A 57,671-nucleotide genomic window follows, 5' to 3' on the forward strand; every position below is an offset into this window, starting at 1 on the left:
AGACCATAATACTTTACGACGATTACAAACTATTGCAATATCTTCTCTAAGTACTGGCGTTACAATAAAATTGGCTCCCAATTGCATGTATAATGAAGCTGCTGCGGCATCGGTAACTGATCCTACACCCAGAATCATTCCGGGTAATTCTGCCAAAGCATATTTATTTAAAGCGCCAAACACTTCAAAAGCAAAATCACCACGACTCGTAAATTCCATTAATCTAGAACCTCCATCGTAACACGCTTTTAATACTTTCTTACTTATCTCTATATCCGAATGAAAAAATAGCGGAATCATACCGTTTTCTTTCATTGTCGTAGCTACTTCTATTCTTGAATATTTTGCCATTTTTATATTATTTATCTTGATACTAATCCAGCCGAATTACCATCTAGCATATTTTCAACTTCTTTTAACGTAACCAAATTATAATCGCCTGCAATAGTATGTTTTAAGCAACAAGCAGCAACTGCAAAATCTAATGCTCTTTGGTTATTATTTGGGTATTCCAGTAATCCGTAAATTAATCCGCCCATAAAAGCATCGCCACTTCCTACACGATCCACGACTGGTGTTACCTCTTGTACTGCAGCCTGATAAATTGCTTTTCCGTCAAATAATACACCTCCAATTCTCTGGTGAGATGCGCTTACAGAATAGCGTAAAGTTGTTGCGACAGTTTTTAAATTCGGAATCAGTTCAAATAACTTACTATACAAAACAGGAAGTGATTTCTCATCCTGATAATTAGGGTTTACTTTAGGGATTCCAAGCATGAAATATGCTGTATCAATATCTCCTAAAATAACATTGCTATATTGTAACATCTCTGGCATAACATCGCTTGGAGCTTTGCCATATTGCCATAATTTTGATCTATAATTTAAATCACATGAAATCGGAATTCCCATTTTATGAGCCACTTTAATAGCTTCAAGGCAAGCTTCGGCAGCACTTTGAGAAATCGCTGGAGTAATTCCGCTCCAATGAAACCAATTTGCCCCTTCCAATACTTTTTCCCAATCGATTAATCCTTTTTCAATAGTTGCCATCGAGCTATGCGCACGGTCATAAACGACATTACTTCCGCGTGTTCCTGCACCTGTTTCCAGAAAATAAATCCCTAAGCGTTCTCCCCCATAAATTACATTTTGGGAAGCCACATTCATTTTTCGCATTTCTTTTACTGCCGAAGCACCGATTTCATTTTCGGGTAATCGTGTAACAAACTCAGCATTTAAACCATAATTAGCCAAAGACACGCAAACATTAAATTCGCCTCCGCCATAATTGGATCCAAATGTTTTAGCTTGAGAAAAACGGAGGTGTCTCTCTGTCGAAAGACGCAACATAATTTCACCGAATGCAACTATTTTATTCATTATAAATACTTATTAATATTATTTATTTACCATTAGGATAATTTAACCGCTAAGAGCGCAAAGATTTACGCAAAGGGCGCGAAATTTTGAACCATTAAGAGATTAAGAAAAATTAAGATTTAGCCTTATAACCGTTTTTTTTTGCCACTCCCGATAGCTATCGGGATAAAAGGATTAAAAGATTTTTTCTTGCCACTGATTAAAAAAATCTGCTAAATCTGCGTGAAACTTTTTTTTACCACTGCTTAAAATGATTCTAAAGCTTTGCGGTTAATTTTTTCACAATCCAATTCCTTTCATTCTTTTAAACTCAAACCCTTAATTTTTCTTAATCTCTTAATGGTTCAAATCTTTGCGGTTAATTAAAATTTAAAATATTCTTTTGCGTTATTATAAGATATATCCTGAACCATTTTACCTATCCATTCCATATCATTAGGAAGTTCTCCGCGTTTTATTTCGTCACCTAAAAGATTACAAAGAATGCGTCGGAAATACTCGTGTCTTGGGAAAGATAAAAAGCTTCTGGAATCGGTTAGCATTCCCACAAAACAACTAATTAATCCCATGTTTGAAAGTGCATTTAATTGTTTGGTCATTCCGTCTTTTTGATCCAAAAACCACCATCCTGATCCAAACTGAACTTTACCTCTAATACTACCGTCATTAAAATTTCCTATCATCGTTGCCATAACTTCATTATCGGCTGGATTCAGGTTGTAAATGATTGTTTTTGTCAATTTATCTTTACTATCTAATGCATTTAAAAATGAAGATAGTTTTTGTGCTTGCGGATAATCCCCAATAGAATCCCAGCCAGTATCTGGTCCTAAAATCCTATGCATTCTCTCATTATTATTTCGTAATGCTCCTAAGTGAAATTGTTGCACCCAACCAAATTCATGATAGGTTTCGGATAAGAATAACAATACAGCACTTTGGAATTTTAAGGCTTCATCGGGTGTAATTGTTTGGTTTTCTCTTTTCTTTTTAAAAATTGAATTAATTTCACTTTCAGTGAAGTTTTCAAAGTAAATTTGATCTAATCCATGATCACTAAGTTTGCATCCATTTTTAGCAAAATATTCAATTCTATTTTTTAAAGCACTGCATAAATCAGCATAAGAACTAATTGTAATTCCTGCAACTTCTCCCAGAGTATCAATGTATTGATTGTAACCGTCATTAGAAATTAAGATGGCTTTATCAGGTCTAAAAGCTGTACTCATCTTAGTCCCAATTGGGTTCTTGGCTAGTTTTATATGGTATTCTAAATTATCAATCGGATCTTCGGTTGTACAAACCACTTCGGCATTTACTTTTTTAAGCAAGTTTTGTGTGCTGTACGCTTCCGAATTTATTTTCTCTGAAGTTTCAATATAGATTCGCTCAGCCGATTTTTCATTCAATAAATCATAAATATCAAAATAACGAGCCAATTCTAAATGTGTCCAATGATACAAAGGATTACGCATCGTGTACGGAACTGTTTTTGCCCAGTTTATAAACTTGTCTTTATCAGAACCATTTCCTGTTATAAATTGCTCATTAATACCCAATGTACGCATAGCGCGCCATTTGTAGTGATCGCCATTTATCCAAACCTGAGTAGTGTTTTCAAAAATTTTATCTTCAGCAATAAATTGCGGATTCAGGTGGTTATGGTAATCAATTATCGGTTGATTTTTGGAGTAATTATGATATAATTCTTCTGCGAATTTATTTTCGAGTAAAAAATTATCGTTTATGAATGTCTGATTTGCGCTCATATTTTTTATAGAATTGAGTGGTTATTCGTTTGATGGTTTACCGATTGTGGCAAGAATTCCACCATCAACATATATGATTTGACCGTTTACAAATCGGCTAGCTTCAGAAGCTAAGAAAACTGCTGTTCCGGCTAAATCTTCTGGATCTCCCCATCGTCCCGCAGGCGTTCGACTTATAATAAATTCATTAAAAGGATTTCCGTCTACGCGAATAGGTTCTGTTTGCGAAGTAGCAAAATAACCCGGTCCGATTCCGTTAACCTGAATGTTGTGTTTTGCCCATTCCGTAGCTAAGTTTTTGGTAAGCATTTTCAAACCTCCTTTTGCGGCAGCGTAAGCAGAAACACTATTTCGACCTAACTCACTCATCATCGAGCAAATATTGATAATTTTACCTTCGTTGCGCTCAATCATTTTACGTCCCACTAATTGCGACATGATAAAAGCTCCAACTAAATCCACATCTATAACACGACGAAAATCTTCGATTGGCATACTCACCGCAGGTTCTCTCTTGATGATTCCTGCATTGTTTACCAAAATATGAATTGGTCCCTGATTCTTCTCAATTGCTTCTACTTGTTCGGCAGCAATTTTTTCGTCGGTAACATCAAAAATATATCCTGATGCTTTGTACCCTTTACTTTTGTAATATTCAAGCGCCTCTTCTAATTTGCTTGGTGTTGTACTACTAATTACTAACTCTGCTCCTGCTTGCGCTAAACCTTCAGCCATAGCCATACCCAGACCATGCGTACCTCCTGTTATTAAGGCTCTTTTATTACTTAAATCAAATAATTTCATGATTCTTTATTTTAGTTCGTTTGGTGCAACGATGTCCATATCTCCGTAATCTAAATTTTCTCCCGCCATTCCCCATATAAAAGAATAATTAGACGTTCCAGCTCCTGAATGAATAGACCATTCTGGAGATAAAACTGCCTGATGATTTTGCATGAAAATATGACGTGTATTTTGTGTTTCTCCAAGGAAATGACAAATGGTTTGTGGTACTTCTAGATCAAAATAGAAATATGCTTCCATCCTTCTATCATGCGTATGTGCTGGCATGGTATTCCAAACATTTCCAGGTAATAACTCTGTTAATCCCATTTGTAACTGGCAGGTTTGAACAATACTATTTACAATCAACTTATTTAAAACCCTGCGATTTGCAGTTTTTTCTTCTCCTAACTGAATTACTTCGGCATTTTCTTTACCTACTTTTTTATTTGGAAATTTGGCATGAGCCGGAGCTGAATTAATATAAAACAAAGCTTGCTCTCCATTGGCACTTGCAAACAAAACTTCTTTGCAACCCTGACCTACATATAAAGCTTCTTTTTTGTCTAATTCAAAAACTTCTCCATCGACAGTTACAGTTCCTTTTCCGCCAACATTTATAATTCCTAATTCTCTTCTGTCTAGAAAATTTTCAGATTTTAAATATGGAATCGTTTCTAATTTCAACACTTTTCCAACTGGCATAATTCCTCCTACAATGTATCTATCGTACATAGAATACGTAAGCTGAATTTGGTTTTCGATAAATAATTTCTCAATTAAAAACTGAGCTCTTAATTCGTCAGTACCATACTTTTTAAAATCTGTTGGATTTGTTGCGTATCTAAATTCAAAGTTTGTCATAATTTCTATTTAAAAATGTAATCGATTACAAAACTACACAATATATTCTAATTAGTTATAATCAAATCTCAATTTATTATTTATAAATCAGTGATAGGTGCATATTTTGGCACTAAAAGTTTCATTACCGACCAGCCTGTTAAGTAACAAACAGCACATATTGAAAAAATGATAAAATAACCCGCTTCAATTCCGTGAAAACCCATAAAAGACATATTGGTTTCTTTGCTATAATCAAACAACAAACCTGATCCTTTATTAATTAATGTTGATCCAACTCCTCCTGCCAATCCGCCAATACCTGTAATGGTTGCGATTGCTTTTTTAGGAAACATATCTCCTACTGTTGTAAATATATTAGCCGACCAAGATTGGTGAGCAGCACCCGAAATACCTATTATAATTACTGGCAACCAATAGCTTATATATCCTAATGGTTGTGCGATTAATGCTAATAAGGGAAAGAATGCAAAAATTAACATGGCTCTCATTCTGCCTTCGTATGGATTCATACCTTTCTTCTCGACAAAATAAGTCGGCAACCAACCACCAATAATAGAAAGTAATGTAATCATGTATAAAACAAATAACGGTAAAGCCGCTTGCGTAGAATCCATTCCGTAAACCGAACTTAAATAAGCTGGTGTCCAGAATAAGAAAAACCACCAAACACCATCGGTCATGAACTTACCAAAAGCAAAAGCCCATGTTTGTTTGTATCTAAAGCAATCTGCAAAAGTTACTTTGGTAGTGTTTTCGGGAACGTAACCTACAAGTTTACTATCGGCAATATCATCTTGCTGAATATATTCTAATTCAGCAGCAGATACCTTCGGATGTTTTTCTGGTTTATCATACATAAAAACCCAAAATCCCATCCAAACAAAACCTAAAGCACCTATAATAATAAATGCCATTTCCCAACCAAAAGATTTAGCTATAAAAGGAATAGATATTGGTGCTGCCAATGCTCCAACGGTAGCACCAGCATTAAATATACTTGTAGAGAATGCTCTGTCTTTTTTAGGAAAATATTCGGCTGTGGTTTTAATCGCTGCAGGAAAATTTCCTGCCTCTCCTATTGCCAAAATGAAACGGGCAAAAATAAACAGAGTAACACTCACATTTATTACCATTCCTGTATCGTTTATAGAACTAATTATTTCTTTAGAACCTTCAAATCCTACAAACCAATTACCAGTTATTATTCCTGAAGTTGCAATACCGCAAAACGCATGCAAACAAGCTCCTAAAGACCAAATTCCGATTGCCCAAAGAAATCCTTTTTTGGTATCCAACCAATCCACAAATCTTCCTGCAAACAATAAAGAAACAGCATAAAATATTGAAAATAAGGCAGTAATATTTCCATAATCATTGTTTGTCCAATGAAACTCAGGAGCGATATAATCACTCCATGTTAAAGAGAGCACTTGTCTGTCTAAATAATTGATGGTTGTGGCAAAAAATAACAATGCACATATACTCCAGCGATACTTTCCAGTGGATTTAGTGGTTTGGTTCATGGTTTTGGTTTATTATGGATAGTTAAAAAATTATTCTCTTTATTTATGCTTGTCAATTTCAAAATTAAGGCAGAAATAAATTTTAATGTAATCGATTGCACAAATATAGTTTTTAATACTAACTTAGCAAATAATTTAAATAATTTTTTAAAAAATCTATTTAAATAAACATATCACATAAAAAAACCAATACATAATTAAGCATTAACCAATATATTTGTTAAATGGTCTTTTACCAAAAAAGATAGAATTAAAGGCCGAAAACTCAACCAAAAACTGCTAAATCAAAGCAAAATCAATAAAGAAAATATTGCATTGAAACGGCATAGTTTCGATAAAAAAATACAAAATGAAAAAAAATAAGAATCTAAAAAATTGCCTAACAGTTATAATTCTAATTGTAACCTTAAAGATAGGCACTCCGATATATGCTCAGGATAAAGTTATTCCGCTTTGGACAACTGCAATTCCAGACGCTATAAAGGCACCAAATTATCAAGAAAAAGAAATTGTGAAAGATGGAATAGTAACAGGTGTTAGTTTTGTTACAATACCTACATTGGCTATATATTTACCCCACGAAATCAAACCAAATGGAACATCGGTATTAATTCTTCCGGGTGGTGGATATTCGCATTTGTCAATAGATAAAGAAGGTGCGAAAGTTGCTAAATGGCTTAACTCACTCGGGATTACTGCTTTTGTACTAAAATACAGATTACCAAGCGATTTAATTATGAAAGACAAAACAATTGGGCCGTTGCAAGATGCGCAAGAAGCAATGCGCTTTATCAGAAAAAATGTCCATCAATGGGGTTTAGATTCTGATAAAATTGGTGTTATAGGATTTTCTGCAGGAGGACATTTGGCTTCGACTCTATCAACTCATTATAATGATATTGTGTATAAAACGGATAATACTATTAGTGCCCGTCCGAGTTTTTCTATTTTAATTTATCCTGTAATTTGCATGACCGATCTAGTGGCTCACAAAGGATCTCAAACTAATTTATTGGGCGTAAATCCCTCTCAGGAATTAATCGAGAAATTCTCTAACGATAAGAGAGTTACTCCCGAAACACCTCATGCTTTTCTTGTTCACGCAACCGATGATACCGTTGTTCCGCCTGAAAATAGCATTAATTATTACTTGGCTCTTAAAAACAATAAAGTTTCTGCCGAATTACATTTATACGAAAAAGGCGGACACGGTTTTGGTTTAGGCGTAAAAGATACAAGCTTCTTCTGGACAAAAGATTGCGTGGAATGGTTAAAGGCTAATGGGTATTTATGAAGGTATAGAAATAAGAAGTCACTATACAAAAACTAGTTTTTCAGTTTTATCTATAAAAATTAAAAAAAAGAAAAATATCTTTATTGACTTATAACTTATGTCCAATAAGCGAGAAAAAAAAATATAAAAAACAAGAATTAATTAAATATAAAAAAATTAAACAATGATTATAGATTCATTAAATAACGCTGCAAAATATTATAGTTTACACCCTAACTTTAAAAAGGCTTTTAATTATGTAAACGAAAATGATATAAGTAAGCTTCCGGAAGGATCATTTGAAATAGCAAAAGGGGTAAAAGTAATAGTTATTCATGGCGAAGGACTTTTAAAAGAGGAAAGTATCAAAGGATTTGAATGTCACGACAAAAATATCGACATACAAATTTCTATAAAAGGCCCTGAAACTTTTGCCTGGAAACCAAGAGAAAAATGCATTAGTCCGAATGGAGATTATAGCAATGAAAAAGATGTACGTTTTTTTCATGATGCTCCAGATATGTTTTTTCAATTGCAAGAAAAACAGTTCGCTATCTTATTCCCAGAAGATGTTCATGCAGCAATGATTGGTGAAGGGATGTTAAAAAAAATCGTGATTAAGGTTGAGAAATAAAACATTCAGGCTGGACACAATATAAAGCAAAGAGAATTTGATTTGAAAAGAAACATGATAATCGATCATATCTCTTGATACAGAATAAAAAATAATACCTAATTTATATGGATTCAATATTTAATCTTAAAGGAAAAATTGCTTTAATAACAGGCGGTGCAGGCGTGTTGGGCAGTAACTTTGCTACTGTTTTAGCTAACCAAGGCGTTATCACAGGAATCGTATCACAATCTATTGAAAAAGCGAATAAAATAGTAGATAGAATACAAAATAATGGCGGACAAGCTTTTGCTATACAAGCAAACGTATTAAAAAAGGATGAACTCGAAAAAGCAAAAGATCACATCATAGCTCGATACGGACGTTTGGATATTCTTATAAATGCAGCTGGCGGAAACATGCCCGGAGCAACTATAAGTCCAGACCAGGCAATATATGATATGAATGTTGATGATTTGCAAAAAGTAATTGATCTGAATATAATTGGGACAATGCTACCCTCTCAGGTATTTTCTGAACTTTTTGCCAAGCAAAAACAAGGAATCATAATTAATATTTCATCGGCATCTGCACAAAGACCATTAACAAGAGTTGTTGGATACTCGGCATCAAAAGCTGCAATTGATAATTTTACCCAATGGATGGCAGTAGAACTAGCTACTAAATACGGAGAAGGTATTCGTGTAAATGCAATATCTCCTGGCTTTTTTATTGGTGAACAAAACAAGGCTTTATTACTTAACCCTGATGGTAAATTAACACCAAGAGGCGAAAAGATTATCGAAAATACTCCTATGAGAAGATTTGGGACACCAGAAGATATAAATGGAGCTCTTTTATTTTTATGCAGTGACATGTCTAAGTTTGTAACGGGAACAATCCTTAAAGTTGATGGTGGTTTTGCAGCCACAAGTATTTAAAAAGGAGTTATCTCAATAAAAACTAATGTCTTGATATCATCAATTCTAAAAAATATTCTCTGAAGAAACAAACATTAAGTTGCACTTAAAACATTGATATAAAAAAAGAAAAATGAATAATATGATTTCTCTTGGATATTCTCTTACTTTGTGTAAACTATTATAAATCATTAAACTATGAAAAAATTTAATTTACTAGCAATTATCTTATTGACCGCTTTTTCTGTTAATGCTCAAGATGTCAAATTCGCACCGTTGGATACAAGTCCAGTTGACATTAGTTATTATCCACACAAAGCCGTTAAATCTAAAAAAACGGATAGCCCAACTGCTGTTATTAAGGTGGTTTATTCTAGACCTTCAGCAAAAGGGAGAGCTATTTTTGGACAATTAATTCCGTTTGGTGAAGTTTGGCGTGTTGGAGCTAATGAAAACACAGAAATAAAATTCTACAAACCAGTTACAATTGGTGGTAAAAACATTCCAGCAGGAACTTATAGTTTATTTGCCATTCCTGAAAAAGACAAATGGACAATTATTATCAATAAAGAAATAGATCTTTGGGGAGCTTATGCCTATGACGAAAGCAAAGATATTGCCAGAGTGACAGTTCCAGTTAAGGCGGTATCAACCCCTATTGAAGCTTTATCAATTGCTTTTACTAATAATGGTTCCGTAGCAAATCTGGTAATTGGTTGGGACAAAACAACTGTTGAAGTTCCGATAACAATTAAATAATTATTTACAATTAGAACTAAATATAAAAGAGATACTTAATAAAATAAGTATCTCTTTTTTTTATACTGAAAACTGAGAGTAAATACTCAACACTGAGACTGAATACTGCAACTGAGACTGAATACTAAAAACTAAAGCCTCCTAACTTCCTTAGGATTTAATCCTGTTTGTTTTTTCAGGAATTTATTAAAATGACTTACATCCGAAAATCCAAATTCATTACTTATTTCTTTCATCAAAGCATTACTATGTTTAAGTCGATTTTCTATCAATTTATATTTATAATCATCGATATATTTCTTTATAGAACCACCCGTTTGTCGCTTAAACAAACTACTTAAATGATTAGGCGCCATATTAAAAAAACCTGATAAAACTGTTAGATTTAAATTAGCAGGCACACGAATTTCTTTATGGATGTAATTCATAATTCCGACCAATAAGCCTTCATTCAAAACCATGTTGGCTCCTAATGATTCAAAAGCATTTTTCTTAATTACAGCAAATACACTTCGTATTAAATAAAGAAGCACCTCATTAGATCCGTTCTGGCTACCTCCATCCCACTCGCTCACAATCAATCGCATAAGGTGATTTATTTTATCTAACTCTTGAGGAGAATCAACCAGTTTACCATCTGAGGTATTGCTTATTCCAAGCAACTGATCCAGGAGTTTATTCCATTCGTTTTTGGCAGTATCAGATGAAGTTCCGTCGAGATAGCGATTATTAAATTTTAAAACACTAAACTCTGTTTCTTTATCGATTATAAAAAGATGATAATCTGATGGGCATAACAAGAATACACAAGGTCCTTTATACGTGACTTCTCCTCCATTTAATTGATGCAAACCACTACCTGAATGAATAAAAACCAACTCAAAATGATTGTGATTATGCACAGGAAACGGCCAGGTTTCGGTCGTAAAATGCCGAATAAATAAAGGAGTATGTTGGATAAAACGTTCCAAATGATTGTTGTTTTTTTTACAAAAATAGAGTTTAAAAGTACAATTTTTACTTTTAAGAGTACAATAGCTTTGCAAAAAAAGTTTATGACAAAAACCAGTTTCAAACCAGCGGTGATTCCGCTTATGGCAGTTTCAGCCGGAGTAATCGTTGCTAATATATATTACAACCAACCCATATTACAAACAATAGCTTTATCACTTAAAGTTACCGAAACCCAAATCGGGAAAATTTCCATGCTTTCGCAATTAGGATATGGACTTGGAATGTTCTTTTTACTTCCGCTTGGCGATAAAGTCAATCGCAAGAATCTTATTCTTTTATTGTGCGGATTATTGGTACTTACTTTGTTTTTTATAACATTGACATCTTCATTAACTGCCTTATATATACTCAGTTTTTTTGTTGGTCTATTCTCTACTCCTGCCCAAATTATATTACCAATGGCAGCAACATTAGGCAAAGAAAACAGAGGTGAAAATGTGGGCGTAGTTTTCAGCGGAATATTGGTAGGGATATTAGGCGCACGCGTTATTAGTGGTTTCATAACCGAATTACTAGGTTGGCGCTATGTTTTTGGAATTTCGGGATTAATGGTTCTTTTGGTCACGCTTATGCTAAAGTTATACTTGCCCGAAGTACCTTCAAAATTCAAAGGCAGTTATTTCCATCTTATAAAATCAACATTGGCATTCATACCCAAATACCCTGTTTTACGCCAAACAGCACTTTTGGGATCATTTACATTTGGTGTGTTTTGTTCCTTCTGGACAACGCTTACATTCCATCTTAGCAGCGCGCCTTTAAACTATCATTCGGGTATAATAGGATTGTTTGGTTTAATCGCCATTGGTGGTGCATTGGTCGCTCCATATTTTGGTAAAATAGCCGATAAAGGCAATGTACGACGCTCTTTATTAACTACTGTCTCGATGATTATAGGCAGCATTATCCTTATAAAAATCTTCCCATATTCTATTCCTGTGTTAATTCTTAGTGTTTTCTTCTTAGATATTGGTGTACAAGCAACCCAAATTACCAATTTTACACGTATATATAGTTTACACGAAGAAGCACATAGCAGACTGAATACCATATACATGACTACTTATTTTATAGGTGCCGCAGTAGGTACTTACTTCGGACTTTTAAGTTGGAAGTTAGGAAAATGGGATATGGCTACCTCGCAAATGCTTTTATGGAGTATTATTGCATTAATAATAGTAATTTTTTCAAACAAACGTAAAGCATGAAGAACATAGCAATAATTAGCGATATACACGGTAATTTACCAGCGCTAAAAGTCGTTCTCGAAGATATAAAACAAAGAAACATTGATCAAATATATTGTTTAGGCGATTTGGTCGATTTTGCTCCTTGGCATAATGAAGTAATCGAGCTAATTAATGCATTAGAAATTCCTTGCTTAATGGGAAATCATGATGAACGAATCGCATTTGATCATGAAGTAACTCCATTGCCAAAACATAATCCTGAAGAAAGAGCCGCACGCCTTAACGGAATTAATTATACCAAACAAACTATTAAACCAGAGAACAAAGTATTCTTAAAAACGCTTCCTGAAAGACTCTTACTTAATTTTACCATTTCTGGAAAAGAAACTAAAGTACTATTAGTTCACGGTAGTACCCGAAGCAATGATGAATACATTTATGAAAATCATAATCTTGAAGATGTTCAATCGATGCTTACTCAGGAAAAAGCCGATATCATCATTATGGGACATACTCACAAACCGTATGTTAGGTATATAGAAGCAACCACAGTATCTCCTGCTGGAACACTAATAAATTCTGGTTCCGTAGGTCGATCCAGAGAAGATAATCCATTAGCAACATATCTTATATTACATATTTCTGATAAAAATATAACTCCCGAAATTGTAAAGTTACAATACCCAATAAACGAAGTTATACGTGCCATTGAAGAAAGTGAAATTCCTGATTTTTATGCCAAATTTTTAAAGAAAGACCTAATCGTTTAATTTGATAAAATAAAAAATCTATAAAATATTATATCCCGTTGAGGCTTACTTTGTCTTTTTTAAGAGCGAAATTTCTATGTTTCTATCTGTTAAGGAATTACCTCCAGTGGATTATATATTTAGCCTAAAAATAGCAAGTTTGTTCCAAATAAATAATTATATTGCGATACAAATCAATACAATATGATGGGTTTAAAAAATAGTAGCAAGAAAACAAAAGCCGCTTTTATACTGGCAATTGTAATGTTAATTATAATACTAAGTACTTTTAATACACTACGAAACGCCGAAACCACCAATGAGAATATCAATGCAATTTATAAAGATCGTTTAATCGTTTCTACCTATATTTTTCATTATGCCAATGAGTTAAACCTTGTTAAGGCAAACGCAGTTAAAAACAGTAATGAAGCTGATAAAAACGATGCTGTTATTACGTCTATTCAAAATATCAAGGCAATAAACTTATTGTATCATAAAACGGTTTTAACACCCAAAGAAAAAGAAGACTTTAATACTTTTGTTGCTATTTGTAACAAAATAAACAAACAAGCTCAAGACAAACAATGGCAAGAAGTCGAAAAATCGGCAGATGAAGCTTTAGTTACTTTAGAATCACTTTCTAAAATTCAGGTTGATGAAGCTAAATTACAGTTAGAAAACGCCAATAAAGCATACAACCAATATAATGTATTGGCACAACTAGAAATTGCTTTATTAATAGTTCTTGGCGTTGCAATTATCTATTTATTGCTAACAAAAAGACACAAGCGAACTATAAAAATTCCCGAAGGCCCTAGCCTGAATTAATTTAAAAATCATATTTCTTAAATCATAAAGCCTGTTGAAGCAAATACTGCATCAACAGGCTTTTTCTATGTTTTCTGTATTTCTACTTCACTCCTTCTAAATATTAAAACATAAAAAATGCATTTCATGATTAAAATCATGAAATAAGATTAACCTCAATAATATCTTTACAACGCTAAAACCATAATTAAATAATTATAATTCAAAAAGTTATAAAACATTTGTAGTAAAATTATGGAATAGGTTCCTCCTAGGCCGAATACAAAAATTAGAAATTGCAATAATATGCAATAGCCTTCATAAAAAGCAAGGCAATTATATATAGAACACGTTTTCGGTTTGGGAGTTTTTTAATTTAAAATTCTGTTTTCTAAAAAAGTAACTAATCTAATTTGGGTATTCTTAACATGAAATATAAGAGTATCGATAAAAATAAATTCATGGATAAATTATTCTTAATTTCTGAAATAAACCGATTAAAACAAGAAAAAAACGCGATTATCCTCGCTCATTATTATCAAGAAAAAGACATACAAGATATTGCCGATTTTGTAGGCGACAGTCTTGAATTATCAAAAAAAGCAGCCACTACAAATGCAGATACAATTGTTTTTGCAGGAGTTTATTTTATGGCCGAAACTGCAAAAATTATCAATCCAAATAAAAAAGTGCTTTTACCTGACCTCAATGCAGGTTGTTCTCTTGCCGATGGATGCGACCCGGTTAACTTTAAAAAACTAAAAGAACTTTTTCCTAAACATGTTGTGGTAACCTACATCAATTCTTCAGCAGAGATAAAAGCATTAAGTGATTGGGTATGTACCTCCTCTAATGCTAAGAAAATAATCGAAGCGATTCCTCAAGAACAAGAAATAATTTTTGCCCCAGACAAAAACTTAGGAATGTATCTAAAAAAGGAAACAAAACGTGATTTACTTCTTTGGGACGGTTCCTGCATTGTACATGAAGCTTTTTCATTAGATAAACTAATCGAAATTTACAATACAAACCCAAACGCTAAGATTGTTGCACATCCCGAATCCGAAAGACATATCTTGGAAACAGCCCACTATATTGGGTCAACATCTGGAATGCTCAATTTTATCAAAAATGATTCGGCCACAACATTTATCGTAGCAACCGAAGCAGGTATTCTGCATCAATTGGCAAAAGATGCTCCAAACAAAACGATTATTCCAGCTCCTTCTCACGAAGATAATACCTGCGCTTGTAGCGAATGTGCCTATATGAAGATAAATACACTAGAGAAGCTTTATTTATGTCTAAAGAATGAAAGCCCAGAAATTAGCATTAATGAAGAATTACGATTACAAGCTATAAAACCAATAAATAGAATGCTCAATTTCTCTTAATCACCAAAGCTTATCATCATGAAAAATACTGACATACTTATAATTGGTTCAGGAGTGGCAGGTTTATTTTTTGCAATAAAAATAGCAAAAAAACGTCCCGAATTATCGATTACGATCATGACCAAAGAAAAAGCTAAAAACTCCAATACACAATTAGCGCAAGGAGGAATTGCAGTTGTTACTGATAGTATCGAAGATAGTTTTGAGCAACACATTCAGGACACCTTAAAATCTGGAGGTGGTTCATGTGATGAAGAAATTGTAAAAATGGTAATATATCAGGCGCCAGAAAGGTTAGGTGAACTTATTGATATTGGTGTTTCTTTTGATAAAAATAAATCCGGAATCTGGAATTTAGGTTTAGAAGGCGGACATTCTCAACATCGCATTTTACATCATAAAGATATATCTGGGGCAGAAATCGAAAAAAAACTAATTGATACCATAAATCAATTATCTAATATTACCGTATTAGAAAATCATTTGGTTATAGATATAAATACTAAAAACAATAAAGGAAATCCTTATGCTACAGGAGCTTTTTATTGTGACAAAGTCAATGACAGAATAAAATACATACAAGCTAAAACCATTGTTTTAAGCACTGGAGGATGTGGGCAAATTTTTAAAAACACTACAAATCCCGAAATTGCAACAGGTGATGGAATTGCAATTGCATCACGAGCCGGAGCCTTAATAAAGGATATGCAATACATACAGTTTCACCCAACGGCATTATACGAAGAAGATAAAAATCCGTTCTTTTTAATTTCAGAAGCTGTAAGAGGTTTTGGAGCACATATCGTAAATGAAGATCAAAAACGTTTTATATTTAAAGATGATATTCGCGGAGAATTAGCTACAAGAGATATTGTTTCTCAAGCTATAAGCAAAGAAATAGAAACATCTGGAAAACCGTATGTTTATTTAGATTGCAGACATTTGGAATTAGAAGAATTCTGTGCTCATTTTCCTTCCATTACAGATTACTGCAAGAAAATCGGATTAAATCCTAAAACAGACTTAATTCCTATTGTACCTGTTGCGCATTATCAATGTGGAGGAATAAATGTCGATAAAAACTCAGAAACAAATATAAAAAACTTGTACGCCATAGGCGAATGCTCCAGAACGGGATTACATGGAAAAAACAGATTAGCTTCAAATTCTTTATTAGAAGCTTTAGTTTTTGCACATCAAGCTTCAAAACATATTGATAGTATAATTGATGAAATAGCATTTTCTCCAAAAAAATCTATGTTAGGCTTTAATCAACCTTTGGTTAAAACCAATTCTAATAATTTTATAAAGCTTAAAAAAGAACTTCAAACAATTATGACTCAATTTTACGCTAACAAAGATGCTGATTTTGAAAAAATAATAGACGAAATAGAATCGATGAAAATGAAAACTGTAGCATTGTTGTTTAAAAAACAAAAGCTAACAACACAACTCGTAGAATTCACAAATATGCTTACAGTAGCAAAAATTGTTATCGAGGATCATAAAGAACAAATTATTGAAAATATCTCAAGTTATTAAAACTCAAGATATATTACTTGACATAGAATTAATAACTATCTAAAAATTATTAAGGATCACTAATTAATGCTCCACCTCATCAACACCATTAAACATATTAATCAATTTAGTGATAGGATCATCAGAATGCATCATTTCAGTAGAATCTAAAGTGACTTTGGTAATCTCCGAAGCTCTTTTGCACATTTGCTTTTCGTAAGCGGCAATTGCTGCCTGAACGTTTGGGAAGTTATTACCAGACAGAACTTCAGCTAATTCAAAAGCATCTTGCATTGCCATATTTACACCTTCTCCTGCATAAGGCGGCATACGATGTGCAGCATCACCTAACATAGTAAGATTTGGCAAAGCATCCCATTGCTGATCTAGCGGGAAATGATATTGTGGTCTGGGAATAATCGACATTTCATCACTTTCAAATAATTCCTGCCAAACTGGATCCCAAGAACCAAATTCGCTTATAAACCATTCAAAAACTTGCTCTTTATTAGAGAAATCAATATTACTATCAAGAACCCAAAATTCATCGACTTTACAACCTGTATAAAAAGATAGTGTTCCATCCCCTTTCATGCTTAAAATCAATGTTTTTTCGTCGCCAAAAGCAAATATTTTTCCACCATTTACAAGCTCGTATAACTTTGGAGCATTTTTTTCAGAATCATAAATGTTTCCTTCTACAATAGTAACACCCGAGTATATTGGTTTTATCGCATTAATGTGAGGTCTTATTTTAGAATTGGCTCCATCGGCTGCGATTACAATATCAGCTTCAGCAGTTGTACCATTTTTGAATGTTAATTCCCAACCCTCATTTTTTGGATCCATCGAAAGAAACTGACTGTCCCAAACCACAGTATCGGGTTGTAAAGAATCTAGAAGTATATTTCGTAATGGGCCACGATCTATTTCTGGACGATTCTCTTCATAATCATCAGCAGAATGCGTATCCATTGCAATATTCAGGTTTTTATCTAGAATACGCAATTTACCAGCTTCAGGACGATGATTGGCATAAAATGCGTCTATTAATCCTGCTCGGCGAAGTGCTTCTAATCCTGATTCTTCATGAAGGTCTAGAGTTGCTCCCTGAACTCTAACATCCGAATTAAAATCTCTCTCATATACTTTTACTTCTGCGCCTTTAAGTTGCAAAAGTCTTGCTAATGTTAAACCTCCTGGTCCTCCACCTACAATTGCTATTTTTTTATTTTTAATCAACATAACTCAATTCTTTAATTTTATAAGACAAAATTATTTCTTCTTGAGTGTCGATAATTGTATAAATCGGTCGTTTATATTCTTGTTCAGTTCCTTAGGAGTTACACCCGAGAATTTCTTGATGTTTTTTATAAAATGAGCCTGATCCGTAAAGTTTTGTTCAGGAAAAAGTTTGCCTTCTTTTATTTGTTGAAATGTAGCTCTAAAACGAAGAATGGTACAATACGCTTTTAATGATATTCCAAACCGTTGATTAAAGTATCGATTGATTTGTCGGCTGTTCCAATGAATTGTTTCGGCAATTTCAGCAATCGTAATTTCACCATTTGAATTATATATTAAATCAAATAATTTTCTCTTACGTTCGTCAATTTCATGATTCAGAATACTCAGGAATTTCGAAGAAAGTAAATCGCAAAACCCTTCAAAATTTTCGAAATCCTGAATTGAAATCCCCAAATAAGCCGAAGGCAAATTATAAGCCGTATCTACTAAAACAGGGAATTTATCTTTAAAAAGATATTCGATAGCCAGTAATTTAAAACTAACTGCAAACATAGAAGTCTTTGGCGCAAGCACTGCCCGAGAAGGCTCAGAATCGACCCCCAGAAGTGTAATATTATCTCTGTCTTCAAAAGAAAATATAAGATCTATTCTCCCATCTGGCAGAATCACAATTTGTTTTTCCTGATCAGAAACATTCGAAAGCATCCAAAAACTTTCGACATAGTTAGACAACGGGAAACCAGGTTTCATTTCCCGATAGTCTATATCTAGTATTTCTTGATTAGTTTTATTCAATTTTATTGATCATTAAGGCATTAAGAAAAATTAAGCTTTGTCCTTTTTTAGCCACAGATTAAAAGGATTAGAAAGATTTTTTTACCATTAAGAAATTAAGAAAAGTTAAGCTTTATCCTTAATGAAACTTAATGTCTTAATGGTAAAACTTTTTTAGTCAAACCATCTAAACTTTGTGACCTTTGCGTAAACCCTTGCGCACTTTGCGGTTAAATCTTAATCCCTTAATGGTTAAATCTTATCTCACAGACTTAAACACTTTCTGTTTCAATTACAACCTTCACTCCTGCATCTACAGCCTTACCTTTTGATTTAACCAATTGGTTTACTCTCCAAATAAAGAATATCGAACAAAGTGTTACTGCCGAAATTACATATCCCAGAATATCGTAATTCTCTAGTGGTGATGTTTTAGTTTCTTGGTGTACAATAAATCCAGCACAAACAGCTGCAATACCTCCTGCAATTTGTTGCATTGATGAAGTAATAGACATATATGCTCCACGATCTTTCATATCTGGAATTCCAGTATTAAGTGTTGTCGATGGAATCATACGACTCATGATACCCATAAATAAAATCATATTGATTACTACTACTTCCCATAAAGGAATTGGTCCCAGATTGGTATAAATTAATATCATAATAATCGATAGTATTGACCCTGCAGTAAACAACCAAAACTTACTAACTCTGTCGCTTAATTTCCCCACAAGAGGCATGATAAAAAGTACCGAAAGACCTGTAAAAAAAAAGACCATTGGTAACTCTAATTGGCTAATATGAATGTTATTTACTAAGAAAGAACTCCCAAAAGGCTGCAACATAAATCCGCCTATAGATAAGAATGCAATCGCCGCAAAACCAACCTGATAGTTCTTATTACTTAAAGTATGCCATAAATGTAAAAAAGGGCTTTTATCCGACTGTAATTTAAGGTGTTCGGTAACTGGTTTCATCTTGATTACAATTGTAACAAGTATAAGAATTCCTAGTCCTGCAATCATCAAAAAAGCGGAATGCCAACCCCAGTGATTTGCACAATAAATACCTACCGGAATCCCTAAAATTTGGCTTGAAGCAAAAGCCATTTGGATAAATCCCATCACACGACCACGCTGATGAATTACAAATAAATCGGTTACAATTGCCAAAGAAACGGATCCGATTACACCTCCAAAAAGACCTGTTACAATTCTGGCAGAAAGCAACAACGCATAGTTAGTTGCCAAGGCACAACAAACTGTACCAATAATAAATCCTGTGTAGAAGAAAACAAGCAGTTTTTTTCGGTCAAACTTATCTGCAAAACCAGCTGCAAGCAATCCTGAAGTACCCGCACTAAATGCATAAGCCGAAACTGTAAATCCAAAATTTGCAGTAGTCATATCTAGATTTTTCATTAGTATATCCCCAAGTGGAGAAAGAACCATAAAATCGAGTATAACCGTAAATTGTAAAAGTGCCAATAAGGCGATAATATATTTTTGATAAGAAGAAAAGGGTGGGATTTCTAATTTTGTTTTTTCCATTATAATATTTGTATTTTTTTGATTAATTTAATTCCTGGCATTCATGTCCAAGATCATTAATAATATTAATTATTGTTTTAACTGTAAGTGTTTCCGAAACAATGCGCAGCACATAATCAACATCATCGGTATCAACACTCCATTGCAGAATATCTGCGTGATTGTTTAGTGTTTTAGTCACCTCACAATCAGTACATAGTTGTTCTATGTTAGTTTTAAAAATATAGATTTTATCTAAATCTGTTTCCATAGTATTATTTTATGGTTTTAATGCTCTTATAGCAGCCCCAAAGGCTTCTTTCATCATGTCCTGAGTAAGCTTAAATGGCTTCCCTCCCATGCTTTTTCCCTCATTATGAAAATTCAACAAAGTATATAAAGGACCGTAAGCGATACTCCAAAAAACTTCAAATTGCATTGGCACTAGTTCCTTATTATGCAATGAATTTTCAATAAATTGTTTCATGATTATCCTAAAATCAGAGAATTTAGTTGTAGAGTTTAATATATCCTCAGCATGTGGGGATTGTTTAATTACTTCAAAGAATGCAACCTTCTTTGGATACTTAAATGTAAATGCAGCTCGGTTTTGCCATTGTATCCATAAACCTTCTTCAAATGGCATATCTGGCGAAAAATTCTCTATCGTGGATGTAAAGAATTCTATAGCAATTTCTGCCCCAATTTTTTTAATCAAATCATCTTTGTCTTTGTAATAAATATAGAGAGTCGCCACAGAAATATTACAAGCCTTCGCTAGCTTATTCATACTAAAGCCCTGAAAGCCATCCTGAACAATTAACTCTATCGCATTTGTAACAACTAACTTCTCTTTATCTATATCTCTTACTCTCATAATTTGGAAATTTTTAGCAAATATAAAACATTAAATGAATGAGCGTTCTTTTATTAATATTTTTTTTCAGTTGAAAAGTAAAATCAATACAAGGCTTTTACTACAGATGTGCTATTAACCGCAAAGAACGCAAGGGGTTACAATCAGAGTCAAAAAAGCTTAACCATTAAGACATTAAGTTTCATTAAGTGTTAAGCTTAATTTTTCTTTATTTCTTAATGGTGAAAATTCCTTTAATCAATGTCAAAAAAGTTTAACCATTAAGGCATTAAGTTTCATTAAGGATTAAGCTTAATTTTTCTTAATATCTTAATGGTAAAAAAAATAGTCGCTCAAAGCCTTCAAAAAAACTGGACCATAAGCAAAACTTAAAACTGGATTATCACCATCATCCACAACTACTTACCTTTGCATTATGAAAGATATGATAATTTCCAATTTAAAACAGGTTCATGAGCGCATCGAAAATGCTTGTAAACTATCTGGTAGAAATGCATCAGATGTTCAGTTATTATTAGCAACCAAAACCGTTCCTGCCGATAAAATACGCATAGCCATTGAGGCTGGTGAAACTCTTATTGGCGAGAACAAAATGCAAGAACTACGAGATAAAGATTCAGGATTACAAGGATTAGATATCAAACGTCATTTTATTGGTCACTTACAAACCAATAAAATAAAAGATGTTCTAAAATATGTAACTTGTATTCAGTCTTTGGACAGACTTAGCTTGGCTGAAGAACTTCACAAGCAATTACAAAACCAAGGAAGAAATCTAGATGTTTTTATACAAGTAAACACCTCATACGAAGAAAGTAAATTTGGGCTTCCGCCAAATGACGTTGTTTCTTTTATCAGAGAAATAAAGAAATACAACACCCTAAATATTAAAGGTTTAATGACCATTGGTTTATTAGATGTAGAAAAAGATAAAATGCAGCCATCACTTAGTTTACTCAGACAAATAAGAGATGAGATTTATGCAGAAGAAATTGAAGGTATTACCGAATTAAAACTTTCTATGGGAATGTCTCAAGATCTGGAATTGGCTATAGCCGAAGGTTCTAATATAGTTAGAGTTGGAACATCTATCTTCGGAAATCGATTTTTAGGAAAAGAAATCTGGAATGAGAATATTGCAGAATAAGACTTAATTTTGCATCAAATAAATAATTGAGATGAATCTATACGAACTTACCGTAAACGATACCGAGAAAATAGCCTTGAATGATTTGCTTTTTAGCGAAGAAAACAAAGCCGCTTTAGAACAAATAATAAAAGAACATCGCTATCTTGATGAATTAAAAAAATATAATCTTAAAGTAGATAATAAAATATTCCTGCACGGGCATACTGGTTGCGGAAAAACAACTACTGCCAAAGCAATTGCAACGGCTTTAAACAAAAATATTGTCATCATAAATCTGAGCACATTAATCAATGCGCGAATTGGAGAAACTTCCAAAAACATAAAAGCAATATTTGATAAAGCCATTCGTGAAAAGGCAGTTTTATTCCTAGATGAATTTGACCAAATAGGAAAAAGTCGTGAAAGCGATGATAAAGATGTGGGCGAAATGCGTCGTTTGGTAAACACAATTATTCAGTTGATTGATTATTTCCCAGATGATAGCTTGCTTATTTGCGCAACAAACCATTATAATATCATCGATACTGCTTTATTGAGAAGGTTTCAGATACGACTGAAATTTGAAATGCCAGACGAGAACGAATTGGATGTATACTACGATAAACTATTAGCTTCTTTCCCATCGCATCTACAGGAAATTGTGCGTAAGCATAAAATTTCTTATGCCGAAGCAAAAGATTATATCAACACTACAATGAAAAAACAAATCATTGAAGAATTAGAACTTCAGAAATAAAATTCTAAAAAATAATCAAACACAAATTCTACTAATTTATACTAATTAGCTTGTGTAAATTCGTGTTACTCATATCCTGCAAGGTCTTTTTCCAGACCTTGTAGGTATAAAATATCTCAACAAAATTAAACCAACAAATCCATGTTGTTATCCTAACAGGTTTTAAAAATCTGTTAGGTATTTCTATTTTAGCTATCAATCTCTACAAGCATTTAAAATAATTTTAACAATACGAATCAAACCTACAAGGTTCTAAAAACCTTGTAAAACTACAAACAAAAGCCTAGAATATCTCATTATCACACTGACTTACAATCAGTTCTTCTTACCCTTTCCTCTCTTAAATATTTGCTAAATATTTTATCTGATATTGGCATATCGGAAAAAGTCGATACATTTGCATCATGGAACATATCGAAATTTTTAAAGCATTATCTAATAAGTCCAGGTTACAAATGTTGGAATGGCTAAAAGACCCCGAACTAAACTTTCCTGGTCAAGAACCTTATGGTTTTGAGCATGGCGTATGTGTGGGACAAATACAAGCCAAAGCTGGACTTACGCAATCGACTGTTTCCGAATATTTATCTATTCTTCAGCGCGCAGGATTTATAGAATCTACACGTGTTGGACAATGGACTTACTACAAACGCAATGAAAAAACATTTGCAGAACTAAGCAAAATAATTGAATTTAATTTATAAAAAACATTGATATGAGTACAAATAGTCTATTTACGCCTTTTAAATTAAAGACGTTAGATCTTAAAAATAGAATAGTAATGGCGCCTATGACGCGTTCATTTTCTCCTAACGGAATCCCTACAGATGATGTAGCAAACTATTACCAAAAAAGAGCCGAAGGTGAAGTAGGTTTAATTTTATCTGAAGGAACTGTTATAAACAGACCTTCATCATCTAATGATGTAAATGTTCCTCACTTTCATGGTGATGAAGCACTTGCAGGATGGAAAAAAGTAATTGATGGTGTTCATACAGTTGGCGGAAAAATGGGACCACAAATTTGGCACATGGGTATTATGGATAACCACCATTCAGGTTGGGTTCCTCCAGTTCCTTTTGAAGGGCCATCTGGATTAAACCGTCCAGGTTTTAGTAATGGTAACACCATGACTACAAAAGATATCGAAGATACAATTCTTGCATTTGGTCAGGCTGCTGCAGATGCAAAGAGATTAGGTTTTGACTGTGTCGAAATTCACGGTGCTCATGATTACCTTATCGATCAATTTTTCTGGGATGCAACAAACCACAGAACTGATGCTTACGGTGGAAAAACTCTTGCAGAACGTACTCGTTTTGCTGTGGAAGTAATTAAAGAAGTTAGAAAACAAGTAGGTGAAGATTTTGCAATTATCATCAGACTTTCACAATTTAAGCCAGCAGATTACACTTATAAATTGGCTAAAAACGCACTAGAAATGGAAGCTTGGCTTGCTCCTCTAGTTGATGCTGGTGTAGATATTTTACACTGTTCACAACGTCGTTTTTGGGAACCAGAATTTGAAGGTAGCGACCTAAACTTTGCTGGATGGGCAAAAAAAATAACAGGTATCCCAACAATCACTGTAGGTTCTGTAGGCCTTTCTAGTGATTTCTTTGGTGCATTTGCGGGTGAAAGTTCTCAACCAACATCTTTGGATGAATTAACAAGACGTATGGACAGAGGAGATTTTGACCTAGTAGCAGTTGGAAGACCATTACTTTCTGACCCAAATTGGGTTGCTAAAATTAAAGCAGGAAAAACCGAAGAACTAAAAGGCTTTAGCAAAGAAGCTCTAGGTCAATTGGTTATTGAATAATTTTTTTAAGACTCTGAGAGTCAAAGGTTCTGAGTTACAAAGGCACTAAGAAACTAAGATTCTAAGGTGCTAAGAACCTTTGCGCTCTTTGCGTAAACCCTTGCGCTCTTTGCGGTTAATTTTCGGTCACAGATTAAAGGTTTTTTCACCATTAAGAAATAAAGAAAAATTAAGCTTAATCCTTAATAAAACTTAATACCTTAATGGTTAGATTTTTTGCCACAGATTATAAAGATTAAATGGATTTTCTGTATTGTCTATATATGTAACGCTGATAACACGGATTTTACCATTAAGTAATAAAGAAAAATTAAGCTTAATCCTTAATGAAACTTGAAGCCTTAATGGTAAAACTTTTTTAACCTACAGATGATAAAACTTTGCTCCCGACGCTTCGGGATTGCGTAAATCATTGCGCTCTTTGCGGTTAAGTACAAAATATTAAAATAAAACACAATGGAAATAATAGGAACACCTAAAATGAAAGTAGAAGTTTGGAGCGACATCATGTGTCCATTTTGCTACATTGGAAAACGAAATTATGAAACGGCTCTTAGCAAATTTACAGATAATAAAGACATCGAAATTGTTTGGAAAAGTTTTCAGCTTGACCCAAACATTCCAGAGCATTTTGATAAAAAAGAAAATGTTTACGAATATCTTGCTAACAGAAAAGGAATTAGTTACGAGGATTCAGTAAGAATGCACCAAGGAGTTGTACAAACTGCAAAAAACGCAGGATTAGAATATAACTTTGATAATGCTGTTGTTGCAAACTCTTTCAACGCACACCGAATGATTCAACTGGCAAAAACAAAAGGACTTGGTGATCAAGCCGAAGAACGTTTGTTTTATGCTTATTTCACAGAAGGAAAAAACTTTGGAAATCCAAAAGTTTTAGAAGAATTAGGAAAAGATATTGGTTTAACTACCGAAGATGTAAAACTATCTTTAACAGATAATCAATATGCCGATAAAGTAAAAGGCGATGTTCAGGAAGCTCAAGAACTTGGGATAAATGGAGTTCCGTTTTTTATCTTTAATCGCAAATATGCTATTAATGGCGCACAAGCTCCTGAAACATTTTTGCAAACATTAGAAAAATCATTCGCAGAATGGAGAAAAGATAATCCTGCTACAAAGTTGGATATAATCGACGGTCAATCTTGTACTCCCGATGGAAATTGTATATAAAAACAATTTAGCTAAAAATTATATTATAAGTCTTCAGTTTTTAAATTAAAGCTGGAGACTTATTATTTTATAGAGAAGGCAATACTTTTAAATCTAATTCATTAAATTTATTCTTCTAAAGTAAAACTTCAACTTTGATCTTTTCATTTAAATAAAATTCTAAATATGAATAATAGTGATAAAATAAGAAAAGTTGCCATTGTAGGATACAACAGAATTCCTTTTGCAAGAGCAAATACTGCTTACGCAAAAGTAGGAAATCAAGATATGATGATTGCTGCTCTTAACGGATTAATAGAGAAACACAAGCTACAAGGAAAACTACTTGGTGAAGTTGCTGGCGGTGCAGTTATCAAACATACATACGACAGTAATCTTATAAGAGAATGTGTAATGAAAACGGCTCTTGATCCTGCTACTCCTGCTTGCGATTTGCAACAAGCCTGCGATACAGGAATAGAAAGTGCCATTTATATAGCCAATAAAATAGCACTCGGGCAAATTGAATCTGGAATTGCTGGTGGAGTTGACTCTATAAGTGATATACCCATGGCGGTAAGCGAAAATTTGAGAAAGATATTGCTTGATGCGCGAAAAGAGAAATCATTGGGAGGCAAAATAAAACAGTTTTTTAAACTACGTCCAAAAGATTTTACTCCTTTAGTTCCTAGAAACGAAGAATCTCAAACAGGACTTTCTATGGGCGGACATACTGAAATTACAGCCAAATACTATAAAATTTCAAGAGAAGACCAAGACAATCTAGCGCTAAAAAGTCATTTGAATATGGCAAAGGCTTATAACGAAGGTTTTTTTGATGATATGATTACTCCTTTTCAAGGACTTGATAAAGACAATAATTTAAGAAGAGATAGTACTATAGAAAAACTAGCAAAGCTTCCTCCTGCATTTGATAAAGTAAATGGAACACTTACGGCTGGTAACTCTACTCCTCTTACCGATGGTGCGTCTTGCATACTTTTGGCAAGTAAAGAATGGGCGAAAGAACAAGGTCTTCCTATCCTCGCCTATATTACTTTTGCTGAAGTTGCCGCCATCGAATATGTAAAAAACCAACAGAATCTTTTATTAGCTCCTTTATTTGCTGCAAGCAGAATGCTCGATAAAGCTGGACTAACGCTACAGGATTTTGATTATTATGAAATTCATGAAGCATTTGCAGCGCAAGTTTTAGCATCATTAAAAATTTGGGAAAGTCCTGAACTCAGTAAAGAAATAGGATTAAAGAAATCTCTTGGTGCAATCGACAGAAATAAACTTAATGTAAAAGGAAGTAGTCTTGCTGCAGCACATCCTTTTGCCGCTACTGGCGGAAGAATAATTGGTGTAATGGCAAAACTACTTAACGAGAAAGGTTCAGGAAGGGGTTTTATATCTATTTGTGCAGCTGGCGGACAAGGAATAACAATGATTATTGAAAAATAAAACAAATGAAAAACACACAACAAATTGCTCAAATATTCTTAAGACTAGCTTTAGGAATTGGTTTTATATTACCTGTAATGGATCGTTTAGGAATGCTTGGCGCTCCGGGAGAACCGAATGTTGGTTGGGGAAATTGGGCTAATTTTGTAGATTATACCAACTCCTTAATGCCTTATCTCAATCATGATATTGCCAACGTAATGGGAATCATTGCAACGCTGGCAGAGGTTTTATTTGGTGTGCTACTAATTATTGGTTTTAAGACCAAATTATCCGCTTATGGTAGCTTTGCATTAACGTTGTCTTTTGCTTTAAGCATGCTTATTTTTGCTGGATACAGAGCGCCATTTAATTATTCGGTATTTACAGCAAGTGCAGCTTCTTTGCTATTAGCTTCAATTCCTGTTTATAATTGGAGTATCGACAAATTACTATCTAAAATGAAATTAATCGTTTTATAAATTAACTGCACTTTGTCATTGGAATCTCTTTTTGTTTGTTTTTAAAAAGATGATGTGAATTAAAAACAAGTACCGAGATAAAAATTATTCCGTATGATAAAATTTGCAACGGTCCGCTTTGTTCGTGATAAACAAAAGTTGCCAAACCAAAAGCAATCATAGGATTAATATTTAGCAACATTCCCACTGTAGATGAGTTAAGACCTGTAAGTGCAAATAAGTTTAGTAATAATGGGAAAATAGTGAAGCCCAAAGCAATTATTTCGATACATAGATAAAAGTTAAACTCCGTTGGAATTGGTCCGCTGTACGCAGGAAAAAATGGCAATAAAAACAATGCCGATAAAGTGATATGAAAAGTAAGCACAATAAATTTATCAAATCCAATATTTACTCTTTGGCTAACTAAATAACTCGCATAAGTCAGACCTATTACGATACTAAAAACCATATCCATAATATTAGCATACGATAAAAGCAAACAACCAGTAACGCTTAACCCTACTGATACCCATTGTGTTTTAGAAAGTTTTTCATGCAAAATAAAATAAGCCAACAATGTGGTTAAGATTGGGCAAACTAAGTAAGCAAGTGATGTGGCCTTAACGCTCACATGATTCATTACATAAATAAATGTAAACCAGTTGGCTGTTAAAAATATACTTCCTCCAATATTTAATAAAATGGTTTTACGCTTTTTTGAGAGTGGTAATGCTTTAAAAGTTTCGATTGCATCTTTTACTCTTTTTCGTTTAAAAACAAAAGTTATCAGCAACAATAATATACTACAACTAAAAACGCGGTAGAACAAAATGTCTAAAGAAGCATAAGAATGTATTGGTTTTAATACTAGACTAAAAAAACCCCAGATTGTATATGCCGTAATGGCTGCCAAGTAATATTTTGTGCTTTTCATGGGAACTTTTATTTACATTTTGTAATACAGCAAATTTCTAGAAAATAAAATAGCAATACAGATACAGTTTTATTAAATTGCAGCGCAACAGTTATCATTTTTAAAATGAAAAATACCAACTATTTATATTTACAATTTGCAGATCGTATTGAGAAACAGATAAAAGCAGGTCTTTTTAATGTTGGCGATAAACTTCCATCAATACGAGAAGTATGTGCCGAAACTGGATACAGCATGAGCACAGTAAGCAAGGCATATTACGAAATGGAAAGCCGTTCTCTTATAGAATCCAGACCACAATCTGGTTATTATGTAAGCAACATTTCGGCAAGAGCAATTGCTGAACCTACACCAAGTAGCCCGATAATAAGTTGTGCCAATATCGAACGGGAAGATTTAATAGACCTAGTTTATGGCAGTATGATGGATAAAAATGTAACTATGCTTTCTTTAGGATTTCCATCTAATGAGCTTCTTCCTATTACTAAATTAAATAAAGGAATGATTCAAGCCATGCGACAGTCGCCTAATAGTGGTACTTGCTATGATGAATTACAAGGGAATCTTAATCTAAGGAAAGAAATTGCCAGATGGTCATTTACCTGGGGAGGCACATTAACCGAAGATGATGTAATTACAACATCTGGTTGCATAGGAGCTATATCCCATTGTTTAATGACATTGACTAAACCTGGTGACACTATTATTACAGAAAGTCCTGTTTATTTTGGAATCTTACAACTGGCAAAATCATTGGGTTTATATATAATGGAATTGCCTACTAACATGACAACAGGAATAGAACTTGACGCTCTGAAAAAAGCACTTACAACCAAAAAAATCACCCTTTGTTTATTAATGAGCAACTTTAGCAATCCATCAGGAAGCATGATGCCTGTGGAGCATAAAAAAGAAGTGGTTCGATTAATGGAGCATTATAATGTACCGCTTATTGAGGATGATATTTATGGTGATATGTATTTTGGAACTAGCAGACCAACCAATTGTAAAACTTATGACGAAAGCGGAATCGTACTTTGTTGCAACTCTGTATCTAAATCTCTTGCTCCTGGTTATCGTGTAGGATGGGTTTCGCCTGGAAAGTTTAAAAAAGAAATATTACGTACCAAGCTTTATCATACCGTATCTGCTACCACTATTACACACGAAGTAGTTGCTGATTTCCTCAAAAATGGAAGGTATGAAAATCATCTTCGAAAAATACGTCAAATTTTGCATCACAATAGTATTAATTACATTAATACCATTTTGGAATCTTTCCCTGCAGGAACCAAAGTGAGTCAGCCACAAGGGGGATTTTTTCTTTGGTTAGAATTAGATAAAAAAATCGATACTGCCGTGTTTTATCAAATAGCTATGAAACATAATATTAGCATTGCACCGGGAAGAATTTTTACTTTTCAGGATCAATTTTGTAACTGTATGCGATTAAGTTTTGGATTACCGTGGAGTAATGAACTACGACAATCTATACAAACATTGGGTATGTTGGTTAGTAAAATGTAGATTAAAATATTAACCGTAAAGTTTGCAAAGATTTAAATTAGTGCAAAAATTCTAAACCATTAAGACATTAAGTATCATTAAGAATTGAACTTAATTTTTCTTTATTTCTTAATGGTGAAAAAAAACTGTAGCAAAAATTTAACCGCAAAGGTCACAAAAGTTTACGCAAAGGTCGCAAAGTTTAAATCTGTAGTAAGAAGTCTAACCATTAAGTCCGCAAAGATTTTAAAAATCCGTTTTTATCCGCGTCTTTGCTTTGGCAAATCTGTGTCATCCGTGTTCCATTATAGACGATGCAGGAAATCTATTTAATCTTTATAATCTGTGGGAAAACTCTAACCGCAAAGGTTTTAAAAATCCGTTTTTATCCGTGTCTTTGCTTTAGCAAATCAGTATCATTCGTGTTCCTTTGTAGGCAATACTTGCTAGTAAACAGCACCTAAAATAATATTTCTAAAACTTTTATTAAAAAAAATAATCCCTCACATACCGATTGGTATTTATTTATTATTTTTGCTCTATAATTTATTCGAAAATCAATCAGCCCCATGAATACTTCGGAATTTATACTAGACAAAGTTGCTCCTATTTTTAACAAACAGGGTTATATTGGTACGAGTTTATCGGATATTACTAATGCAACTGGACTGACAAAAGGAGCAATTTATTGTAATTTTGCAAATAAAGAAGATTTGGCTCTAAAGGCTTTCCAACTTAATGTAAGTGTAGCTATAATACCATTATTTAAACTAATTGCTACCACAGAAGGCAGTATTAATAAATTGTACACAATAACCAATTATCATCGTAGTTATTATGATCTGGTAAAAGATAGAGGTGGCTGCCCTATGCTAAGAGTTGGAATTGATACAAAATTTGTTAATCCGTTATTATTTAAAGCAGCCGAAAAACTATCTCAAAAGTTTATTTATGGATTAACTGATATTCTAAACGAAGGAATTGAGTTGAATGAAATTACCCCAACTATTGATGTAAAAAAATATGCTCAAATAATTTTATCTCTAATCGAGGGAAGTTCGCTTTTATCGTTTACCCATAATGACGAAACCTACATAAACAATGCAATGGATTGTATTGATAACATAATAATAGAAACTATTAAAAAGTAAAAAAAATTAACTCCCTATATACCAATTGGTATGCAGTGTAATTTTAAAAAAAAATGGAAAAAGTATTAAAGACAAAAAGAAAAATCAGATTTCAGGATTGTGACCCATTCAATCATTTAAACAACTCAAAATATCTAGAATATTTTATTAATGCCCGCGAAGACCAAATCGCTGAGCATTATGGATTAGATATCTTTAAACTCATGAAAACATCAGCTTTAAGTTGGGTGGTTGCATCTAACCAAATAAGCTACATGAGACCAGCATTTACAATGGAAACTGTTGTTATAGATTCGCAATTAATTCAATATACTGATAACGTATTATTGGTAGAAATGAAAATGTGGAACGAAGACGAAACGGAACTAAAAGCTGTTCTTTGGATTAAATTTATTCATTACAGTTTTCAAACAAAAAAAGTAGCAAATCATGCTGATGATTTAATGCGTTTATTCCAAGCAGTTGTAGTTCCTGTAGAACAAACTGTTTTTGAAAATCGTTATATGGAAATAATAAAGAAGCTGAAAGAACATGCCTAAATTAGAAACTGTAGAGCAATTTATCTCGATGGTAGAAGCCAACGAGCATGATAAAGCGATCGAAAGATTTTATACCGAAGATGCATCTATGCAAGAAAACCAAGCGGAACCTCGTGTTGGTAGAGATTTTCTTGTTGCCAATGAGAAAAATGTACTTTTGAGAGTAAAATCATTAGTTTCTAAATGTATTCGTCCTGTTTTTATCAATGGTGATTTTGTAGTCATTCAATGGTATTTCAAATTTGAATGGAAAGATGGAACTTCTACGGAAATCGAAGAAATGACGCGTCAAAACTGGGAAGGAGAACTCATAAAGAAGGAACAGTTTTTTTATGATCCAAAACAATTCATCCCTGTTTAACAGTTTTACTAAACATAAATTTTGATACGATTTATTTAAACCATTAAAAGATTAAGAAAAGTTAAGGTCTTAATCTCTTAATGGTTTGTTTTTTTCTTACCGTTCATCACAAACTTGTCATTTCAAAATAGCATCAGATTATGCGCCCTTCGACTCCACTCTGGGTGACAAAATTGGGGTGAACAAAGATTTTCTGTAGAGACGCACCGCAGTGCGTCTACGTAATATAGGTTTACTCACAATACAACCACAAACTTCTCACTCTTCGACTCCGCTTTGGGTGACAAGATTGAGTATAATCTGTGTGCAATTATACACAGCTATATAAATTAATAATTAACAATTACTTTAAGATTGGCGCAGCAAGACAACTTTCGGGAATATCAAATGCATTTACCAAAGCAACAGCATCAGGTCTTATATCCCAACAAAGCTGGTTAACCATTTTACGAATTGCTTTTGTTTTTACCGCTTCCATATATCCATCTTCAAGATACCAACCTTTATTTTTTTCAATTTGAGCTAGTGCATACAAATGGCATAATTTCGATAGAATCTCTTTAACGTTTATATCTTTAACTGTTTCAATTGCAATTTGAAACTGCTCCAAAACGATTCTTTCCAAATATGCCTGAGCAACATCTATCATTTGGTGTTGTACCACATTAAACGCATCATAAGGCTCGAGTCCGCTGTCGATAAGTTTTTTTATCCGCTTTGCAGCAGATGCTAAAGTCGTTTTTTCTCTATGCTGAAAAGCTAATAAATGAAATTCATTGTCAAGCAAATGGGCATCTTCTGTTTTTCTGGTGGCAATTGGATTTTTTTCAGAAATGGCAGTTTTTGCATTTTCAAAAACATAATTTACGATTCCCAATGCTCCCATTTCGCCAAATGATTTTCTGAATTCAGATAAGCGATTTTTTGCTACCAATTGCATTAATACAGTATTATCACCTTCAAAAGTGGTGTAAATTTCAGTATCATTTTTTAAGGCATCGATTCTGTTTTCAGATAAATATCCTTTTCCTCCACAGGCTTCACGGCATTCTTGCAAAATATCTCTTGTGCTCCAAGTTGAGTATGATTTCATTCCGGCTGCAAGTGCTTCAATTTCCTGCATTTCGGATTCTTTCTTATTCAGGAATCGATTCGTAAGGTATTGCAAAGCAAAATGTACTGCATAGGTTTTTGCCAGTTGCGGAATCAAACGGCGTTGATGCATACGATAATTTAAAATCGGAACTTCCGAACCTCCTTCTGGTCCGAATTGTCGGCGTTGATCACTATATCTAATTGTTATTGCCAGTCCAGATTTGGCTGCAGCCAATGCCGAACGTGGAATTCCGATACGTCCGCCAACTAATGTTCCAAGCATGGTAAAAAAACGACGGTTGTCACTCGGAATCGGACTTTCGAATTCTCCCTTTTCATTTACCGAAGCAAATCTATCCAGCATATTCTCTTTTGGGATAATCACATTATCAAAACTTATTGTTCCATTATCCACCCCATTCAATCCCATTTTATGTCCACAATCTCCAATTGTAACACCTTTTATATTTGTACCGTTTGTGTCTCTTAAAGGCACTACAAATGCGTTTACACCATAATCAACATCATTTATGATTAGTTTTGCAAAAACAGTTGCCATTTGTCCGTGTACAGCTGCATTACCAATATATTCTTTTTGTGCGTTTTTGTTCGGCGTATGAATTGTAAATGTTTGATCGTCGTGATTGTAAGTAGCTGTAGTTTCAAGCCCTTTTACATTCGAACCATGATGTGTTTCGGTCATGACAAAACAACCAGGTAATCTGAGTGAACCTATATCTTTTAAATATTTACTATAATGTTTTTCTGTCCCTAACGATTGTACACTCATTCCCCAAAGTCCAAATTGTACACCAAATTTTATTACCAAGCTTAAATCGTGATAACTCAGGGTTTCCATAATAGCAAAATAATCGGCTATGTTTTCTCCTCCGCCATATTGCTTTGGGTACGCCATATTACCAAAATTTTCTTTGGCAAGGATTTTACACCAATCATATACTTTTGCACGATACACATTAATATCTGTAGAAGTTTCATAAGCAAATTCAGGTTTACTAATAACCGATTTTACTCTTTTTATAATTGTTGCTTGTTCTCCATCCAGAATCTCTGTTAGTTTGGTTGAGTCAAAACTGCTTTCTGTTTTATAATTTGAAGTCAGAGAAGTTGCCGTTTTTTTGAAAGTACCAATCGCTTCCTGTCCAAAAACTCCAAGGTCATTTTCTAGTTTTGTAAAAACAGGTTCAAGCTCTTTAAGATTTTTATCATCTCCCGAAAGGGCAACAACAATATCGTATATGGATTTAACGGACTGTTTATCCTGAATACTTTTCTCTATTTCTAATTTCCAACTAGTAAGTTGTTCTCTTGATGGTGGTACCGAAATATCTATTTTAGAAAGTAATTCTTCTCGCTCTTCTTTGGTAAGCCAGTTTTGTGAGCGAATAAATTCTTGCAACGTGACGAACTCTTTTTGGGTTAAAAGATCATCCGACCAAACAAGGTAAAAAAGAGGTATAAAGGATTTGAGTCTTGAGTTTTCCATAGCAATCTTAATTTTTAACTTTTGTTAAATTAAAGAATTTTGTTAACTAAAGTGCGTTAAGGATGTCATAATTAATTTTATTTAGTGATTTATATGAAATGTTAAAGAAATAATTCTGTGTGAGAAATAGTTTATTTTGTATCTTCGTTAATCAGGTGATGCTCAGTGCTATTTTAAACTTCAACAAAGATTTTATGAAAAAAAGTATTCTATTACTTATTACATTCTTTTTCGTATCTACCTCTTATTCTCAAGTTTTAATTTCTATGGTGTTTGGAGACAAACTAAACTCTCCTTTTCTTGAGTTTGGTCTGGAAGGTGGTGTTAATTTATCAACCATTTCTAATCAGGAAACGACTGGTTCGAACATCGGGTTTAACCTTGGTTTTTATTTTGATATCCATTTGAAAAAAAGTCTAAACTGGATGGTAAATACTGGAGTTATTGTAAAATCTCCAATGGGAGCTCATGGTATACCAGTGTATTCTTTAGAAAACGAAACCTTAGATAATACTTTTGAAGGTGGATATGTGGATAGAGAAATTCGTTATTTTAATGTCCCGATTTTAATTAAATATAAATTTGACAACAATATTTATGTCAAAGCTGGCCCTCAATTTGGGCTATTAAGTAAAGCTTTTGATAGATTTAGAAACAAAATTGACGGTGATAACGTAATCTACAAAAACGATATTAAAGATCAGGTACGTGTTATAGATGCTGGTGTCGCCCTTGGTTTAGGATATCGTATAACTGCTGGAAATGGTATAAATGTTGGAATGCAATATTATTATGGTTTGGTTCCTGTAATGAAAGGAGATGGACCTAACCAATACAATCGTTCTCTTTATTTAACGGCTGCATTCCCAATAGGAAAAGGTAAAGCTGCCAAAAGAGCCGCTGAGAAAAAAGCACTCGAAGAAAAAAATGGCATTCAATCTAAATGATTTTGGTGAAATACAAAATATAATTAATTGTGTAAATTAAATTGTTCTTTATATTTTATAATATGAATAAAATCAAACACTAATTGCACCAATTATCACGAACTGATTCGTGAAAATTGGCGCAATTTGCGGCGAAAAACAATTTGATATTAGCTTTAGAATTTATCCATTTACTTTAGCATTCATCATTTTGCTAACAATATTAATCACTGCTTTTCTAGGTAATAATCTTGGCAAAAATGATTGTAAATAGTTTGTAGTACCAACTATTTTAAAGCTTTTGTTTTTTAATAATGCCGAGATTCCTTGTTTGGCAACTGTTTCTGGAGTATCTGCAGCCATTCCTTTAGTATTTGCTTTTGCGACTGATTGAAATCCTGTAGTAGTATTCCCTGGGCAAAGTGCTGTAATCGTTACTCCTCTTTTAGAATATTCGCCATATAATGCCTCTGAGAAATCCAATACAAATGATTTACTTGCACAATATGTTGCAACATAAGGACATGGTTGTAATGCTCCAGTCGAAGCTACATTTATGATTCCGCAATCCCCTTTTTTCAGCATATCTGGTAATACGAGATGACATAATTTTACAAGAGCATTAATATTAATTTCAATCATTTCGTCATAATCTTCCATACTTTCGTCAAGAAAATTTACCCACTTACCAAATCCTGCATTATTTACCAATAAATCTACCGACAATCCAGCTTGTTTTATTTGATTATACAATTTCTGTGGAGTGTCTTTTTGCAAAAGATCACCAGTAAATACAGTCACTTGCACGTTATGTTCTTTTGAAATTTTATGAGCTAGAATTTGTAGTTTATCTTCTGATCTGGCTGTTATGATAAGATTTACTCCTTGCTTTGCTAATTCATAAGCAAATGCTTCGCCAATACCAGATGAAGCTCCGGTAATAAGTGCGGTTTTGTTTTTTAGTGTTTTCATTTCTTTAATTATTATCTGATACAAAATTCAGTAATAACCAAAGCAATCTACTTAACGTATGTTAGGAAATTATCTGTTTCCTAATTCGGCTTAAACTCTCTGGTTTAATTCCTATAAACGACGCTATATATTGTAGTGGAACATTTTGGATCATAGCAGGATTATCTTTTACTATTTTTAGATAACGCTGTTCTGCTGATAAAGCAACAATGTCATTGGTTCTTTGCTCATTATAAATTAAAGATTTTTCATAAATGATTCTAGCAAAATCTGCCCACTTTTGGCTTTTATTGCATAATGCATCAAAATCCTTTTTTGTAATTCGCAGTACTTCGCACACAGTTATACATTCGATATTATCTACAGCAGGAGTTCCTGTTACAAAACTATTAAAAGAAGTAATAAATCCCGAAGGACAATTAATATGTGTCGTAATTTGATTGCCATTCTGGTTATAAAAAGCTCTAATAAAACCCGAGTTGATAAAATATAAATACCGAGCTACCTTACTCTCATTTTCTAAAATTTCTCCTTTACTACAACTTACTGGCTCAAAGAAATTTTCGACCAATATAACATCTGAATTATCGATAGTAATAATCTCTCCTACAAGCTCAAGTAGTTTTGTGTACATGAATTACATTGGTTTTTATAAGTTCCTGCAAAGCTACAAACTCTTTCTGAGTTAAAAGATTATTAAAGGTGCAAAGGTTTTTTTTAAGGTGCAAAGGGACAAAGGTTACTTTTCTCTAAAAAAATAGAATATATTAGTATCTCTAAATAATTAAACCCTAAAATTATGAAAACAGATTTTTATACTAAATTCATATTAACTGTAATTGCAGTATGTCTGACTATTTTAACATTACAAAATGTAGACATTATTCCGAAAGCATATGCTATTGAGAAAAATGATAATCTTAATGTACTAGCTACAAAAAATTATGGTTTAGTTCCTGTAAATGCAAATGGTACTATTGATGTAAATATTAAATCCTGCGCTCCAAATTTAAACGTTAATGTAAACAATAAGGTCGATGTAAATATTGATAAAGTTGGTGGCGGTTATGTTTCTAGTGGCGGTCCGATTCCTGTGAAGATAAAATAGGTTTCTTTTAAGGTGCAGAGGTGCAAAGGTTCTGAGGCACTAAGGTTTCTCTCTTAAGGTACAAAGTTGCAGAGGTTCTGAGGTACTAAGGTTTCGAACACTTATGGCGGGACGCTCGCACTAGCACAGAGAGATAGCAATTGCAAATAACATGTTATAAACATTGCCAACGGTTTCAACCGTTGGAGCGAAATATATTATCTCAATCCATATCACACGGTTGAAACCGTGGGCTATAAGTTTCTGAGCAATTCTAAATTATCAATTGTCAACTATCAATTATCATTTGTTAATTATCAATTAAAAACCGTTAGTTATCAATTAAAAAGTTTCTCCTGCATTAAGATAGAATCCTTTTGAGCTTCGTCCCCAAGCATAATCAACAATAAGGTTTGTGCGGGTTGCTTTATCTATTAAAATACGTAAACCAACTCCTATTGCTGGCTGTACGTATTGAAAAAGTTTTTCGTTGGTACCTGAATTACTTGCTGTTGTAAAATTTGTAAACACAGTACCACTAAACATTTGGTTGCAAGTTATAGGAAATCTAAACTCTGTAGATAAATATACTAAGTTGGATCCTCTAAATAATCCTTGTGTATATCCTTCTCCGCTCCTACTACGCTGATCCCATCCTATTGCGGGTAAATTTAGGTAAGGAACTTTTCCGCTTGTTACAAACTGCCCATACGCCCAAAATGCTAAGATATAACGTTCGTTTGTTTTACTTAGTGGAATAAATTGTCTGTATTCCGTATATAATACATTACTATTTCGCTGATTATTGAATAGATCCGGATTTATTCGATAATTAAAATTTGCAAATATTCCATGCGTTGCATTTACCTGATTATCTCTGGAATCATACACGAGATTTAGACTAAAACCATTTACAAAATATTCTAAATCGTTAAATCCATTTTCCTGACTATAATTGTAATGATAGGTATATTGCCCGTTGGCAACATCGAGGTTGTAATCTTTTATCGAAGCGTACCAATCAATATCGATTCCTGCTCCTACATAAAAATTCTTTTTTACTTCCCATGACATCGCCTGATGGAATTTAAAATAATTATAATCCATAGGCTGAGCCAACGCATCAATATCAAAATCTGTATCTTGATTATTACCCGGAATAATTGAGGTTCCTAATCCGTAATTTGGCTGAGAAAAAACATACAATCTATAATCTCCGTTTAGGTATATTTTATTGCCTTTTAATAAAACACTATTCTTTGCATTAATAAGTAATTGCTTTTTTGTAGTGTACGTTACTCCCAAATTTATAATCGAATATTTATCTTCAAGTTCTTTGCCTTTAAATGTATATTGAGCAACTCCCCCAAACATAAATCCTGTAGCTGGTTGCGAACCAATTACAGGAATTACGAGAAAAAAACTGTTTTTAGCAGGTTTTTGATCCTTTAGTGTATCTTTCTTTTTGAATAGGTCAAAGAATGTTTTAGGTTCACAAGTTGCTTTTTCATTTTGTGCAATCATACTATTTTGCATGAATATAACCAACAATATTATTGTCGCTTTAGTGAAGTATTTTTTCTTTCTAAAGAGTATATTCATCTACAAATATCATTTTGTTCCTAAAACTAATTATTCAACTGTTGCTACTACATCTGTTGCTGGTACAATTGGAACTATTTTTTTAATTGCTGGTATTTCCCATTTGCCTTTTAGCATTTGTTCATTTGGAGAATATACTCGCAATACGATATTAAAATCTCCTGATGCTACTGGCAACCAATTACTTTCTCTAATTTTCCCTGGATATGATCTCTGAAAATAGATATCTATTGAACCATCTGCGTTTCTAATTAACTTATCACGATTACCTATCGTAAAACGATTCATCGGATTGCCTGCCGCGAATAATCCTTTAGAGTCATAGGCTGTTAATGACCAGAAAGCATTTGCTAATGGAACCTGATCTTTATTAAAGTGAATTGTATATTTATTAGCACCATTAAGTTTTTCGCCATCTTCGTCATTTATACAAAATGAGTAAATTAAATCTTGCGGAAGATTAATTTCTAGTCCTGAGTATGCAACCTCGGCTCTGCGTTTATAATCGGTTCCAAATACTCCTGTTTTTGTATCTATTGGACTCCATCCATTTTCAAGCTTTGGTGGCGATTTAATGTCTTTATCTAGTTCTCCTAATATTCTGTCTGGAAGTCCTCTTAAAGCAGCTTGTACTGAACTATTAAAGGAACTTAAATTGAATTTTGTTCCTGGTTTAATTCCTATCGTTGCAAGCAATTTTATTGTTTCGGCATCTGCCTCTTTTGGCGGATTGTTTGCCATTAACTGGTTTACATAATTAAAAAACTCTCCGATAGGTATTTTCGAAACAATTTCTGTTGGCGTACCTTTTGGTACCGATGAATCGATTTTTCCCATTGGTGCAATATAATCTGCTCCCCAACTGCTTAAAGGTATAAGTTTGTATAAGCGTTGTAGTTTGTAAACCTTTAGTCCATCGACATAACTATTCATCTGGATTCTGCTAATAATACGAACTATATTGGTTGGTGATTTAATCTCCTCCATTCCTATAGGAACAGGCTCATTAGATTTCGGTCCTGTTATTAAAAAATTTGCCGCAGTTGTTCCTGTTGTTCTTTTGCCCACAGAGGAGAATACATTTGTATAAGCATCCTCCATAGAAAGTTGGTAATATCTACCGTATGTATCTGGAACAGAAAGCACCACAGGTCCTTTGCCTAAATCTAGCCAAGCCGATGAATAATAGGTGTCAGCATTAGGATATAAACCATTTTTAAGGGTTGCATCAGGAAACGCCGATTTATGACTAAACTGGTTCATGGGTGCTACTAAGTTATTTGGCACCTCAGTATTAGTTAATTGTCTTCGGGTAATATCCATTATTACTAATGGTAAACCGTATAAATAGGCTGCTTCAGCTGCTTCTATGATGGTATTATCATCGGCAACAGCAACTGTTTCTTTTGCCTTATCCTCTTTTTTTTCCTCTTTTTTGCATGCTATAAATAAGCAAATTATAAAAAGTGTAATAGTAAAGTTTTTCATAAGTTTTGGAATTTAATACAAAGCAAAATTATATACTTTGTAATTAATAAATATTCTCGAAACATCAATTATTAAAAAAATTATGTGACTAACTTAATTAAATTAAAAAATTTCTTACAAGTTACGTTTTATAATTAAACTCTCAAACCTTAAAATTAATTTTACTTTTTAACCTATCCTATTTAAACCTGCGAATTCTGTTGCATTTTACAATATGCAACAGAATTACTTCATTTAAGGCACAAAAAAATCCCGATTACAAAAAGTAATCGGGATCATGCAAACTAACTAACCAACCATTGAAGCCCTAATTATTAAGCTCCAAAAGCATCTTTAGTGAACTATTTTAATTTAAATTTCACTTTCGTTTTAATGTCTGTAGAAGAAGCTCCAATTAATGCCTCAAAATCACCAGGTTCTGCAACCCAGTCATGTTTAACAGGGTCGAAAAAGCTTAAAGCAGCTTTATCTACTGTAATCGAAACTGTTTTTTCTTCTCCAGCTTTTAAGCTTACTTTTTCAAATCCTTTCAATTCTTTGATAGGACGTGGTAAAGAAGATTTTAAATCACTTATGTATAACTGAACTGTTTCTGAACCGTCTTTGGTTCCTGTATTTTTCACTTTTACTGTAAATGTAATTTTATCTGCAGCCGTTATTTCTTTCGCGCTAGCGGTAACACTTCCGTATTGAAAAGTAGTGTAGCTTAATCCGTGTCCGAAGCTGAACAATGGTTTTACTTTTTGCTTATCTGCCCAACGGTATCCTACAAATATACTTTCGTTATAAGTCACCTCTGGACCTCCAGGAAATTCTCCTAAAGCGTGTGCTCCATTGTCTTTTAATTTTACCGGGAAAGTAAATGGTAATTTTCCTGATGGATTAGTATCTCCAACTAAAATTGATGCCAAAGCATTACCTGTTTCAGATCCTAAAAACCATCCTTGTACAATTCCTGGTACTTCGTTTACCCACGGCATTGCTACTGCATTTCCAGAAATATTTACAAATACAAGGTTTTTATTTGCTTTAAGCAATTCGGTTACAATTTTATCCTGATTGTACGGAAGGTCTAATGACAAACGATCTACACCTTCAGCATCTTGATGATTACTTTTGTTTAATCCACCAATAAACAATACAATGTCGGCCTTTTTAGCAACATCTATAGCTTCTGCTAATAATTGTTCTGCCGAACGTTTTTCTGATAAATCTTGCCCAGATGCAACTCCGTTATAACTACTTTCTGCATCACCTACATATCCACGAGCATAGATAATTTCAGCTTGAGATCCGATTCTTTTCTTTAAGCCATCAAGTGGAGAAATTTCATATTTTGCTTTCAAAGATGAACTACCACCTCCTACTGTCATCATCTTGATTGCATTTTCTCCAATAACTGCAATTTTCTTAGTTTTGTTAAGATTAATTGGCAATATATTATTTTTGTTTTGTAATAAAACAATTCCTTCTTCGGCAATTTTACGACCTGCAAGACCATGCTCTTCTGTTCCAAACGAACCAAAAGGTTTGTTTCTATCCATTGTTGTAAGGAATGCCAATCGAAGTATGTTACGTATTTTTTGATCTAATTCTTTCGTTCCTACTTTTCCTGATTTTATTAAATTCAGGTATGGTTTTGCCAAATAATAGTTATCATATGCATTGCTTGTTCCTGCAGATAAACCATTTGTCCATGTTCCGAATTCCATGTCCAGACCATTTGTAATTGCTTGTTCGGTATTACTAACGCCTCCCCAATCGGCAACAACAGCTCCTTTAAAACCCCATTCTCCTCTAAGAATATCGTTTAATAAAAACTCATTGTGGCAGTTAGGTTGTCCTTTGTATTTATTGTAAGAACCCATAATTGTCCAGGCATCTCCTTCTTGAACTGCTGCTTTAAATGCTGGTAAATAGATTTCGTACAAAGCACGATCATCTACATTTACATTTACTGTATGACGATTTGTTTCCTGATTATTTAATGCAAAATGTTTTACACAAGCTGCAACTCCGTTTTCCTGAACACCTTTAATGTAAGGCACAACCATTTTTGAAGCCAAAAACGGATCTTCGCCCATGTATTCAAAATTACGTCCGTTAAGTGGTGATCTGTAAATATTTACTCCAGGCCCTAATAAAACATTTTTATTACGGTAACGAGCTTCCTCACCTATAGATTTTCCGTATAATGCAGACATTTCTTTGTTCCAGGTTGCTGCAAGAGCAGTAAGCGCAGGAAATGCAATACAAGAATCATTTGTCCATCCTGCCTGATCCCATTCATCCCATAAAACTTCTGGGCGAATACCATGAGGACCATCGGTCATCCAGAAATCAGGAATTCCTAAACGTGGTACTCCAGGCGAACTAAATTTTGATTGCGCATGAACCATTGCTATTTTTTCTTCTAATGTCATTCTCGCAAGTGCATCCTCTACACGTTCCTGAATTGGCTTTTTATCATCTAGATAAACTGGCACTTTATTTTGTGCATTCATTCCGAATGAACCCAATAAAAGCAAAACAACAACTGCTTTAATGTTTCTAAACATAACTACTTATTTATTTTAATATAAAGACTAAACTTAAATTCTAGCTAATCTTAAACTAAGATTCCTATAATTAATATTGTAAAACTAAAACGTTATAGTTTACATAAGAAGTCTTATTATAGAAAAGTAGTAAATTAAAAACATAAAAAACTAAACAACAAGCAGTTAACTGATTTTAGAGCACGAAAAAAGTAGTAGATTTAAAATAAATTATTGCGTTTTGGCTACAATTAAGCCAATTTTCATAACCATTTCTTCAAAATCATTACGAGAAACTGCAGCCTTATTTCTCGCCCTTGTACGATAATTGTAAATGGTGCTTAATGAGTAACGAAGAAAAGCTGCGATTTTTACACTATCACTAATACCAAGACGTATTAATGCAAAAATTCGTAGTTCGGTATTTAATAATTCGCCCTGCTTAAGTACAATTTGTTCTTCTTTTATAAGCAAAGAATTAAAGTCTTTTACAAAAGTGGGATATAGATTTAAAAAGATAGTATCAAAGTTCTTGTACAACTCTTCGAGTTCATTATCGACCAAGGTGGTTGATTTTAAAATTTTATATAACTCATCAAACTGTTTGGCGGTAGCCTTCTTGTTTAGGGTAATACGGTAATTTTCTAATTTATTGATGTAAGTAGAACAAAGACTAAAAAAATGCGCGATGTACTCTTCTTTAATATGATTAGATTCTGATAATTGAGCGTTTCTTTCTTGCAACTGATTATTTGTGTTACTAATATCTGCATTTAGCTTTACCAGTTCTTCGCTAGTTTTCGAAAGTTCTTCTTTAATTCTCGAAACTCTTTTCATCTGCTTGTAAACATAAATTACAGCTACAACAAGAAAAACAGAAAGTATGCTTATAAATAAAAGGTACAATTGCAATTGACTTTTGCTTTTGGCTTCTTTCTCTAAATAGGCAGTATTGATAATCGAATATACTTCGGACATTTGTAGCGTACGGAATTGCACATTACAAAAAATAGCATCTTCGATAGCTGATCTTGTTAATTTATATGCAGTATCTACATCGCCTAATTCATAATAAACCAATGCCAATTCCTGGATAGAAGCATTGTCTTTTATAGAGTTTTTTAAATCCGCAGTAGCAGAGATTGCATAATATATTTTCTTTAATTCCAGATTCTCTTTCTTTTTATTGATGCTTCCCAAAAGATAAGCAATCATAGCATATTGCGGATTGTCATCATTTGTTTCTTTCAATAATTTTATCAAATCTTTCTCTGTACTATCAATTTTCCCTTCAGAAATATTCTTTTCGGCTAGATTGATCTTGTATTTCAGCGATTGCGGATTTAGTATTGCCAATAATGAATCGCGATACTTTACAACCTGTTCTACATACATCGGATTATAACTATTGGTCGAATAATGCGAGAAAAACTCACGATATCCTTCATAGTAATCTGGAAGTAATTGTGGTGATAATTGCTTTTTGTTTATACCTTTTAAAATTTCTTCGGACTCGCGGTATCTCCCCGATGAAGAATATAGATTTGCTAATTGTAATTGAGCCGTTTCTTCTAAATCTTTTTTATGAAGTTCATTGGCAATCTTCAGATTCTTTTTTACATAAAAAATAGCCGAATCTGAATCAAATTTTTGGTATTCTTTGTATAAACTCTTGTTGTAATTATACTCTTGATAATCCGTTAAGTCAGTCGATTTTATCTTTTTGAAATTAGCAATACGCTCTTCCTTTAACTCAACATATTTCTGCTTGTTCTTTAATGCTAAATTCAGTTTTACAAATACCGAATCGGCTCTGTTTTCAGCATAAGCAGGAAAGCATACAATAACCAGAAAAAGAAACAAAAAAGTATTTTTCAAAACCGTTTTTAGATATAAATAATTATGATAGCCAAAGATAGTAAAGTGCAATTAATTTTAAAGGTTCTTTCTTTATAAGGCTCATTCTTTATAAGGTTCTAAGAAACTAAGGTTCTAAGGCACTAAGAAACTTTGCTCACTTTGCGCTAATTTATTCTTCTGCCACAGATTAAAAAATCCGTTTTTATCCGCGTTTTTGCTCCAGCAAATCTGTGGCATCCGCGTTACTTTATGGACAATATGATACAATTTTAACCACAAAACATAAAAAAAGCACCCAATCATGGATGCTTTTAATTTATCTTGTAAAAGATTCAGTTCTTATTTAAAATTGAAGCTAAATACAGCTCCTAATCCAAACTGATATGAAGCTACATAATCAGTTACAGCCACTGGGCCATAATAATATGTCCAATAATAGCTATTTCCTACCGCAGTGCTCACAGATTGCAAATAGGCATTTAAGTTTATTGATAGTAATGAACTTGTTCTTAGTTTTACACCAGCTTTAACATCCCATGCAAAATTAGTATCACTACCATTACGTGGTATTTGGACAATTGCAACTCCAAGACCTCCTCCTAAATAAGGGGAAACATTAGATGAACCGGTATCAAAATAATAAGTTCCTTCACCAAGAATAAAATTAAAAGTTGATTTATCATCACCAGCATTAATTTGATTTCCTAATATGTATATAGGTAAATCAACCTGCTGTCTTAAATATTTTAATTCGACAGAAGCGTTCTTTGTAATAAAATACTCAAAACCAGCACCATATTCAAATCCATCACCTACTTCTCCAGAGGAATTATAATACGATACTTTATCAGAAAAAGTATATCCTCCGTATAGGTTAAGAGAAAAAGAATTTGCGTCTTGGGCTTTCACTCCCATCGACACTAAAAAAACAACAAATAATAGACTGAAATGTTTCATAATTTTTGATTTTGATTATTAAAATGTAATTCCGTTTGGGGCAATAAAATAATTATAATCCTAAAATTAATCTTACTTTTTTAATCAGCCTATTTTTCTCAAATAAGTATGTTTCATTTTCTAAAATGGAACATAATTTGCCTAAAATCTCCAAAAAAACTAAAAATTTTCGTTTTAAACAGTTAGTATTTTCTATCTAAAAAAATAAAAATTTAATTCTTTAATTTATCCCAAAAAGTCTTATTAATTTATAACTTCGGTTTTTTTGACCAAAAATCTGGCGTGTCAAGTCAATATTTACGGAACAAAAAGAGAAATCTAGTTTTTTAGATTATCTAAACAGAATCACATAAAGTAAACAATAGCAAAACGGCTGTTTTAATAAAAGACAGTACAAATTATTTAAAAATTAAAAAAACGCAATGCAGAAATTTAATGCTCTAAAATTTACCTTCATTTTAGTATCAACATTGGTAATAATTCAAAATGGAAATGCACAATCTAATAAAGGATTAATATCTCCATCTAATGCTACAATAAATAATACAGCTAAGCAAAAATTAGAAAATCAGAATCAAGAAAATGCAAAAAAATGGCTGATCAAAACTATTGAAACCAATTTTAATAAAGACACTTATGAAATGAGTGATATGACTACCAAAACCTATGCTCAGTATAAAAGTGATGCCATAAATATTGAGTATGATAATGGGTTAACGGAAGAGTCTTTTAAAAAGAAATGGAAAAATAAATTTGATACCAAATACGTTGCCATGAATGGTTTTCTTGTTCCAACACAAGATTATGGGAAAATAAAAGTATCTAGCTGCAAATTATTATATGTAATAAAAGACAAAGGCTTTGTTTTTGAAACCATAATTAAAGATCTTACTTTTAAAACAAGTTATAAAAGAGATATAAAAGTGATTCCATCTGGCAAATCATTTTTAATAGCCGATGTTAAGGAATATTAATAAAAAATGAAACATATTTTCTTTATTAAAAACCAAGCAAATTTATAAATTCAGATTTCATTCAAAATTGAATTAGTAAATTGCAGTATGAAAATTTTAATAATAGAAGACGAATTAGAAATAGCTGCAAGTATAAAAAGCTATTTTAAGCCCAATGGTATTCATTGTGAGACATCTGGAACATACAAAGATGCTCTTGATAAAATCAATGCTTATGATTACGATTGTGTATTATTAGACTTAATGCTTCCTGATGGAGATGGTTTTGATATCTTAAAAGAATTAAAAAAAAGAAATAAAACCGAAGGCGTTATTATTATTTCTGCCAAAGAAACACTGGATACCCGAATTGAAGGTTTCAATCTTGGAGCCGATGACTATTTGACTAAACCTTTTCATTTATCTGAATTACTAGTACGAATTCAAGCGCTTATTAGACGTAAAAACTTTAAAGGAAATAATAATGTTATCTTTAATGAAATTGTCATTGATATTCTTTCTAAAACTGTCACAGTAAACAATACCAGATTAGATATCACAAAAAAAGAAATAGATTTATTACTGTTTTTAATTGGTAATGAAACCAAGGTATTATCTAAAGGTGCTATAGCCGAGCATCTTTCGGGAGATATGGCGGATATGCTCGACAATCATGATTTTGTTTACGCGCATATAAAAAACTTAAAAAAGAAACTAAACAATGCAGGAAGTGGCGATTATATAAAAACGGTGTATGGTTTAGGATATAAATGGGATAATGAATAAGAAACTTTTAAATAAAACAACGACCAGTTTTTTGATATTTTCAGTTTTTATACTGTTAATATCAGTTCCTGTTTTTTACTACATTACCGAACGATTATATCTGGAAGAAACCGATGAAACGCTCACTTTGCATAAGGATGAATTCTTAAAAAATGAGTTATCAAAATTTGATAACAAAGACATCGCTTTATGGAATAAATACAATCGAAACGTTCAAATTATTCCATCTCATATTGCTGTTAAAGACACCATTTTTAATAAAGTTTATTTTGATGAGCTAGAAAACGAAAATGAACCTTACAGAGAACTTAATGCTCCAATTATAATAAAAGGACAACCATACACTTACATAGGAAGAATTAACCTAATAGAGACTGAAGATTTGGTAACAAGTATTGCTATGTTATTTCTCGTTGTAATTATCATTTTACTTTTAGGGATATTAATCATTACCAAAATTTCGTCCAGAAAACTTTGGAAACCGTTTTACGATACGCTAGACCAAATTCAGGGATTTGAAATAGACAAAAATAAGACCCCTCGTTTTATGGATACTGATGTAGAAGAATTTGACCGTCTTAATAAAAGTCTTAATCGTCTTATCGAAAAAAATACTGATATTTATAACAATCAGAGAGAATTTGTCGAGAATGCTGCACATGAGTTACAAACCCCATTGGCACTTTTTCAGACAAAAATTGATACCCTTTTTCAGCTTGATATAACCCAAGAACAATCGGAGGTTTTAAGTTCTCTAAACAAAGATGTTTCCAGACTTAATAGACTTAATAAAAATCTTTTGCTATTATCTAAAATTGAAAACGAAAATTATCTCGACAAGCAACCTATTGTTATAAATGAGTATTTAAAAAAACATCTCGATTTCTTTACAGAACAAGCAAAGGCCAAAAACCTCACCATAGTTATCGAATATACCGAAAAACTAAAAATAGAAGGAAATCCATCGCTAACAGAAGTACTTATTAATAATTTGTTTCTTAATGCTATTAGACACAATATTAAAAACGGAAAAATTAGCATTATAATTACTGGCGATTCTATTACGTTTTTAAATACTGGTCAGGAAACACCATTGGTTGTCGATAAATTATTCAATCGTTTTTCTAAATCAAATCCTTCATCACAAGGCAACGGACTAGGAATGGCGATTATAAAGAAAATAACTGAAATAAGTCATTGGAAAATAGACTACGCATTCGAAAATAATTTGCATCGTTTTACCGTTAAATTCTAAAAATTCAAACTTCCTACAGATTCCAAGAGTAATTTTGAAGTAGATATTCATCAATCAAAAAATAAAAAAATATGAAAACCTCAATACTAACACTTTTTGCAATACTAACTTCGGCTTTTGCAATGGCACAGGCTCAGGATTTAGACCCAAAAGATGTTCCTGGAATTGTAAAATCGACTGTTTTAATAAAATTTCCAGATGCAACAAATATAAAATGGGAAAAAGAAAAGGATAATTACGAAGCCTCATTTATTTATGAAAAACAAGAACAATTTGCTTTATTAGATCCTTCTGGAAACCTCATCGAAACCGAAATAAAAATAACGAAAGATGATTTGCCTAATAGTGTTTTGCCATACGTTAAAGTTAATTACCGTCGCAAAAAAGTTAAAGAAGTCTCTAAAGTTAAAGACGCAAACGGCAAAGTTTTTTATGATGTAGAAATCTATAAAAAAGATATACGATTTGACCATAAAGGAAATTTCGTAAAAGAAATCGACGAATAACCTACATCTTTCGTCTAGAGAACGTATCAGAATCTCCCTAGTCCTGATACATTTTTAACTGAAACACATTTTTAAAAACAGAATTTACAAATGCTATATAGAGTAATCATCTATAACTAGCAAAGGAATCTATTTGCCTATTTTTTTGGCAAAACAAATCATTGAATACCATATAAAATGAAAGCAAAAATAATTTTGTTGCTTGCTCTGGCTCTATTTATAGCTACAAAAGTAACAGCACAAACCAAAACGGTTACCATATCTGGAATAATAAAGGATAAGACTTTAAAGACTTCAATTCCTTATGTAAATATTGTTTTAAAATCATCCAAGAATCAGTCATTTATTGCAGGAACAGTTAGTAACGAAGAAGGTCGTTTTACATTATCGAATATTAACTCCGGGAATTATATCTTAGAAATTAGTTTCTTAGGATATAAAACCAAAAATCAATCCTTATATGTAGGTACATTATCAGAATTTCTGGATTTATCCAATATAGAACTTGAGGAGGATATAAACACATTAAATGAAGTGGTTGTAAAAGCATCTAAAACCGATGAAGTATCGGCTAAAATGGATAAAAAAGTTTTCTCTGTAGCCGATAATATTACCCAAAGTGGTGGTTCGGTTTTACAATCTATGCAAAGTCTTCCCGGCGTTACTGTACAAGACGGAAAAGTACAATTGAGAGGCAATGATAAAGTAATGGTTCTTATCGATGGGAAGCAAACTGCATTGACTGGTTTTGGTAATCAATCGGGATTGGACAATATTCCTGCATCGGCAATAGAAAAAATAGAGATTATAAATAATCCTTCGGCTAAATTTGATGCCAATGGTAATGCGGGAATTATTAATATTATCTACAAAAAGAACAAACAAGAAGGTTTTAACGGAAAAATAGGTATTGCATCTGGATATGGTTCTTTATGGGAACGTAAAGCTAATTTGCCAACCATACGACCGCAATACCAGGTTACACCAAAAATTAATCCTTCGCTTTCGCTAAATTATCGCAAAAACAAAATTAACGCCTACTTACAAGCCGATTATTTATATACCGAAACACTCAATAAAAATGAGTTTGTTACCCGAACTTATGATGATGGCACTGTTATAAACCAGCAAACAAAGAGAAATCGCGATACCCATTTTACAACTATTAAAACAGGGCTGGATTGGAATTATAATGAGCAAAATACATTTGCATTCTCGGGTATGTTTGGGAGCGAAAAGATTATTGATAATGGCGATGAACCCTTTTTTAATCAAGACTATTCGCAACGTTTACGATTATGGCAATTTCTAGAAGATGAACTAAAAACAACAGTAATGGTTTCGGCATCTTACCAACATAAATTTAAAGAAGCAGGTCATAAATTAAACGCAGGAATTAATTACACCTATCACAGAGAAGACGAGAAGTATTTCTTTGATAATATTATGCCCCCCTTTACAGGAAAAGATTCCTTTAAACTACTTTCTGACGAAAAAGTAATCGATATAAATGTCGATTATATTCAGCCTTTAAAATACGGTCGTTTTGAAACTGGATTAAAATTCCGAAACAGAGAAATCCCTACCAATATGCAATTTTTCCCTGGTATAAATTCTCCTTTGGATCCAAATGCTGGTGGCTGGGCAACCTACAAAGAAATTATCCCGGCATTGTACGGAAACTATATATTCGAAAATAATAAAATCGAAGCCGAAGCTGGTTTACGTGTCGAATATGTTAAGTTACAATATGACGTAAATCCCAACCATCCTACATACAAAAGTGATGGTTACGATTATACACAGCCCTTCCCTAGCCTTCGATTTGGTTATAAAATAAATGACAAGAATAAAATAACGGCTTTTTATAATCGTAGAGTCGATAGACCAAGTGAAGTAGATATTAGAATTTTTCCTAAATATGATGATGCCGAAATTATAAAAGTGGGGAATCCTGCCTTAAAGCCACAGTTTACAAGCGCATTTGAACTTGGTTACAAAACGAACATTAATAAAGGTTATTTATTTGCATCGCTTTACCATCGGTTTGTAAACGGTACTATAAGCCGCATAGCAACCACAGCGCCAGATAGTAATCTTATTTATAATGTTTTCCAGAATGCAAACAGAAGTTCATCTACAGGTATAGAAGTAGTATACGCTAAAGAAATTAACTCTTGGTATTCTTTTAATTTAAACGGAAACGGATATCAAAATGATATAGAAGCATTTACTGTTACCAATTTATATCCTGTACCAACAACCTATTTTGGGAAAAGACAACAGATTTTTTCTGGAAATATAAAGTGGAACAATACTTTTCAGTTAAATAAATCTACCAGTGGTCAATTATCTGCCGTATATTTGGCCCCTGATATAATTCCGCAAGGAAAAATAAATTCTCGTTTCTCGATAGATTTAGGAGTTAAAAAAACTGTTCAGAAAGGAAAAGGCGAAATTTTTCTTAATGCAACAGATATTTTAAATACCCTTGTAATCAAGAAAGAGATTCAAGGCGATGGCTTTAGCTATAACAGTCGTGATTACTATGAAACACAAGTTGTACGATTTGGTTACAGTTATAAATTTTAAAATTATAATTCAGAATTTGATTAGAAACTTTAAGCCATTTTATTCATAAAAACACTAGATTGCACACTGTATTTTTTACAAAAAATTAAAATAAATAATGACATATATTCACTTTATAGTTAACCCAATTTCGGGCAATGGTAAACACAATATTACAGGAGATTTTTTAAAAGATTCTTTCCCAAGTTCTGAATTTAAAATCGAAATTGATTACACAAACCACAAAAAACATGCTATCGAATTAACGAAAGCCGCTGTAGCTAATAATCCAGACTATATCGTAGCTTGTGGTGGTGATGGTACTATAAATGAAGTTGCTTCTTGCCTTATTGGTACTACTATAAAATTAGGAATTATCCCAGTAGGTTCAGGAAATGGTTTAGCATCTAATCTAAATATTCCAAGAAAATTTGAAAAAGCAATCGAAATCATCCGTAAAGGAACCGTTTCAACTATAGATGTTGGTAAAATAAACAATCAGTATTTTTTTAGTAATACAGGAATCGGAATCGATGCAATGATTATAAAAAAATATGAAAACTCAGGCAAACGTACACTTATCGCTTATGTAAAAGCAGCATTATCATCTAGTCTTGAATTTAAAACTCAAGAAACAAAACTATCTTTTGATAATAAAGAGGTAATTGCAAATCCGTTTTTATTATTCATTTCAAACTCTAACGAAATGGGATATAATATGAGCTTAACGCCAAAGGCAAGTCTTAACGACGGCTGGCTGGATATGATAGTAGTACCTAAACTATCATTTCTTGAAAAAATGACACTTGGTTACCATGTATTACGTAATACTGTCGAAAAATTTAAAAAAGCCCAACATACATTAATACAAGATTTAACGATAGAAGTTCCAACAGCAACATCTCTAGATGCGCAAATAGATGGAGAATCTTATAATCTTAAAACCAATAGCATAAAGGTATCTATCATTAAAAATGGACTTACCGTTATTACCGACTAGAGAAAATTATAGCATTTTTTTACTATTCTTACTATAAGCCTCAATAAAATGAGGCTTTTATTTTTTATGCTTTATATAACATAGGTTTTTTGATTATATTTGAAAGCTAAATCGATTTATTAACAACTATTATTTCATTGCAATTATGGATCTGAAACTTTTCATTCCTCAAAGTAAGTTATTGCAAAACTATATCGATTATTTTTATATCCTAAAAAAAGCTCCAGATACAGAAAACGTTCGCTATTATACATTCCCTTACGTAAACTCTATTGTTTCTATTAATCAATATCCAGAGTTTATATTCGAAAAGAACAAACTAACCGTTGGTAAAAACATCAATAATCCGTTACTAGCCACGCTTATATGCGGTTATACCAAACCTATCGAAATTAGTATTCCTGGTTATATCCATGAAATCACTATTAGTTTTAAACCTTTAGGAATAAATGCATTCTTAGAAAAAAACCTCAACTTTTATAACGGAAAATCCTTCTCGTACTTTAATCCATTTAGTGATTTTAGCGCCTCGATGACGGATATTATGGATACAGTTCTGGCAGAAGATAAAATAAAAAAATTAGAACAATATTTCATTAGTAAATTCAAAGGATTTAGTCACCCTTTTTTAGGGTCAATCCTTAAGGATATGCAAAATAGCGAAGGTAATTATACGATTAAAGACCTTGCTGATAAATATAAAATAAGCCGTAAGACGTTATGTAAACATTTTGAAATACATATAGGCAAAACACCATCTGAACTACGTAAAATCATTAGATTTCGGCAAGCAATGCACCAACAAATGAATATGCGTACAAAGAACAATTTTTCGGATATTACTTATCAACTTGATTTTTTTGATCAATCGCATCTTATCAAAGATTTTAAATCAATAACAGGCTTTACGCCTAAGTCATTTTTCAACAGAATAACTGCTCATGAAGACGGAAATATTAATTGGTTGTATATATAATTACTTAGGGTTACATTTTTACAATTTTAGAAGAATACAACTAGATATTTTTGTTAGATAATTCCCATATTTCATAATCACAATCAGTATGCTTGTATCACTAATTACAATCTTATTTAGGATGATCTTAAATCTGATTTAGGAAAAAACGGAAACAAATTTAACCTCATAATAGACCAGAAAACCAGTAGATTGAGAAAAATGCAAAAATAGAGCCGCGCTATTTTTGCATTATTATTTTATAGGCCTGTCTAAAACCCCATTGCAAACCCAAACCCTATTTGTTTGCCATTATAAAAAGGAGTAATCATAGAAGTAACACCTTTTTCTCTTTCACCAAAAATTTTCTTAGTTACATAAGGACTTACCCAATATGCAATTTTTGTACTCAGGATACCAATTCCTGCACCAGCAGCAACATCAGTAAGCCAGTGTCTGTCGTTTACCATTCTAAAAATTCCAGTTCCAGTTGCCACAGCATAACCTGCAATACCGTACCATATCGATTTATCTTTATATTCCTGATACAAGAACTCTGCTCCTGCAAAAGCGGTTGCTGTATGCCCTGAAGGAAATGAATTATTAGAGCTTCCGTCTGGCCTTTCGACCTTAGTAATAGATTTTAAGGCTAATACTGTAGCTGTCATAATAACATAAGACGTCCCTAAGATTATAGTTCTGTCTTTTAAATTATTTTTTCCCTCTACGCCAAATGCATTCAAAGCATAAACAGAAACTGCCGGAGCATACTGCGAAAAGTCATCAATTGTAATTCTGGTATCAATATCCTCTTTTACTTCATCATGAATTTGAGAGTTAAAACCTTTTAACTGATCACTTTCAAGACCTATAATCCCATATCCAATTAAAACACCCGGAATAATAAGCTGTTTGTAATTGAATTTCAAATTCTGAACCGTATCATTTTTCACAGTTACGGTATCTTTTACAGTATTTTGAGCTTTAAGAGTTATAACGCTCAACAATGAAAACAGAATGATTTTTAGCATTTTTTAAAAGATTATAAATTAGTAATACACAAGTGAATAAATAAACAAGCGTAATTTTTCTTCATAACAACTATTTAAAATGTTTTGGGTATTATAAATTCAATGCTAAATATTAAACAATACTAATGTTGTATTATACTACAAATTTCATATCCAATTTTGAATAAATTCTGCATTTTGAATAAACTCTCCTATCTTTTTAATTAATATCTTCGCTAAGTCCTAAATCATATAACAACTTTTGCATGAAATTTATTTAAATGAAAGAAGATAGCTCCATAAGACAACGAACTATAACAGCAATAAATCGATCTGTAATGAATCCAGAGGAATGGCTTTATTCTAAGGTTTCAACTGATTTAAAAAATGATACTTTTTTATTTGAGGATAATGAATTACCTATTTTTGAAATTGAAACCTCAAAAGCAAAAACAATTATTACAACTCGTCGGATTTTAGAAAAAGAGAATGAAAATTTGAAACTAATTAGTTTTGATGATATTGACGATATAATTTTTGGAGATTTTAAAGGACAAATAAATAAACCTGAATTATCAATATTCCGAATTGTAGATATTTACGGTGAAGAACAAAATTTTCAGATGGAGACAGGAAAAGCTGCAATTGGATTGATAAAAGCTATCAATACTGTTACAAGATTAAGAAAAAATAAAAATAGTAAAATCCGCTATGAATTCTAAACCCGTTCTACTAGCATCAGCACTAATAATAATTGTAACTATATTTTATTCTTGCAATCAAAAAAAAGAAAGTGAAGTTATAGAAATAGATCCATTATCAATTGAATATCATTAATATTCTCTAAAACAAAAACTCAATCAATAATAAAACCCAAAACGCATACAAATTGAAATTAATACCCTTTTTAAATCCCGAAACAAACAAAACAGCCTATAAATGCGAATGTTGTGATGTAATTTATAATGACCTTCCCCTTTGTTTTGGTTCCGATTATCCTGAATATTATTTCTCTGTTCCACCAGAAGAAAGAGAACAAAGAATTCAACTCGAAGAAAGTTTATGCGTTATCGATGATAAATACTTTTTTCATCGTGGCAGACTAACAATTCCGATTATTGACCATCATGAAGATTTTGCTTTTGATATTTGGACATCTATAAGTCCTGAGAATTTTGAAATCAGAATAAATTTGTGGGAAGACGAAAACCGAACCAAACAAGAGCCTTATTTTGGTTGGCTACAAACCATGGTTCCTAATTACGGAGAAACATTAAGCTTAAAAACAATCGCTATAGAGCAAGAACTTGGATTTATTCCTGAGATTAAATGTATCGAAGAAAATCATCCTCTAACAATCGATCAAGAAAACGGAATAACATTTGAAAAAGCAAAAGAAATGGTTGAAAATATATTGAGACAATCTCATAATCTATAAATTAAGTATCGGGTTTTTACCACACAAACCTAACAGGTTTTTAAAACCTGTTAGGTTTAACACAGTAATAATTTAAACCTATAATAGTAAAAACATGGAAATAGAATATACCAATTTATACGGAAAACCACTTACTGCTCAACAAATAACATCAAGTGAAATCTATATAAAAATATATAAAGAAAATAATAGACTTAGAAAAAAAGAATATTATGAAAACAACATATTATTCAATGAATTAAATTATCTTGATTTTGGTTCTTCTCATCAAGATTTATTAGCACTACATACAGAATCTCTTGGTGTATTAGAAATCGAAGATATTAATGCAAATTACACTAAAGTACATTCCTTCGTTTATTACAATAACATATTAGAAAACAAAGGCATAGAAATACAATCAAATAAAAAAACTATAATGACACAAGATTTAGACATACAAACTAATCTTCCGATTTATAATAAAACCTATAAATATTATGAAGACCAATCAAGTAGCTATGAATTTGAGTTTAAATATTATTATTCTGGTGAATTAGCTTCTGTAATAGCTTCAAATCATGCAAAAAATTTTAATGAACAATATAAGTTTAGTGAATTAAATTTAATTCCAAATTTTGAATGGTGGAATCAATATTCATCTTATTATTTAAATGCAGAACCGTCAGTACCTAATGAGATTATTATAATCTAAATTCAGAAAAACAAATTAATTATCTCCGACGCTCAGATATGACACAACGATAGCTCGAAAATCCCACCTGCTGCCGTGTGCACAATGTCAAGCAACAAGCAATTCAACAAAATATTCCCATATTCATAAAAAAGCAAAACAAAAGCATATCTTTGAAAAATATGAAAAACAAAAGAACCTATCCTAAAA

At 32.7% G+C, this 57,671-nt stretch carries 55 protein-coding genes (2 of these 55 cut by a window edge); 33 read left to right on the forward strand and 22 right to left on the reverse strand.

Going from position 1 to position 57,671, the window contains the following annotated elements; translation table 11 throughout:
- The 6 genes from SHI72_RS20580 to SHI72_RS20605 all read right to left on the reverse strand — a co-directional run.
- Positions 1–351: the 5' portion of a bifunctional 4-hydroxy-2-oxoglutarate aldolase/2-dehydro-3-deoxy-phosphogluconate aldolase gene (locus SHI72_RS20580; RefSeq protein ID WP_323491233.1), read on the reverse strand. 318 nt of this gene lie to the left of the window's left edge; 351 of the gene's 669 nt are visible here — the first part of the coding sequence; it begins with the start codon at positions 349–351; its stop codon lies beyond the left edge, outside the window.
- An 11-nt stretch (positions 352–362) separates the two neighbouring features.
- Positions 363–1,385: a sugar kinase gene (locus tag SHI72_RS20585; RefSeq protein WP_323491234.1), complete on the reverse strand. Its 1,023-nt coding sequence runs from the start codon at positions 1,383–1,385 to the stop codon at positions 363–365.
- A gap of 362 nt (positions 1,386–1,747) precedes the next feature.
- Positions 1,748–3,154, reverse strand: a complete 1,407-nt coding sequence (gene uxaC, locus SHI72_RS20590; protein WP_323491235.1) for a glucuronate isomerase — start codon at positions 3,152–3,154, stop codon at positions 1,748–1,750.
- 21 nt (positions 3,155–3,175) lie between these two features.
- Positions 3,176–3,958 carry a gluconate 5-dehydrogenase gene (locus tag SHI72_RS20595; protein WP_039115651.1) on the reverse strand — a complete coding sequence of 261 codons (783 nt, stop codon included), beginning with the start codon at positions 3,956–3,958 and terminating at the stop codon, positions 3,176–3,178.
- A 6-nt stretch (positions 3,959–3,964) separates the two neighbouring features.
- Positions 3,965–4,801: a 5-dehydro-4-deoxy-D-glucuronate isomerase gene (gene kduI, locus SHI72_RS20600; RefSeq protein WP_039115652.1), complete on the reverse strand. Its 837-nt coding sequence runs from the start codon at positions 4,799–4,801 to the stop codon at positions 3,965–3,967.
- 80 nt (positions 4,802–4,881) lie between these two features.
- Positions 4,882–6,327: an MFS transporter gene (locus tag SHI72_RS20605; protein ID WP_039115654.1), complete on the reverse strand. Its 1,446-nt coding sequence runs from the start codon at positions 6,325–6,327 to the stop codon at positions 4,882–4,884.
- 349 nt (positions 6,328–6,676) lie between these two features.
- Between SHI72_RS20605 and SHI72_RS20610 the strand changes: the two genes are divergently transcribed.
- The 4 genes from SHI72_RS20610 (at position 6,677) to SHI72_RS20625 (ending at position 9,892) form a co-directional block, all read left to right on the forward strand.
- Complete coding sequence (locus tag SHI72_RS20610) at positions 6,677–7,621, forward strand: alpha/beta hydrolase (protein WP_323491236.1); 945 nt, start codon at positions 6,677–6,679, stop codon at positions 7,619–7,621.
- A gap of 163 nt (positions 7,622–7,784) precedes the next feature.
- The gene (locus SHI72_RS20615; protein WP_323491237.1) at positions 7,785–8,234 is read left to right on the forward strand and encodes a YhcH/YjgK/YiaL family protein; all 450 of its coding nucleotides are present in this window, start codon (positions 7,785–7,787) and stop codon (positions 8,232–8,234) included.
- 107 nt (positions 8,235–8,341) lie between these two features.
- A complete protein-coding gene (locus SHI72_RS20620) occupies positions 8,342–9,154 on the forward strand; it encodes an SDR family oxidoreductase (RefSeq protein ID WP_323491238.1) in 813 nt (270 codons plus the stop codon).
- A gap of 177 nt (positions 9,155–9,331) precedes the next feature.
- Entirely contained in the window at positions 9,332–9,892 is a 561-nt protein-coding gene (locus tag SHI72_RS20625) for a DUF2911 domain-containing protein (protein WP_323491239.1), read from the forward strand.
- Positions 9,893–10,023: 131 nt separating this feature from the next.
- Here SHI72_RS20625 and SHI72_RS20630 read toward each other — a convergent pair whose 3' ends face one another.
- Positions 10,024–10,863, reverse strand: coding sequence for an AraC family transcriptional regulator (locus SHI72_RS20630; RefSeq protein ID WP_323491240.1), 840 nt, complete (start codon positions 10,861–10,863; stop codon positions 10,024–10,026).
- Between the two features lie 84 nt (positions 10,864–10,947).
- Here SHI72_RS20630 and SHI72_RS20635 point away from each other — a divergent pair, with 84 nt between their 5' ends.
- The 5 genes from SHI72_RS20635 (at position 10,948) to nadB (ending at position 16,591) form a co-directional block, all read left to right on the forward strand.
- Positions 10,948–12,114 carry an MFS transporter gene (locus SHI72_RS20635; RefSeq protein WP_323491241.1) on the forward strand — a complete coding sequence of 389 codons (1,167 nt, stop codon included), beginning with the start codon at positions 10,948–10,950 and terminating at the stop codon, positions 12,112–12,114.
- Positions 12,111–12,866, forward strand: a complete 756-nt coding sequence (locus SHI72_RS20640; protein ID WP_323491242.1) for a metallophosphoesterase family protein — start codon at positions 12,111–12,113, stop codon at positions 12,864–12,866. Before SHI72_RS20635 ends, SHI72_RS20640 begins: the two co-directional genes overlap by 4 nt.
- A gap of 183 nt (positions 12,867–13,049) precedes the next feature.
- Positions 13,050–13,676 (forward strand): MCP four helix bundle domain-containing protein, encoded by a 627-nt coding sequence (locus SHI72_RS20645; RefSeq protein ID WP_323491243.1) that lies wholly within the window; start codon positions 13,050–13,052, stop codon positions 13,674–13,676.
- Between the two features lie 407 nt (positions 13,677–14,083).
- Positions 14,084–15,049: a quinolinate synthase NadA gene (gene nadA / locus SHI72_RS20650; RefSeq protein ID WP_416348483.1), complete on the forward strand. Its 966-nt coding sequence runs from the start codon at positions 14,084–14,086 to the stop codon at positions 15,047–15,049.
- 18 nt (positions 15,050–15,067) lie between these two features.
- On the forward strand, positions 15,068–16,591 hold the full coding sequence (gene nadB / locus SHI72_RS20655; protein ID WP_323491244.1) for an L-aspartate oxidase: 1,524 nt from the start codon (positions 15,068–15,070) through the stop codon (positions 16,589–16,591).
- Between the two features lie 63 nt (positions 16,592–16,654).
- On the opposite strand, the gene SHI72_RS20660 is transcribed toward nadB, so the two are convergent.
- The 5 genes from SHI72_RS20660 to SHI72_RS20680 form a co-directional block, all read right to left on the reverse strand.
- Complete coding sequence (locus SHI72_RS20660; RefSeq protein ID WP_323491245.1) at positions 16,655–17,815, reverse strand: NAD(P)/FAD-dependent oxidoreductase; 1,161 nt, start codon at positions 17,813–17,815, stop codon at positions 16,655–16,657.
- A gap of 30 nt (positions 17,816–17,845) precedes the next feature.
- Positions 17,846–18,613, reverse strand: a complete 768-nt coding sequence (locus SHI72_RS20665; RefSeq protein WP_323491246.1) for an AraC family transcriptional regulator — start codon at positions 18,611–18,613, stop codon at positions 17,846–17,848.
- A 251-nt stretch (positions 18,614–18,864) separates the two neighbouring features.
- Positions 18,865–20,145, reverse strand: a complete 1,281-nt coding sequence (locus tag SHI72_RS20670; RefSeq protein WP_323491247.1) for an MFS transporter — start codon at positions 20,143–20,145, stop codon at positions 18,865–18,867.
- A 22-nt stretch (positions 20,146–20,167) separates the two neighbouring features.
- Complete coding sequence (locus SHI72_RS20675; RefSeq protein WP_039115699.1) at positions 20,168–20,395, reverse strand: hypothetical protein; 228 nt, start codon at positions 20,393–20,395, stop codon at positions 20,168–20,170.
- Between the two features lie 9 nt (positions 20,396–20,404).
- The gene (locus SHI72_RS20680; protein ID WP_039115701.1) at positions 20,405–21,001 is read right to left on the reverse strand and encodes a TetR/AcrR family transcriptional regulator; all 597 of its coding nucleotides are present in this window, start codon (positions 20,999–21,001) and stop codon (positions 20,405–20,407) included.
- Positions 21,002–21,416: 415 nt separating this feature from the next.
- Here SHI72_RS20680 and SHI72_RS20685 point away from each other — a divergent pair, with 415 nt between their 5' ends.
- The 7 genes from SHI72_RS20685 to SHI72_RS20715 all read left to right on the forward strand — a co-directional run bounded on the left by SHI72_RS20685 (position 21,417) and on the right by SHI72_RS20715 (position 27,810).
- Positions 21,417–22,148 carry a YggS family pyridoxal phosphate-dependent enzyme gene (locus SHI72_RS20685; protein ID WP_323491248.1) on the forward strand — a complete coding sequence of 244 codons (732 nt, stop codon included), beginning with the start codon at positions 21,417–21,419 and terminating at the stop codon, positions 22,146–22,148.
- Positions 22,149–22,179: 31 nt separating this feature from the next.
- Positions 22,180–22,887, forward strand: coding sequence for an ATP-binding protein (locus SHI72_RS20690; RefSeq protein ID WP_323491249.1), 708 nt, complete (start codon positions 22,180–22,182; stop codon positions 22,885–22,887).
- 404 nt (positions 22,888–23,291) lie between these two features.
- Positions 23,292–23,591, forward strand: a complete 300-nt coding sequence (locus tag SHI72_RS20695; RefSeq protein WP_323491250.1) for a metalloregulator ArsR/SmtB family transcription factor — start codon at positions 23,292–23,294, stop codon at positions 23,589–23,591.
- A gap of 11 nt (positions 23,592–23,602) precedes the next feature.
- Complete coding sequence (locus tag SHI72_RS20700; RefSeq protein ID WP_323491251.1) at positions 23,603–24,709, forward strand: NADH:flavin oxidoreductase; 1,107 nt, start codon at positions 23,603–23,605, stop codon at positions 24,707–24,709.
- A 456-nt stretch (positions 24,710–25,165) separates the two neighbouring features.
- The gene (locus SHI72_RS20705; RefSeq protein WP_323491252.1) at positions 25,166–25,903 is read left to right on the forward strand and encodes a DsbA family oxidoreductase; all 738 of its coding nucleotides are present in this window, start codon (positions 25,166–25,168) and stop codon (positions 25,901–25,903) included.
- Positions 25,904–26,068: 165 nt separating this feature from the next.
- Positions 26,069–27,349: an acetyl-CoA C-acetyltransferase gene (locus SHI72_RS20710; RefSeq protein ID WP_323491253.1), complete on the forward strand. Its 1,281-nt coding sequence runs from the start codon at positions 26,069–26,071 to the stop codon at positions 27,347–27,349.
- Positions 27,350–27,354: 5 nt separating this feature from the next.
- On the forward strand, positions 27,355–27,810 hold the full coding sequence (locus SHI72_RS20715; protein WP_039115708.1) for a DoxX family protein: 456 nt from the start codon (positions 27,355–27,357) through the stop codon (positions 27,808–27,810).
- 1 nt (position 27,811) lies between these two features.
- Here the strand turns inward: SHI72_RS20715 and SHI72_RS20720 are convergent, their stop codons facing one another.
- Positions 27,812–28,726, reverse strand: coding sequence for an EamA family transporter (locus tag SHI72_RS20720; protein WP_323491254.1), 915 nt, complete (start codon positions 28,724–28,726; stop codon positions 27,812–27,814).
- Positions 28,727–28,831: 105 nt separating this feature from the next.
- Between SHI72_RS20720 and SHI72_RS20725 the strand changes: the two genes are divergently transcribed.
- From SHI72_RS20725 to SHI72_RS20740, 4 genes are all read left to right on the forward strand, one after another.
- Positions 28,832–30,253, forward strand: a complete 1,422-nt coding sequence (locus SHI72_RS20725) for a PLP-dependent aminotransferase family protein (protein ID WP_323491255.1) — start codon at positions 28,832–28,834, stop codon at positions 30,251–30,253.
- A gap of 548 nt (positions 30,254–30,801) precedes the next feature.
- Positions 30,802–31,383 carry a TetR/AcrR family transcriptional regulator gene (locus tag SHI72_RS20730; RefSeq protein WP_039119474.1) on the forward strand — a complete coding sequence of 194 codons (582 nt, stop codon included), beginning with the start codon at positions 30,802–30,804 and terminating at the stop codon, positions 31,381–31,383.
- 53 nt (positions 31,384–31,436) lie between these two features.
- Positions 31,437–31,922: an acyl-CoA thioesterase gene (locus SHI72_RS20735; protein WP_039115715.1), complete on the forward strand. Its 486-nt coding sequence runs from the start codon at positions 31,437–31,439 to the stop codon at positions 31,920–31,922.
- Complete coding sequence (locus SHI72_RS20740; RefSeq protein WP_039119473.1) at positions 31,915–32,283, forward strand: nuclear transport factor 2 family protein; 369 nt, start codon at positions 31,915–31,917, stop codon at positions 32,281–32,283. Before SHI72_RS20735 ends, SHI72_RS20740 begins: the two co-directional genes overlap by 8 nt.
- Before the next feature lie 343 nt (positions 32,284–32,626).
- Here SHI72_RS20740 and SHI72_RS20745 read toward each other — a convergent pair whose 3' ends face one another.
- On the reverse strand, positions 32,627–34,885 hold the full coding sequence (locus SHI72_RS20745; RefSeq protein WP_323491256.1) for an acyl-CoA dehydrogenase: 2,259 nt from the start codon (positions 34,883–34,885) through the stop codon (positions 32,627–32,629).
- Positions 34,886–35,079: 194 nt separating this feature from the next.
- Between SHI72_RS20745 and SHI72_RS20750 the strand changes: the two genes are divergently transcribed.
- Complete coding sequence (locus tag SHI72_RS20750) at positions 35,080–35,832, forward strand: porin family protein (protein ID WP_039115845.1); 753 nt, start codon at positions 35,080–35,082, stop codon at positions 35,830–35,832.
- 162 nt (positions 35,833–35,994) lie between these two features.
- Here the strand turns inward: SHI72_RS20750 and SHI72_RS20755 are convergent, their stop codons facing one another.
- Both SHI72_RS20755 and SHI72_RS20760 read right to left on the reverse strand, forming a co-directional pair.
- Positions 35,995–36,783 (reverse strand): SDR family NAD(P)-dependent oxidoreductase, encoded by a 789-nt coding sequence (locus tag SHI72_RS20755; protein WP_039115720.1) that lies wholly within the window; start codon positions 36,781–36,783, stop codon positions 35,995–35,997.
- 61 nt (positions 36,784–36,844) lie between these two features.
- A complete protein-coding gene (locus tag SHI72_RS20760; protein ID WP_323491257.1) occupies positions 36,845–37,417 on the reverse strand; it encodes a Crp/Fnr family transcriptional regulator in 573 nt (190 codons plus the stop codon).
- Positions 37,418–37,582: 165 nt separating this feature from the next.
- On the opposite strand from SHI72_RS20760, the gene SHI72_RS20765 reads away from it, so the two are divergent.
- Complete coding sequence (locus SHI72_RS20765) at positions 37,583–37,891, forward strand: hypothetical protein (RefSeq protein WP_323491258.1); 309 nt, start codon at positions 37,583–37,585, stop codon at positions 37,889–37,891.
- A gap of 321 nt (positions 37,892–38,212) precedes the next feature.
- On the opposite strand, the gene SHI72_RS20770 is transcribed toward SHI72_RS20765, so the two are convergent.
- The 5 genes from SHI72_RS20770 to SHI72_RS20790 form a co-directional block, all read right to left on the reverse strand.
- Complete coding sequence (locus tag SHI72_RS20770; protein ID WP_323491259.1) at positions 38,213–39,472, reverse strand: BamA/TamA family outer membrane protein; 1,260 nt, start codon at positions 39,470–39,472, stop codon at positions 38,213–38,215.
- Between the two features lie 30 nt (positions 39,473–39,502).
- Positions 39,503–40,960 carry a DUF1254 domain-containing protein gene (locus SHI72_RS20775; protein ID WP_323491260.1) on the reverse strand — a complete coding sequence of 486 codons (1,458 nt, stop codon included), beginning with the start codon at positions 40,958–40,960 and terminating at the stop codon, positions 39,503–39,505.
- Between the two features lie 341 nt (positions 40,961–41,301).
- Positions 41,302–43,518, reverse strand: coding sequence for a glycoside hydrolase family 3 C-terminal domain-containing protein (locus SHI72_RS20780; protein ID WP_039119468.1), 2,217 nt, complete (start codon positions 43,516–43,518; stop codon positions 41,302–41,304).
- 210 nt (positions 43,519–43,728) lie between these two features.
- Entirely contained in the window at positions 43,729–45,375 is a 1,647-nt protein-coding gene (locus SHI72_RS20785) for a DUF6377 domain-containing protein (RefSeq protein WP_323491261.1), read from the reverse strand.
- 321 nt (positions 45,376–45,696) lie between these two features.
- The gene (locus SHI72_RS20790) at positions 45,697–46,314 is read right to left on the reverse strand and encodes an outer membrane beta-barrel protein (protein WP_039115730.1); all 618 of its coding nucleotides are present in this window, start codon (positions 46,312–46,314) and stop codon (positions 45,697–45,699) included.
- A gap of 422 nt (positions 46,315–46,736) precedes the next feature.
- Here SHI72_RS20790 and SHI72_RS20795 point away from each other — a divergent pair, with 422 nt between their 5' ends.
- The 7 genes from SHI72_RS20795 to SHI72_RS20825 all read left to right on the forward strand — a co-directional run bounded on the left by SHI72_RS20795 (position 46,737) and on the right by SHI72_RS20825 (position 54,361).
- Complete coding sequence (locus SHI72_RS20795; RefSeq protein WP_323491262.1) at positions 46,737–47,288, forward strand: hypothetical protein; 552 nt, start codon at positions 46,737–46,739, stop codon at positions 47,286–47,288.
- Positions 47,289–47,375: 87 nt separating this feature from the next.
- The gene (locus tag SHI72_RS20800; protein ID WP_039115732.1) at positions 47,376–48,053 is read left to right on the forward strand and encodes a response regulator transcription factor; all 678 of its coding nucleotides are present in this window, start codon (positions 47,376–47,378) and stop codon (positions 48,051–48,053) included.
- Entirely contained in the window at positions 48,046–49,308 is a 1,263-nt protein-coding gene (locus tag SHI72_RS20805) for a HAMP domain-containing sensor histidine kinase (RefSeq protein WP_323491263.1), read from the forward strand. Before SHI72_RS20800 ends, SHI72_RS20805 begins: the two co-directional genes overlap by 8 nt.
- Before the next feature lie 71 nt (positions 49,309–49,379).
- Complete coding sequence (locus tag SHI72_RS20810; RefSeq protein WP_052250122.1) at positions 49,380–49,814, forward strand: PepSY-like domain-containing protein; 435 nt, start codon at positions 49,380–49,382, stop codon at positions 49,812–49,814.
- A gap of 177 nt (positions 49,815–49,991) precedes the next feature.
- Positions 49,992–52,406, forward strand: coding sequence for a TonB-dependent receptor domain-containing protein (locus SHI72_RS20815; protein WP_039119465.1), 2,415 nt, complete (start codon positions 49,992–49,994; stop codon positions 52,404–52,406).
- Positions 52,407–52,503: 97 nt separating this feature from the next.
- On the forward strand, positions 52,504–53,385 hold the full coding sequence (locus tag SHI72_RS20820) for a diacylglycerol kinase family protein (RefSeq protein ID WP_323491264.1): 882 nt from the start codon (positions 52,504–52,506) through the stop codon (positions 53,383–53,385).
- Between the two features lie 145 nt (positions 53,386–53,530).
- A complete protein-coding gene (locus tag SHI72_RS20825) occupies positions 53,531–54,361 on the forward strand; it encodes a helix-turn-helix transcriptional regulator (protein ID WP_323491265.1) in 831 nt (276 codons plus the stop codon).
- Positions 54,362–54,612: 251 nt separating this feature from the next.
- Here the strand turns inward: SHI72_RS20825 and SHI72_RS20830 are convergent, their stop codons facing one another.
- A complete protein-coding gene (locus tag SHI72_RS20830) occupies positions 54,613–55,371 on the reverse strand; it encodes a phosphatase PAP2 family protein (protein WP_323491266.1) in 759 nt (252 codons plus the stop codon).
- Between the two features lie 260 nt (positions 55,372–55,631).
- On the opposite strand from SHI72_RS20830, the gene SHI72_RS20835 reads away from it, so the two are divergent.
- From SHI72_RS20835 to SHI72_RS20850, 4 genes are all read left to right on the forward strand, one after another.
- Complete coding sequence (locus SHI72_RS20835; protein WP_323491267.1) at positions 55,632–56,072, forward strand: hypothetical protein; 441 nt, start codon at positions 55,632–55,634, stop codon at positions 56,070–56,072.
- 167 nt (positions 56,073–56,239) lie between these two features.
- Positions 56,240–56,788, forward strand: coding sequence for a DUF2199 domain-containing protein (locus SHI72_RS20840; RefSeq protein ID WP_323491268.1), 549 nt, complete (start codon positions 56,240–56,242; stop codon positions 56,786–56,788).
- A gap of 94 nt (positions 56,789–56,882) precedes the next feature.
- Positions 56,883–57,482 (forward strand): hypothetical protein, encoded by a 600-nt coding sequence (locus SHI72_RS20845; RefSeq protein WP_323491269.1) that lies wholly within the window; start codon positions 56,883–56,885, stop codon positions 57,480–57,482.
- A 161-nt stretch (positions 57,483–57,643) separates the two neighbouring features.
- A protein-coding gene (locus SHI72_RS20850; RefSeq protein WP_323491270.1) for a hypothetical protein crosses the window boundary here: on the forward strand, positions 57,644–57,671 show its beginning. The gene runs 353 nt beyond the window's last position; 28 of the gene's 381 nt are visible here — the first part of the coding sequence; the start codon lies at positions 57,644–57,646; its stop codon lies beyond the right edge, outside the window.

Source organism: Flavobacterium sp. PL02, from assembly GCF_035013205.1.
Taxonomy (GTDB): Bacteria; Bacteroidota; Bacteroidia; order Flavobacteriales; family Flavobacteriaceae; genus Flavobacterium.

What these genes read in the sequence shown, in the direction of transcription:
- SHI72_RS20585 (WP_323491234.1), bottom strand. Translation starts at nt 1,385, where the DNA reads ATGAATAAAATAGTTGCATTCGGTGAAATTATGTTGCGTCTTTCGACA.
- uxaC (WP_323491235.1), bottom strand. Translation starts at nt 3,154, where the DNA reads ATGAGCGCAAATCAGACATTCATAAACGATAATTTTTTACTCGAAAAT.
- SHI72_RS20595 (WP_039115651.1), bottom strand. Translation starts at nt 3,958, where the DNA reads ATGAAATTATTTGATTTAAGTAATAAAAGAGCCTTAATAACAGGAGGT.
- kduI (WP_039115652.1), bottom strand. Translation starts at nt 4,801, where the DNA reads ATGACAAACTTTGAATTTAGATACGCAACAAATCCAACAGATTTTAAA.
- SHI72_RS20605 (WP_039115654.1), bottom strand. Translation starts at nt 6,327, where the DNA reads ATGAACCAAACCACTAAATCCACTGGAAAGTATCGCTGGAGTATATGT.
- SHI72_RS20610 (WP_323491236.1), top strand. Translation starts at nt 6,677, where the DNA reads ATGAAAAAAAATAAGAATCTAAAAAATTGCCTAACAGTTATAATTCTA.
- SHI72_RS20615 (WP_323491237.1), top strand. Translation starts at nt 7,785, where the DNA reads ATGATTATAGATTCATTAAATAACGCTGCAAAATATTATAGTTTACAC.
- SHI72_RS20620 (WP_323491238.1), top strand. Translation starts at nt 8,342, where the DNA reads ATGGATTCAATATTTAATCTTAAAGGAAAAATTGCTTTAATAACAGGC.
- SHI72_RS20625 (WP_323491239.1), top strand. Translation starts at nt 9,332, where the DNA reads ATGAAAAAATTTAATTTACTAGCAATTATCTTATTGACCGCTTTTTCT.
- SHI72_RS20635 (WP_323491241.1), top strand. Translation starts at nt 10,948, where the DNA reads ATGACAAAAACCAGTTTCAAACCAGCGGTGATTCCGCTTATGGCAGTT.
- SHI72_RS20640 (WP_323491242.1), top strand. Translation starts at nt 12,111, where the DNA reads ATGAAGAACATAGCAATAATTAGCGATATACACGGTAATTTACCAGCG.
- SHI72_RS20645 (WP_323491243.1), top strand. Translation starts at nt 13,050, where the DNA reads ATGATGGGTTTAAAAAATAGTAGCAAGAAAACAAAAGCCGCTTTTATA.
- nadA (WP_416348483.1), top strand. Translation starts at nt 14,084, where the DNA reads ATGAAATATAAGAGTATCGATAAAAATAAATTCATGGATAAATTATTC.
- nadB (WP_323491244.1), top strand. Translation starts at nt 15,068, where the DNA reads ATGAAAAATACTGACATACTTATAATTGGTTCAGGAGTGGCAGGTTTA.
- SHI72_RS20660 (WP_323491245.1), bottom strand. Translation starts at nt 17,815, where the DNA reads ATGTTGATTAAAAATAAAAAAATAGCAATTGTAGGTGGAGGACCAGGA.
- SHI72_RS20670 (WP_323491247.1), bottom strand. Translation starts at nt 20,145, where the DNA reads ATGGAAAAAACAAAATTAGAAATCCCACCCTTTTCTTCTTATCAAAAA.
- SHI72_RS20675 (WP_039115699.1), bottom strand. Translation starts at nt 20,395, where the DNA reads ATGGAAACAGATTTAGATAAAATCTATATTTTTAAAACTAACATAGAA.
- SHI72_RS20680 (WP_039115701.1), bottom strand. Translation starts at nt 21,001, where the DNA reads ATGAGAGTAAGAGATATAGATAAAGAGAAGTTAGTTGTTACAAATGCG.
- SHI72_RS20685 (WP_323491248.1), top strand. Translation starts at nt 21,417, where the DNA reads ATGAAAGATATGATAATTTCCAATTTAAAACAGGTTCATGAGCGCATC.
- SHI72_RS20690 (WP_323491249.1), top strand. Translation starts at nt 22,180, where the DNA reads ATGAATCTATACGAACTTACCGTAAACGATACCGAGAAAATAGCCTTG.
- SHI72_RS20695 (WP_323491250.1), top strand. Translation starts at nt 23,292, where the DNA reads ATGGAACATATCGAAATTTTTAAAGCATTATCTAATAAGTCCAGGTTA.
- SHI72_RS20700 (WP_323491251.1), top strand. Translation starts at nt 23,603, where the DNA reads ATGAGTACAAATAGTCTATTTACGCCTTTTAAATTAAAGACGTTAGAT.
- SHI72_RS20705 (WP_323491252.1), top strand. Translation starts at nt 25,166, where the DNA reads ATGGAAATAATAGGAACACCTAAAATGAAAGTAGAAGTTTGGAGCGAC.
- SHI72_RS20710 (WP_323491253.1), top strand. Translation starts at nt 26,069, where the DNA reads ATGAATAATAGTGATAAAATAAGAAAAGTTGCCATTGTAGGATACAAC.
- SHI72_RS20715 (WP_039115708.1), top strand. Translation starts at nt 27,355, where the DNA reads ATGAAAAACACACAACAAATTGCTCAAATATTCTTAAGACTAGCTTTA.
- SHI72_RS20720 (WP_323491254.1), bottom strand. Translation starts at nt 28,726, where the DNA reads ATGAAAAGCACAAAATATTACTTGGCAGCCATTACGGCATATACAATC.
- SHI72_RS20725 (WP_323491255.1), top strand. Translation starts at nt 28,832, where the DNA reads ATGAAAAATACCAACTATTTATATTTACAATTTGCAGATCGTATTGAG.
- SHI72_RS20730 (WP_039119474.1), top strand. Translation starts at nt 30,802, where the DNA reads ATGAATACTTCGGAATTTATACTAGACAAAGTTGCTCCTATTTTTAAC.
- SHI72_RS20735 (WP_039115715.1), top strand. Translation starts at nt 31,437, where the DNA reads ATGGAAAAAGTATTAAAGACAAAAAGAAAAATCAGATTTCAGGATTGT.
- SHI72_RS20740 (WP_039119473.1), top strand. Translation starts at nt 31,915, where the DNA reads ATGCCTAAATTAGAAACTGTAGAGCAATTTATCTCGATGGTAGAAGCC.
- SHI72_RS20745 (WP_323491256.1), bottom strand. Translation starts at nt 34,885, where the DNA reads ATGGAAAACTCAAGACTCAAATCCTTTATACCTCTTTTTTACCTTGTT.
- SHI72_RS20750 (WP_039115845.1), top strand. Translation starts at nt 35,080, where the DNA reads ATGAAAAAAAGTATTCTATTACTTATTACATTCTTTTTCGTATCTACC.
- SHI72_RS20755 (WP_039115720.1), bottom strand. Translation starts at nt 36,783, where the DNA reads ATGAAAACACTAAAAAACAAAACCGCACTTATTACCGGAGCTTCATCT.
- SHI72_RS20760 (WP_323491257.1), bottom strand. Translation starts at nt 37,417, where the DNA reads ATGTACACAAAACTACTTGAGCTTGTAGGAGAGATTATTACTATCGAT.
- SHI72_RS20765 (WP_323491258.1), top strand. Translation starts at nt 37,583, where the DNA reads ATGAAAACAGATTTTTATACTAAATTCATATTAACTGTAATTGCAGTA.
- SHI72_RS20770 (WP_323491259.1), bottom strand. Translation starts at nt 39,472, where the DNA reads ATGAATATACTCTTTAGAAAGAAAAAATACTTCACTAAAGCGACAATA.
- SHI72_RS20775 (WP_323491260.1), bottom strand. Translation starts at nt 40,960, where the DNA reads ATGAAAAACTTTACTATTACACTTTTTATAATTTGCTTATTTATAGCA.
- SHI72_RS20780 (WP_039119468.1), bottom strand. Translation starts at nt 43,518, where the DNA reads ATGTTTAGAAACATTAAAGCAGTTGTTGTTTTGCTTTTATTGGGTTCA.
- SHI72_RS20790 (WP_039115730.1), bottom strand. Translation starts at nt 46,314, where the DNA reads ATGAAACATTTCAGTCTATTATTTGTTGTTTTTTTAGTGTCGATGGGA.
- SHI72_RS20795 (WP_323491262.1), top strand. Translation starts at nt 46,737, where the DNA reads ATGCAGAAATTTAATGCTCTAAAATTTACCTTCATTTTAGTATCAACA.
- SHI72_RS20800 (WP_039115732.1), top strand. Translation starts at nt 47,376, where the DNA reads ATGAAAATTTTAATAATAGAAGACGAATTAGAAATAGCTGCAAGTATA.
- SHI72_RS20805 (WP_323491263.1), top strand. Translation starts at nt 48,046, where the DNA reads ATGAATAAGAAACTTTTAAATAAAACAACGACCAGTTTTTTGATATTT.
- SHI72_RS20810 (WP_052250122.1), top strand. Translation starts at nt 49,380, where the DNA reads ATGAAAACCTCAATACTAACACTTTTTGCAATACTAACTTCGGCTTTT.
- SHI72_RS20815 (WP_039119465.1), top strand. Translation starts at nt 49,992, where the DNA reads ATGAAAGCAAAAATAATTTTGTTGCTTGCTCTGGCTCTATTTATAGCT.
- SHI72_RS20820 (WP_323491264.1), top strand. Translation starts at nt 52,504, where the DNA reads ATGACATATATTCACTTTATAGTTAACCCAATTTCGGGCAATGGTAAA.
- SHI72_RS20825 (WP_323491265.1), top strand. Translation starts at nt 53,531, where the DNA reads ATGGATCTGAAACTTTTCATTCCTCAAAGTAAGTTATTGCAAAACTAT.
- SHI72_RS20830 (WP_323491266.1), bottom strand. Translation starts at nt 55,371, where the DNA reads ATGCTAAAAATCATTCTGTTTTCATTGTTGAGCGTTATAACTCTTAAA.
- SHI72_RS20835 (WP_323491267.1), top strand. Translation starts at nt 55,632, where the DNA reads ATGAAAGAAGATAGCTCCATAAGACAACGAACTATAACAGCAATAAAT.
- SHI72_RS20845 (WP_323491269.1), top strand. Translation starts at nt 56,883, where the DNA reads ATGGAAATAGAATATACCAATTTATACGGAAAACCACTTACTGCTCAA.